At 35.0% G+C, this 57,671-nt stretch carries 59 protein-coding genes and 1 tRNA gene (1 of these 60 running past the window's edge); 21 read left to right on the forward strand and 39 right to left on the reverse strand.

Going from position 1 to position 57,671, the window contains the following annotated elements:
- Window positions 1-411: hypothetical protein (locus tag WD055_05860; GenBank protein ID MEX0849729.1), on the forward strand; the 411-nt coding region annotated here is incomplete at its 5' end.
- Between the two features lie 66 nt (window positions 412-477).
- Here WD055_05860 and WD055_05865 read toward each other — a convergent pair.
- The 16 genes from WD055_05865 to WD055_05940 all read right to left on the reverse strand — a co-directional run bounded on the left by WD055_05865 (window position 478) and on the right by WD055_05940 (window position 14,358).
- A complete protein-coding gene (locus WD055_05865) occupies window positions 478-1,431 on the reverse strand; it encodes a DMT family transporter (GenBank protein MEX0849730.1) in 954 nt (317 codons plus the stop codon).
- Between the two features lie 9 nt (window positions 1,432-1,440).
- Window positions 1,441-2,331, reverse strand: a complete 891-nt coding sequence (locus WD055_05870; protein ID MEX0849731.1) for a DMT family transporter — start codon at window positions 2,329-2,331, stop codon at window positions 1,441-1,443.
- Between the two features lie 6 nt (window positions 2,332-2,337).
- A complete protein-coding gene (locus WD055_05875; GenBank protein ID MEX0849732.1) occupies window positions 2,338-3,156 on the reverse strand; it encodes a TIGR00282 family metallophosphoesterase in 819 nt (272 codons plus the stop codon).
- A gap of 4 nt (window positions 3,157-3,160) precedes the next feature.
- Entirely contained in the window at window positions 3,161-4,726 is a 1,566-nt protein-coding gene (gene rny, locus WD055_05880) for a ribonuclease Y (GenBank protein MEX0849733.1), read from the reverse strand.
- 220 nt (window positions 4,727-4,946) lie between these two features.
- Complete coding sequence (locus WD055_05885; GenBank protein MEX0849734.1) at window positions 4,947-5,231, reverse strand: cell division protein ZapA; 285 nt, start codon at window positions 5,229-5,231, stop codon at window positions 4,947-4,949.
- Window positions 5,232-5,233: 2 nt separating this feature from the next.
- Window positions 5,234-5,509 (reverse strand): hypothetical protein, encoded by a 276-nt coding sequence (locus WD055_05890; GenBank protein ID MEX0849735.1) that lies wholly within the window; start codon window positions 5,507-5,509, stop codon window positions 5,234-5,236.
- 85 nt (window positions 5,510-5,594) lie between these two features.
- Complete coding sequence (gene rplT, locus WD055_05895; protein ID MEX0849736.1) at window positions 5,595-5,942, reverse strand: 50S ribosomal protein L20; 348 nt, start codon at window positions 5,940-5,942, stop codon at window positions 5,595-5,597.
- Between the two features lie 68 nt (window positions 5,943-6,010).
- Entirely contained in the window at window positions 6,011-6,211 is a 201-nt protein-coding gene (rpmI, locus tag WD055_05900; GenBank protein ID MEX0849737.1) for a 50S ribosomal protein L35, read from the reverse strand.
- 24 nt (window positions 6,212-6,235) lie between these two features.
- Window positions 6,236-6,772, reverse strand: a complete 537-nt coding sequence (gene infC, locus WD055_05905) for a translation initiation factor IF-3 (protein ID MEX0849738.1) — start codon at window positions 6,770-6,772, stop codon at window positions 6,236-6,238.
- 46 nt (window positions 6,773-6,818) lie between these two features.
- Complete coding sequence (recA, locus tag WD055_05910; GenBank protein MEX0849739.1) at window positions 6,819-7,859, reverse strand: recombinase RecA; 1,041 nt, start codon at window positions 7,857-7,859, stop codon at window positions 6,819-6,821.
- Window positions 7,856-9,820 carry a peptidylprolyl isomerase gene (locus WD055_05915; GenBank protein ID MEX0849740.1) on the reverse strand — a complete coding sequence of 655 codons (1,965 nt, stop codon included), beginning with the start codon at window positions 9,818-9,820 and terminating at the stop codon, window positions 7,856-7,858. Before WD055_05915 ends, recA begins: the two co-directional genes overlap by 4 nt.
- 34 nt (window positions 9,821-9,854) lie before the next feature.
- Window positions 9,855-10,412, reverse strand: a complete 558-nt coding sequence (locus tag WD055_05920) for an SPOR domain-containing protein (protein ID MEX0849741.1) — start codon at window positions 10,410-10,412, stop codon at window positions 9,855-9,857.
- Entirely contained in the window at window positions 10,399-11,376 is a 978-nt protein-coding gene (miaA, locus tag WD055_05925; GenBank protein ID MEX0849742.1) for a tRNA (adenosine(37)-N6)-dimethylallyltransferase MiaA, read from the reverse strand. The genes WD055_05920 and miaA overlap by 14 nt, the downstream gene beginning before the upstream one ends.
- A 70-nt stretch (window positions 11,377-11,446) precedes the next feature.
- Entirely contained in the window at window positions 11,447-11,986 is a 540-nt protein-coding gene (locus WD055_05930; protein ID MEX0849743.1) for a CarD family transcriptional regulator, read from the reverse strand.
- A 108-nt stretch (window positions 11,987-12,094) separates the two neighbouring features.
- Entirely contained in the window at window positions 12,095-13,252 is a 1,158-nt protein-coding gene (locus WD055_05935) for a hypothetical protein (GenBank protein MEX0849744.1), read from the reverse strand.
- A 14-nt stretch (window positions 13,253-13,266) separates the two neighbouring features.
- Window positions 13,267-14,358, reverse strand: a complete 1,092-nt coding sequence (locus tag WD055_05940; GenBank protein MEX0849745.1) for a hypothetical protein — start codon at window positions 14,356-14,358, stop codon at window positions 13,267-13,269.
- 171 nt (window positions 14,359-14,529) lie between these two features.
- Between WD055_05940 and WD055_05945 the strand changes: the two genes are divergently transcribed.
- The 3 genes from WD055_05945 to WD055_05955 all read left to right on the forward strand — a co-directional run bounded on the left by WD055_05945 (window position 14,530) and on the right by WD055_05955 (window position 18,227).
- The gene (locus WD055_05945; GenBank protein MEX0849746.1) at window positions 14,530-16,023 is read left to right on the forward strand and encodes an NAD(P)/FAD-dependent oxidoreductase; all 1,494 of its coding nucleotides are present in this window, start codon (window positions 14,530-14,532) and stop codon (window positions 16,021-16,023) included.
- Window positions 16,024-16,084: 61 nt separating this feature from the next.
- Window positions 16,085-17,407 carry a hypothetical protein gene (locus tag WD055_05950; GenBank protein MEX0849747.1) on the forward strand — a complete coding sequence of 441 codons (1,323 nt, stop codon included), beginning with the start codon at window positions 16,085-16,087 and terminating at the stop codon, window positions 17,405-17,407.
- A 67-nt stretch (window positions 17,408-17,474) separates the two neighbouring features.
- A complete protein-coding gene (locus WD055_05955) occupies window positions 17,475-18,227 on the forward strand; it encodes a DapH/DapD/GlmU-related protein (GenBank protein MEX0849748.1) in 753 nt (250 codons plus the stop codon).
- A gap of 618 nt (window positions 18,228-18,845) precedes the next feature.
- Here WD055_05955 and WD055_05960 read toward each other — a convergent pair.
- From WD055_05960 to WD055_05970, 3 genes are all read right to left on the reverse strand, one after another.
- Window positions 18,846-19,199, reverse strand: a complete 354-nt coding sequence (locus WD055_05960; GenBank protein MEX0849749.1) for a hypothetical protein — start codon at window positions 19,197-19,199, stop codon at window positions 18,846-18,848.
- Between the two features lie 28 nt (window positions 19,200-19,227).
- A complete protein-coding gene (locus WD055_05965; protein ID MEX0849750.1) occupies window positions 19,228-19,623 on the reverse strand; it encodes a hypothetical protein in 396 nt (131 codons plus the stop codon).
- A gap of 63 nt (window positions 19,624-19,686) precedes the next feature.
- Window positions 19,687-20,913: an ankyrin repeat domain-containing protein gene (locus tag WD055_05970; protein MEX0849751.1), complete on the reverse strand. Its 1,227-nt coding sequence runs from the start codon at window positions 20,911-20,913 to the stop codon at window positions 19,687-19,689.
- A gap of 158 nt (window positions 20,914-21,071) precedes the next feature.
- Here WD055_05970 and WD055_05975 point away from each other — a divergent pair, with 158 nt between their 5' ends.
- A complete protein-coding gene (locus tag WD055_05975; protein MEX0849752.1) occupies window positions 21,072-21,431 on the forward strand; it encodes a hypothetical protein in 360 nt (119 codons plus the stop codon).
- Window positions 21,432-21,515: 84 nt separating this feature from the next.
- Window positions 21,516-22,907 carry an oligosaccharide flippase family protein gene (locus WD055_05980; GenBank protein MEX0849753.1) on the forward strand — a complete coding sequence of 464 codons (1,392 nt, stop codon included), beginning with the start codon at window positions 21,516-21,518 and terminating at the stop codon, window positions 22,905-22,907.
- 863 nt (window positions 22,908-23,770) lie between these two features.
- On the opposite strand, the gene WD055_05985 is transcribed toward WD055_05980, so the two are convergent.
- Window positions 23,771-24,142, reverse strand: coding sequence for a hypothetical protein (locus WD055_05985; protein MEX0849754.1), 372 nt, complete (start codon window positions 24,140-24,142; stop codon window positions 23,771-23,773).
- A 336-nt stretch (window positions 24,143-24,478) separates the two neighbouring features.
- Between WD055_05985 and dnaK the strand changes: the two genes are divergently transcribed.
- On the forward strand, window positions 24,479-26,386 hold the full coding sequence (dnaK, locus tag WD055_05990; GenBank protein ID MEX0849755.1) for a molecular chaperone DnaK: 1,908 nt from the start codon (window positions 24,479-24,481) through the stop codon (window positions 26,384-26,386).
- Between the two features lie 106 nt (window positions 26,387-26,492).
- Here dnaK and WD055_05995 read toward each other — a convergent pair whose 3' ends face one another.
- The 3 genes from WD055_05995 to WD055_06005 form a co-directional block, all read right to left on the reverse strand.
- Entirely contained in the window at window positions 26,493-26,918 is a 426-nt protein-coding gene (locus WD055_05995; protein ID MEX0849756.1) for an HI0074 family nucleotidyltransferase substrate-binding subunit, read from the reverse strand.
- Complete coding sequence (locus WD055_06000) at window positions 26,906-27,190, reverse strand: nucleotidyltransferase domain-containing protein (protein ID MEX0849757.1); 285 nt, start codon at window positions 27,188-27,190, stop codon at window positions 26,906-26,908. Before WD055_06000 ends, WD055_05995 begins: the two co-directional genes overlap by 13 nt.
- 74 nt (window positions 27,191-27,264) lie before the next feature.
- Window positions 27,265-28,245 (reverse strand): hypothetical protein, encoded by a 981-nt coding sequence (locus tag WD055_06005; protein MEX0849758.1) that lies wholly within the window; start codon window positions 28,243-28,245, stop codon window positions 27,265-27,267.
- A gap of 168 nt (window positions 28,246-28,413) precedes the next feature.
- Here WD055_06005 and WD055_06010 point away from each other — a divergent pair, with 168 nt between their 5' ends.
- Entirely contained in the window at window positions 28,414-29,787 is a 1,374-nt protein-coding gene (locus tag WD055_06010; GenBank protein ID MEX0849759.1) for a UDP-glucose/GDP-mannose dehydrogenase family protein, read from the forward strand.
- Here the strand turns inward: WD055_06010 and WD055_06015 are convergent.
- The 3 genes from WD055_06015 to WD055_06025 form a co-directional block, all read right to left on the reverse strand.
- Window positions 29,784-31,793 carry a hypothetical protein gene (locus tag WD055_06015; GenBank protein ID MEX0849760.1) on the reverse strand — a complete coding sequence of 670 codons (2,010 nt, stop codon included), beginning with the start codon at window positions 31,791-31,793 and terminating at the stop codon, window positions 29,784-29,786. The two genes, WD055_06010 and WD055_06015, sit on opposite strands and share 4 nt — an antisense overlap.
- A gap of 133 nt (window positions 31,794-31,926) precedes the next feature.
- On the reverse strand, window positions 31,927-32,151 hold the full coding sequence (locus WD055_06020) for a DUF378 domain-containing protein (protein MEX0849761.1): 225 nt from the start codon (window positions 32,149-32,151) through the stop codon (window positions 31,927-31,929).
- Between the two features lie 57 nt (window positions 32,152-32,208).
- Window positions 32,209-32,463 carry a hypothetical protein gene (locus WD055_06025; GenBank protein MEX0849762.1) on the reverse strand — a complete coding sequence of 85 codons (255 nt, stop codon included), beginning with the start codon at window positions 32,461-32,463 and terminating at the stop codon, window positions 32,209-32,211.
- Window positions 32,464-32,645: 182 nt separating this feature from the next.
- Between WD055_06025 and ychF the strand changes: the two genes are divergently transcribed.
- Complete coding sequence (gene ychF / locus WD055_06030; protein ID MEX0849763.1) at window positions 32,646-33,761, forward strand: redox-regulated ATPase YchF; 1,116 nt, start codon at window positions 32,646-32,648, stop codon at window positions 33,759-33,761.
- An 85-nt stretch (window positions 33,762-33,846) separates the two neighbouring features.
- Here ychF and WD055_06035 read toward each other — a convergent pair whose 3' ends face one another.
- On the reverse strand, window positions 33,847-34,200 hold the full coding sequence (locus WD055_06035) for a hypothetical protein (protein ID MEX0849764.1): 354 nt from the start codon (window positions 34,198-34,200) through the stop codon (window positions 33,847-33,849).
- The gene (locus WD055_06040; protein ID MEX0849765.1) at window positions 34,197-34,556 is read right to left on the reverse strand and encodes a hypothetical protein; all 360 of its coding nucleotides are present in this window, start codon (window positions 34,554-34,556) and stop codon (window positions 34,197-34,199) included. Before WD055_06040 ends, WD055_06035 begins: the two co-directional genes overlap by 4 nt.
- 278 nt (window positions 34,557-34,834) lie before the next feature.
- Between WD055_06040 and WD055_06045 the strand changes: the two genes are divergently transcribed.
- The gene (locus tag WD055_06045; protein MEX0849766.1) at window positions 34,835-35,674 is read left to right on the forward strand and encodes a hypothetical protein; all 840 of its coding nucleotides are present in this window, start codon (window positions 34,835-34,837) and stop codon (window positions 35,672-35,674) included.
- A 67-nt stretch (window positions 35,675-35,741) separates the two neighbouring features.
- Here WD055_06045 and WD055_06050 read toward each other — a convergent pair whose 3' ends face one another.
- Window positions 35,742-36,188 carry a hypothetical protein gene (locus tag WD055_06050; GenBank protein ID MEX0849767.1) on the reverse strand — a complete coding sequence of 149 codons (447 nt, stop codon included), beginning with the start codon at window positions 36,186-36,188 and terminating at the stop codon, window positions 35,742-35,744.
- A 228-nt stretch (window positions 36,189-36,416) separates the two neighbouring features.
- Here WD055_06050 and WD055_06055 point away from each other — a divergent pair, with 228 nt between their 5' ends.
- The 4 genes from WD055_06055 (at window position 36,417) to WD055_06070 (ending at window position 39,521) form a co-directional block, all read left to right on the forward strand.
- Window positions 36,417-37,295: an endonuclease/exonuclease/phosphatase family protein gene (locus tag WD055_06055; GenBank protein ID MEX0849768.1), complete on the forward strand. Its 879-nt coding sequence runs from the start codon at window positions 36,417-36,419 to the stop codon at window positions 37,293-37,295.
- Between the two features lie 2 nt (window positions 37,296-37,297).
- Window positions 37,298-38,842 carry a family 1 glycosylhydrolase gene (locus WD055_06060; protein MEX0849769.1) on the forward strand — a complete coding sequence of 515 codons (1,545 nt, stop codon included), beginning with the start codon at window positions 37,298-37,300 and terminating at the stop codon, window positions 38,840-38,842.
- 179 nt (window positions 38,843-39,021) lie between these two features.
- Window positions 39,022-39,324: a hypothetical protein gene (locus WD055_06065; protein ID MEX0849770.1), complete on the forward strand. Its 303-nt coding sequence runs from the start codon at window positions 39,022-39,024 to the stop codon at window positions 39,322-39,324.
- A gap of 11 nt (window positions 39,325-39,335) precedes the next feature.
- A complete protein-coding gene (locus WD055_06070; GenBank protein MEX0849771.1) occupies window positions 39,336-39,521 on the forward strand; it encodes a hypothetical protein in 186 nt (61 codons plus the stop codon).
- Here WD055_06070 and WD055_06075 read toward each other — a convergent pair.
- Entirely contained in the window at window positions 39,518-41,302 is a 1,785-nt protein-coding gene (locus WD055_06075) for a hypothetical protein (protein ID MEX0849772.1), read from the reverse strand. The genes WD055_06070 and WD055_06075 overlap by 4 nt on opposite strands.
- 244 nt (window positions 41,303-41,546) lie before the next feature.
- Between WD055_06075 and WD055_06080 the strand changes: the two genes are divergently transcribed.
- From WD055_06080 to WD055_06090, 3 genes are all read left to right on the forward strand, one after another.
- Entirely contained in the window at window positions 41,547-42,008 is a 462-nt protein-coding gene (locus WD055_06080; GenBank protein MEX0849773.1) for a MerR family transcriptional regulator, read from the forward strand.
- Window positions 42,009-42,026: 18 nt separating this feature from the next.
- The gene (locus tag WD055_06085; GenBank protein ID MEX0849774.1) at window positions 42,027-42,893 is read left to right on the forward strand and encodes a zinc metalloprotease HtpX; all 867 of its coding nucleotides are present in this window, start codon (window positions 42,027-42,029) and stop codon (window positions 42,891-42,893) included.
- Window positions 42,894-42,958: 65 nt separating this feature from the next.
- Entirely contained in the window at window positions 42,959-43,420 is a 462-nt protein-coding gene (locus WD055_06090) for a hypothetical protein (protein ID MEX0849775.1), read from the forward strand.
- A gap of 53 nt (window positions 43,421-43,473) precedes the next feature.
- Here the strand turns inward: WD055_06090 and WD055_06095 are convergent, their stop codons facing one another.
- The 9 genes from WD055_06095 to WD055_06135 all read right to left on the reverse strand — a co-directional run bounded on the left by WD055_06095 (window position 43,474) and on the right by WD055_06135 (window position 53,205).
- Window positions 43,474-44,082, reverse strand: coding sequence for a Maf family protein (locus WD055_06095; GenBank protein ID MEX0849776.1), 609 nt, complete (start codon window positions 44,080-44,082; stop codon window positions 43,474-43,476).
- A gap of 743 nt (window positions 44,083-44,825) precedes the next feature.
- Window positions 44,826-45,521, reverse strand: coding sequence for a hypothetical protein (locus tag WD055_06100; protein MEX0849777.1), 696 nt, complete (start codon window positions 45,519-45,521; stop codon window positions 44,826-44,828).
- A gap of 209 nt (window positions 45,522-45,730) precedes the next feature.
- The gene (locus tag WD055_06105) at window positions 45,731-46,984 is read right to left on the reverse strand and encodes a DEAD/DEAH box helicase (protein MEX0849778.1); all 1,254 of its coding nucleotides are present in this window, start codon (window positions 46,982-46,984) and stop codon (window positions 45,731-45,733) included.
- Window positions 46,985-47,069: 85 nt separating this feature from the next.
- Window positions 47,070-47,144: transfer RNA gene (locus WD055_06110), tRNA-Gln, on the reverse strand.
- A 19-nt stretch (window positions 47,145-47,163) separates the two neighbouring features.
- Window positions 47,164-47,442: a septation regulator SpoVG gene (gene spoVG, locus WD055_06115; GenBank protein MEX0849779.1), complete on the reverse strand. Its 279-nt coding sequence runs from the start codon at window positions 47,440-47,442 to the stop codon at window positions 47,164-47,166.
- Window positions 47,443-47,583: 141 nt separating this feature from the next.
- Window positions 47,584-48,471: a 16S rRNA (cytosine(1402)-N(4))-methyltransferase RsmH gene (rsmH, locus tag WD055_06120; GenBank protein MEX0849780.1), complete on the reverse strand. Its 888-nt coding sequence runs from the start codon at window positions 48,469-48,471 to the stop codon at window positions 47,584-47,586.
- A gap of 34 nt (window positions 48,472-48,505) precedes the next feature.
- Entirely contained in the window at window positions 48,506-49,903 is a 1,398-nt protein-coding gene (gene murF / locus WD055_06125; protein ID MEX0849781.1) for a UDP-N-acetylmuramoyl-tripeptide--D-alanyl-D-alanine ligase, read from the reverse strand.
- Window positions 49,904-50,063: 160 nt separating this feature from the next.
- A complete protein-coding gene (locus WD055_06130; GenBank protein ID MEX0849782.1) occupies window positions 50,064-52,415 on the reverse strand; it encodes a DNA translocase FtsK in 2,352 nt (783 codons plus the stop codon).
- Entirely contained in the window at window positions 52,408-53,205 is a 798-nt protein-coding gene (locus WD055_06135; protein MEX0849783.1) for an undecaprenyl-diphosphate phosphatase, read from the reverse strand. The genes WD055_06130 and WD055_06135 overlap by 8 nt, the downstream gene beginning before the upstream one ends.
- A 189-nt stretch (window positions 53,206-53,394) precedes the next feature.
- On the opposite strand from WD055_06135, the gene WD055_06140 reads away from it, so the two are divergent.
- The 4 genes from WD055_06140 to WD055_06155 all read left to right on the forward strand — a co-directional run.
- Window positions 53,395-55,296 (forward strand): hypothetical protein, encoded by a 1,902-nt coding sequence (locus tag WD055_06140; protein MEX0849784.1) that lies wholly within the window; start codon window positions 53,395-53,397, stop codon window positions 55,294-55,296.
- Window positions 55,297-55,533: 237 nt separating this feature from the next.
- The gene (locus tag WD055_06145; GenBank protein MEX0849785.1) at window positions 55,534-56,010 is read left to right on the forward strand and encodes an NUDIX hydrolase; all 477 of its coding nucleotides are present in this window, start codon (window positions 55,534-55,536) and stop codon (window positions 56,008-56,010) included.
- A gap of 61 nt (window positions 56,011-56,071) precedes the next feature.
- The gene (locus tag WD055_06150; protein MEX0849786.1) at window positions 56,072-57,274 is read left to right on the forward strand and encodes an AAA family ATPase; all 1,203 of its coding nucleotides are present in this window, start codon (window positions 56,072-56,074) and stop codon (window positions 57,272-57,274) included.
- A protein-coding gene (locus tag WD055_06155) for a hypothetical protein (protein ID MEX0849787.1) crosses the window boundary here: on the forward strand, window positions 57,271-57,671 show its 5' portion. The gene runs 43 nt beyond the window's last position; the window shows 401 of its 444 coding nt (coding positions 1-401); its start codon is at window positions 57,271-57,273; the stop codon falls past the right edge of the window. The genes WD055_06150 and WD055_06155 overlap by 4 nt, the downstream gene beginning before the upstream one ends.

A 57,671-nucleotide genomic window follows, 5' to 3' on the forward strand; every position in this document is an offset into this window, starting at 1 on the left:
GCTCCTAAGCGTAAAGTAGCTAAAAAAACTACTGCTAAACGTAAGACTGCAAAAAAAGCAGCTCCTAAACGCAAAGTAGCTAAAAAGACTACTGCTAAACGTAAGACTGTAAAAAAAGCAGCTCCTAAACGCAAAGTAGCTAAAAAAACTGCTGCTAAACGTAAGACTGCAAAAAGAGCAGCTCCTAAGCGTAAAGTAGCTAAAAAAACTACTGCTAAACGTAAGACTGCAAAAAGAGCAGCTCCTAAACGCAAAGTAGCTAAAAAAACTACTGCTAAGCGTAAGACTGCAAAAAAAGCAGCTCCTAAACGTAAAGTAGCTAAAAAAACTACTGCTAAACGTAAGACTGCAAAAAAAGCAGCTCCTAAACGCCGTACTGCAAAACGCAAGACAGCGAAAAAGAGAGCGTAATAGCTTTTTAAAATAAAAAAAGGCACATGTTTATATGTGCCTTTTTTTATTGTCTATTTTTTTGTTTTATGCGCGCAATTTCAACTCTTCTTGAGAAAATAAGAACAGTCCCAAGAAAACAATTACAAGAGAAGATACAAATGGCCATCCAATTTTTTCCGATAGAAATAACCAACCAAAAAATGCTGCGAATAAAGGTGTAATGAATCCTGCAAAAGAAACAAATGTTACCGAGTATATTGATAACAAATAACCATACAAGTTGAAACATACGATATTAGCAATAACAATTAATGCCAAAGCGTACAAAGAAAATATTGCGATACTAGCTCCATATGGTCCCAATAGCTCGCATAACCAAGGCAAAGATTTACTCAAACAGGCCTCAGGGGGGATAATTGTAGGTATACCTTCAACTATACACGAAGTAAATAATGCGACTATTCCGGCAGCGGTCATGGTATATGCATTTATCATAATAGTGGAATAACCGCGATTTTGTGTCTGCTTTAACACAATCCATCCATAGCTTGCACTTATTACTGCCCCTAATAACATTAATTCAGGTATTGAAAACCACGAAATTGATCCGGCAAGTTCTTCTTGTGATGTCGTTTCCATTAAAATTGGCATCAGCCCTAAAAATCCTATTATAAGCCCAGCTATTTTTTTATTGGTTAAGTATTCACCTAAAACAAAAAAGCTTATTACAGCCGTAATAAACGGCGAAAAATTAAACAAAAGACATGCCTTAGATGACGTTATCCATTGCAAGCTCATAAATTCTAAAATAAATGCTGCATAATATTGAAAAAAACTGACTTGAGCAAGTAATCCTACATCTTTTCGATCAAAGTGTAATTCTGAACGATTAAACATATATTGATATATCCAAAGTAATAGACCACCTATAAGCATACGTATACCAATGAAAAAAATTGGTGTTGTATATGTAAGTGCTGCTTTTCCAATAGTAAATGTACTGGCAAAAAGCATATATAATATAACAAGTAACATCATGTGAAATCCTTATGAGTTATACATACGTGAAGGTGTTTTTTCACCTTTATAAAAAATATAAAGCCCTAAACTAAGCAAACATATTGAATAGAAGAAATATAAAGAAATTTGTTGCGCAAATAATAACCAATTAAAAAAAGCTATAAAAATTGGATCTAGTAAACCGGTAAATGAAAGTAATGTAGGAGAATGAGTTTTAAGTAATACAACATAAAGTTGATACGAACTCATATTGGCTAAAATACCTATAATAATCCAAAAACATGATTCATATATCGTACATGATGGTAGTAATACATTTGATTCAACAAAGAATGAAGTTAATAATGACAAAGCTCCTCCAATAGATAAGCTTATACCATTTATTAAAAGAGCATCATAACAATGAACTATTTTTTTTGTTATGATCCAACCATATGCATAGGCTATCATAGAAATAACGATTAAACATTCGGGTATATAATACATAGAGCTGGAAACAACTTCCTCGGTATTAGCAATGAACAATATGGGAATAAATCCCAATAGACCAAACGCCAGTCCCCACAATTTCATAACGCCAAATCGTTCATGTAGCATGAAATATGAAAATACAGCCGTAATAAATGGCGTGCAGGTATAAATTAAGGCCCATTTGTGTGAAGAAACATATTGTGCAGCAACTGTATCGAAAACATATGGAATATACACCTTAAACAAAGCAATTTGAAGGAATATCCAAATATGTTTTTTTTCAACCTTTATTTTTTTATGCCTCATTACATAGTAAGCCAAAAAAAGGACGCCGCATATTGATATGCGGCTTCCAACTAAAAAAATTGGTTTTATAAGCAATAAACTTTGTTTACCTATCAAATAAGTACTGGCAAAAATAGTGCGTAAAATACAAACAATTAACATGTATTTCTAGTTACTCTCAAAATGAATTTCTTCATCAATAACGCGAATTCGTTCAATTTTGATTGCTTTACCGGTTGAAATATCCACTTCAATCCAAGCTCCGGTCATCATAAGCGGCGCTGATTCTTCAACAGAAAATTTCACCGGCATTTGTTTTATAAAGTGCTGAATGATCGGTTCTTTTTTCATGCCTAACATAGAATTTAATGCTCCGGTCATACCTAAATCAGTAATAAATGCAGTACCTTTGGGTAAAATACGTTCATCAGCTGTTTGTACATGTGTATGCGTACCCACCACACCGGATACTTTTCCATCAAGAAAATACCCCATACCCGCTTTTTCTGAAGTAGTTTCTGCATGCATATCAACAAAAATCATCTTAGTCTTATCCCTTAAATAGGTCAAAATTGATTCTGCTGCACGAAAAGGACAGGTTACATGGTCACGCATAAAAACGCGACCAATTAAGTTTATTATCGCAATAGTATGTCCCTTACAGCTAAATGTTGTTACACCAACACCAGGCGTTTCTGATGGATAATTAGCAGGACGTAATAAATCAGTATTATTCTCTAAATAACTATAGATTTCTTTATTAGCCCAAATATGATTTCCTGACGTTACTATATCAGCACCATTATGCTTAAAAAATCCTACTATACGAGAAGTAATACCACGGCCACGGCCGTCGCTATTTTCTCCATTAACAATAACTGCATCAATATTATTTTCTTTGCGGACACGATCGATATGTTTTTGAAACATCGTACGACCAGGAGATCCGACAACATCTCCAATAAAAAGTATTCTTAAATGATTCATATATTTACCTTGCATACTCAATTGCACGTTTTTCGCGAATAACATTAACTTTTATTTGACCGGGAAAGTTCATTTCCTCTTCTATCTTTTCAGCTAAACTGCGTGCCAAAATTCCTGCTTGTTCATCATCTAACGTATCTTCTTGAACAATGACACGAACTTCACGACCGGCTTGTAATGCATAAGCTTTTTTCACACCATCAAATCTTTGTGCTATTTCTTCTAATTTCTCAAGGCGTTTTATATAAGCTGTTAATGTTTCTCTACGAGCACCAGGACGTGAAGCTGATATAGTGTCTGCTATAACAACAATCGGAGCATAAATTGAAGTAAATGGAACTTCTTGATGATGAGCTGCAATTGCATTAACAACACGTGGGTCTTCGCCACATCTTTTTGCGATTTCAGCACCAATCATAGCGTGAGGTCCTTCAACTTCAGCAGTTACGGCTTTACCGATATCATGCAACAAACCGGAACGCAATGCAATCTGAGGATCTAACCCAAGTTCTTCTGCAATCATGCGAGAAAAAACACCCACCTCTTTGCAATGTTGTAATACATTTTGTGAAAAGCTGGTACGAAAATTCAATTTACCAAGTAAGGTAATAATTTCTTGGTTTAACCCTTGAAGGTTAAACTCTAAAGCAACCTCTTTACCATATTCTTCAATAATCTCTTCAAGCTCTTTTTCAACCTGCTCAACTGTTTCTTCAATACGTGTAGGATTAATTCTACCGTCAGAAATAAGTCGATTTAATGTTCGTTTTGCAACTTCACGGCGAATCGGGTTAAACCCGGAAATACTAATAATTTCAGGAGTTTCTCCAATAACAAATTCCATACCGGTTGCCATCTCCAGCGCCTTGATATTACGGCCTTCTTTACCAATAATACGGCCTTTCATCTCATCACTTGGTAACTGAACAATACTTGATGAGTTAGGAGTTACCTGATCGGAAGTATAACGTTGCATAGCGGTTACTAAAATATCTACTGATTTTTCTTTTGCTCGTACTCGCGCATCTTCTTCAACTTTTTGAATCCATTTTTCATTTGATAAATGAACTTCAGCCTGTAATGTATCGACCAAAGTTTGCTTTGCTTCATCACGTGTCATATTGGCAACACGTTCCAATTTGGTAATGAGTTCATTATATAAATTTTTTAATTTAGTTTCATTTGCACGTAGAACATCTTCTGAACGGGATAAGCTACGCTCTTTTTGCTGTAACTCACGGCGCAATTCATCAATATTGCTTTCTTTTTTATCTAATGCTTCATATTTATTGTTAAGCTTTGCTTGCAGGCGATCAAGTTCAATACGTTCACGCTTCATCTCAAAGTCAAAGTCATTACGCTTTTTATAAATTTCATCTTTAATTTTCAAAAGCGCTTCTTTTTTTTCATTTTCTATTTCACGTTGCACATTCTTACGTTTATTACGAGCACTTTGAAATAATCTATCAGCTTCCACAAAACGTTTTCGCGCATATAACAATAAAAAACTACCCAGTATAGCAAGACCAACTGCCAAACCGAATAGTATTAAAAATGATACATTCACCATAATTCTTCCTAATAAATTGAGTATCAAAACATATGTATTTATATATTGTTGCATGATTAACAAAAGCAACAACATTTTTAAAATAGAGAAAGAATAGGGTTTAATTGACTAAATTTTATCTAGGTATAGTAATAATAAAAAACTATAACTAAATAAAGCAGTAAGAAAAAAGGAGAATCTATCAATAAAAAACTATACAAATTTTATAAAATCATAAATTTTACAGCTCTGCACACAATCGATTCTCTAAGGCCACAATAATCTCTTGCTCTTTGCATTTAAGCTCATCAAGTTCATCTTGTAAGTGAACCGTACGACTTGCAATGCGTAAACCGGCCAAAATAGCAGCCTTTTTATGATCAATATGTTTGTTATGCTTTACAATTTCTTGTATTAAACTGTTCAATAAATCGGCTGCTGCATCAATATGCCCTTGATTTTCATCACTTTTTACCACATATTGATCATTTAATACCTGAATTTTATAGCTTTTTGTCTCATTCATCACTACTGATTTTCACTTTCAATTATAGCATCAATATTCTTAATTAAGTCATCAACAACAGACTTAGTCAGTTCTTTCTCTTCATTTAATTTTTCTTGTAAACGAGTACTCTCGTTTAACATAGAACTTTCAAGCATTTCAACCTGATTTTTAAATTTTTCTACTTCTTCTTTTTGACCAGAAAGATCTTGCTTTAACTGCTCGTTTTCTTTTTTTAATCCATTAGCTAGTTCAACTAATGAAACAATTTTTTGTTCTAATGCTTCTAATAATTTCATAATAGGATCTCCCCCTCATAAACAGTCTCAAGATATTTTCTGGCCCCAGCTTAATAAGCTCCGGTGTTTATTGTCAAGATAAGAACTATTCTTTTACCATTTGAACCAATTGACCAAATGCTTTCGGTTCAAAAATCGCAAGTTGACTTAACATTTTACGATTAAGATCTACTTGTGATTTTTTACATCCAAAAATAAACTTGCTATAAGACATGCCATGTGATTTTGTTGCAGCGCTTACGCGAGCAATAAATAAGGCTCTCATATCACGTTTTTTTAGTTTACGACCTTTAAAAGCATAAGCCATTGCACGCATTAAGGTTTCTTTTGCACGCTTAAAAATATTTTTTCTTTGGCCCCAAAAACCTTTTGTTTGTTTTAAAAGTTTTTTGTGACGCTTTTTAACAACGGTACCTCGTTTTATTCTTGTCATGGTATTTTTATAACCCCAAGTTATAATACTAAAAAATTAATTAACTCGATGTGCTTCATTATACTTGGCTATCTTGGAAGCAAAGATAAAATATTTTTTAAATCTGCTGCACAAATTAAACCGCCTTGGCGCAAATCACGTCTTCTTTTTGGACCTTTTTTGGTCAATAAATGACGACGATATGCTTTTGCTCTTTTTACTTTTCCTTTACCAACACGCTTAAAACGTTTTTTAGCGGCTGATAAACTTTTCATTTTTACTTTAGCCATAATGATGTCCTATTATAAGCAATATTACTTAACATAATAAATACAGAACCAAGATTGCCCCATATTTGATTCACGCTCTTTAACTAAATTTTTTAATCCACTTTCTTCAAAAGTTTTATCAACTTTATCAAAAATTTCTCTTCCACGTTCTTGTCGAGAAACATTCTCACGCCCTCTGAAAAACAATGAAATTTTTACTCGTTTTCCACTGCTCAAAAACTGGATTGCCTGATTAATTTTTGTTTGATAATCATGTTCACCAATTTTTGGTCTAATTTTAATTTCTTTGATCTGAATAGTCTTTTGATGTTTTTTTGCTTCTGATTGTTTTTTCTTACGTTCATAAAGGACTTTCCCAAAGTTCATAATTTTTGCAATAGGAACACCCTCAGGGCCTTTTTCAGTAAGCAAAACCAAATCTAAATTATCTGCTTCTGCAATTGCCAACGCATTTGATAATGAAATTTCACCTACATTTTCGCCATCTTTTGTTATTACCTGCAGTCGGGGCGCACGAATATTTTCATTAATCTGTGGCAAAGAGCTCTTTTTATCTTTCAATTTCTTTATTACCTTTCTTACTTACTACGAAAAAACATAAAGCTTATTACTGTTGCTTAAGAGCTTCTTGTACTTCACTATAAACAACATCAAAATTTTCTTTTTCTTTTAAATACTGTAATGCTTGATCTCTTCCTTGAGCAATCTTGCTCTCTTTATAAGAAAACCATGCACCGGATTTTACAATGATATTAAAAAACAAAGCTGCATCAAGTAAATCCAATTCTTTACTAATTCCTTCACCGAAAATCAAGTCAACTTCCACTTTTTTAAATGGTGGAGCAACTTTATTTTTTACCATTTTAACAGCAAGTCTATTGCCAATATGAATGTCATTTTTTTTCAAACTTGCAATACGACGCACATCAATACGTAATGATGCATAAAACTTCAATGCTTTACCACCAGTTGTGGTTTCTTTTGGCGCAAACGGCAAACCACCGATGTTTTGACGCAACTGATTAATAAAAATAAGTACGGTATTTGATTTGTGTACTACCGGCGTTAATTTACGCAAAGCTTGAGACATGAGACGTGCTTGTAATCCCATATGAGAATCACCCATATCACCTTCAAGTTCAGCTTTTGGCACTAGTGCCGCAACAGAATCGACAACAATAACGTCAACTGCTCCTGAGCGAATAAGCATTTCTGAAATATCAAGAGCCTGCTCGCCATAATCCGGTTGAGAAACAATTAAATTATCTACATCAACACCAATATTTGATGCATAACTAGGATCCATTGCATGCTCTGCATCAATAAAGGCACAAATGCCTCCAGAATTTTGAGCGCTTGCAATAACCTGCAGTGCTAATGTTGTCTTACCTGAAGCTTCCGGACCATAAATTTCAACGATACGGCCTTTAGGTAATCCACCAACACCAATAGCTTTATCAATTAAAATCGAACCGGTTGAAATACCTTCAATTTTAACACGTGGCGTGTCACCCATAAGCATTACAGCTCCATTGCCATATTGCTTATCAATTTGTGAAAAAGTGACTTCTAAAGCCTTTTTTTTATCATCACTATTAGTATGGTTTACTGCGGCCTGTTTTTTTGATGTAGTTGTTTTTTGTTTCATACTGCCTGCGCTTCGTTTAAAGTAAATACTGAGTTATTAGTTTCAATTGTAGCATTTCTAGATAAAGAAGCAACAAAACCTTGAACAAATAGCCCCTTTCTCTCGTTTTGCACACGACTTTCAATCTCTGCTTTATGCTCATTAAATGCTTCTTTGTCACCCTCAGAAACATCCAATACATACAAAACATAGCCTCCATCATTATCAATATGGGTTCCTACGGCAGATTTTTTTTCTAATTGTAACATTTTATCTGCAGGAATTCCTTTCTTATTCAAAGCTTCTAGCGCATCTTTGCTATCTTGCTTAATAAAGTCAGTTTCCTGTAAAGATCCGGCATATTTTTCAGCTACCGCTTGTGCAGAAGAGGTTCTTATTTCAGTTGAAGCTTGTTTAATACGTTGTGCCAACGCTTTTTGGGCACGATCTTCAACCAAATGATTTCTCACTACCGACTTTATGGTTTCCAACTGAGGCAAATAACGCTGCTTTATTTCTTTTAATTGCACTATATAACCTACTTCATTTTCAACAAAAAAGCCTGCCTCGCCATCTTTAAGCTTAAAGAGCATTTGCATACGCTTTGTATCATCTTTAGATGTTAATGGAATAGTGCGTTCTTTGCTCTTTTTTTCTTTAAGGAAAGGGGTCAATGCAGCTTCATCAATACCGGTTGAATCTATAATTTTTTTCATGTCATTGCTGAATTTTTTTGCAAATGTTTGGTGCAATAACGTTTGCTTGATTTCATCCTTTACTTGAGATAATGGCTTAAACTGCATCGGTTTTTTATCAACACGTTGCACCAACTCAATACCATTCTCTGTTTGAAACACTTCTGAAATATCACCATTATTCTTCAACACAAATGATTTACGCTCAAAAGTCGGATCATGATCACCTTTTGAGAAAAATGGCAACAAACCACCATTTTTTGCAGACTCTTCATCCTCAGAAAGCTCTTTTGCTTTATCTGCAAAAGTATCCGGATGTTGCATCAATTCTGCGCGCAACGCTTGAGCTCGTTGATAAAGCAACTCTTTTGGTTCTGTTTCAGAAAATTTTAATAAAATACGTCTTACTTGCACTTTTGATGGCGCATCAACATATTTTCTTACTTTATGCTTATCGTAAAAGTTTTGTATTTCATTGTCTGAAATTGTGATGCCATATAATGATGGGTTAAATTCCCAAACAACTCCAGCACGTTGCTCTGGGACCCAATAGTTTTTTGTATGTGCATCAAAAAATGCTTTCAAATCTGCATCAGTAATCTCTTTTTTCTTTTCTTCAGCCTCAATCGCATCCAACGCAAAAGCAATAATAGCATACTTTCTCTCAGAAATTTCGCTACTAACAGCATCATTGACCATATAACGTGGTGTATAATTAGCAATACCTGCAAGTTCAAGTGCAGTATAACGTGCAAGGGCTTGTTCAATAACCGTCTCAAATTGAGCAACACTCATTCCCATACGTGCAAGATAAAAACTCAGCGCCTGTTCATCAATCCCTTGCGGAGTGAAAAAACCTAGCGGCAATGTATTATATAAGCCTGATTGTTGGACAAATAAAGGGTCATTAAATTTTTGATCCACATAATCGTCACTAATATAAAGAGGTATCGATTGAGCAACTTCGTCAACCACTGCTTCACGAATCAATTCTTCATAAGCTAAAACTTTTGGATCTCGATTTAATCCTAACATTTGCATGAACATATCTGCATAGGCACCATACTGTTCACGCATAATACGAATATTATATTCTTGTTTTGCCGTTGCCCGATAAAACGAAGGTCCATCAATTTCAATATCATTTACTCGAGCAATCCATTGTGGCCCTTGTAATCGCTCACCTAAATTAGGCGCTATAAATACGATTGCAAAAATAACTATAAAAAACCAAATAATATATTTAAAAAATTTAGATTTAATATGTTTGCGTATAACAGTGATCATGCGTCTTTTCCTTTTTATATGAAAAATTGTTTAGTCAACAAGAGACTATACGTATATCTTTTAACCGTTCTTCTTTTTTTATTTTTTCTACAAATGCCAACAACTCCTGTTTATCACTAAACGGTTCTGTTGTCACTTGATACCAAATAATTTTTTTTCCTTGAGCTGTCCTACTATGCCTTTCATCAACACGCACCGGCATATTTTTATTTTGTAAGCGATCAGCAAATTGATGTGCTGCACGTGAAGTACCAAAACCGATTAATTGAGCTTTATAACATTTGGCAACTGGAACTATATTTTGAGCAATAGGTCCACTTGTATTGACTACATTCGCATGCGCAGGAAAAGCTTCATCTACGATAACTGATTTTGTAGCAACTTCTTGTTCCATAATATCATTAAATTGCTCTAAAGCTTTGCGTTGTCCTAAGAAATATCCCGCTATAAAAACACAAAAAGAAAGCATAACAATTGATGCTGTAAGCCAGCTCACTTGCCTATTAGTTAAATACAGCACATCATTATAAGAACGATTTTTTGCATCATTGGATTCAACTTCGTATCTTTTATTTTTTTCAATTTGATTCATAATCACCACAGTCTAAAGTTAAGACATCATCTAATAGTTGTTTAATATATAAGTCATCATCGGGGTAAGTCAAGTCAAGTTCGATTATTTTTCCATATGTATTACTATTTTCTTTTTGTGCAGTTGTTACTATTTTTTTGAGCATGCGCCAAAAAGTTTCTTGCCTTTTTGCATAATTTCGCGTCCGCTGTGCAATAATTTCTGTTGCGTGCTGTAAATCATATACATGCTTTAAATAACCAATCATTTCAGTATATCCAATAATTCCTTTTTCTTGCACAAACAGTTCCCAAGGAGTCCCCAATAACTGCTTTGCTTCATCAAGCCATCCGGACTGAACCATCTGCACAGCACGTTTATTTATACGCCTATAAAGCTCTTTTTTTTCACGCGTTACATGCACCAAAACAAATGGTGCGATCGGATCATAAATCGGTTTATACTCAGATGGTTTTTTTCCTGTAACAAACCAGATTTCCAATGCTCGCTTAATGCGATAATAATCATTTGGATGGATAGATAGAGCTCTTTTGGGATCAATTTCTTTTAAACGTTCCCACATATCTTGCTCAGGAATATCAATATTAAATTGTGCTTTATTTTCAGAAACCGTTCCTGATACCAAACGAAATAAAAGAGCTTTCAAATAAAAACCGGAACCACCTACTAAAATAGGAATACGCTTTCTTTTATGAATTTCATCAATTTTTTCTTGTACTAATTTTCGATATGCGTGGACGGTAAGATGTTCAGGATGATCTTTAATATCAAATAAATGTTGTTTAATTGGGCTTTTTTTCCAATCAGGTTTTGCCGTGCCAATAGTAAGAGGAGTGTAGATTTGCGCACTGTCCATATTGATTATTTCAGCAGGAATTTGAGCTGCTAATTTTTCTGCAAAATCACTTTTTCCGCTAGCAGTTGGACCATAAATAAAGATTACTTTTTTGTTTTTATTGATCATGTTTTTATTTTATCAGATAAACAAGCAGGGAAATTTCCCTGCTTGTTTATGTATCTATATTTAAATTACTTTAGATTACAGTAGCAACTGTTTGCTTACTGTGCATTATGACATTATTCTTGTGCATAGTAAAGAAGGATCTTAATAATTCAATTGCTTTATCTTCATTAATTTGCTTTACAATAGCAATTTCTTGAGCCAATAAAGACTCTGTTTGATGTAAAAGATTTTTTTCACCAAAAGAAAGTTCTTTTTGTGTTGCAATAAACTTTAAGTCACGATATACATGACCAATTTCATCCAAACTGCCAGAACGCAATCTAAACTGATAATCCTTATTTCTTTTATTCCAATTGCTCGCAGTGAGCTCATGGATATCTTTTGTTGTAGGTTGGGAAAGCATATTAAAAACATCATCTATTTTTTTTACAGATGATAGTCTCCGAATCCCCGTTAAACTTTTTACTGGAACAAGTATCGTCATGTCTTTACTCAGAAAAGTGAGTTCAAAAAAACACACTTTATGACCTGCTACACTTTTTTCAATAGCTTGACTTACAATCGCTACCCCATGTCCAGGGTACACAACTTTTTCATTAACAGAAAACATTACTGTCCTTCCCTTTAAGGAAAGGACTAAAACTCAAAAAACTTTTCTCTCATTACATGAATAAGTATACCAGAAAAAACAGAATTATTAAGTAAACATTATAGTTGACTATGCCGCCTTATTAGCAATATTTTTATAATAAAAAGTAACAAACTTGAAAAGAATAGATGAAAAAACCAATGGCGGAACCCACCAATACTTCTTCACCCATTGACTCAAAGTTAAACCACTTTTTTGATAATGATCTACTACAGTACCCATCTGCTCAACAATCACATCTATCGCATTTAAAATATCTTCAAGCGGTAACTGCTCAATTTGACTATGAATTGTAAGCACATCATTATGAGAAAGCGATTTAAAGGCTCTTTGTTTCTCTTGTTGGTTCTTCAACAACAAAAAAACATACATTGATACATCACGGACAAACAGTTCATTATCAATATATTTATACTGATTGAGATCATCCCAAAGTTGATGCAATGTTTTGCCTTCCCCTCTTTTGTGCCACCAAAAGACCGGCGGATCAATTGCACGGACCTGATCTGCCGACAGATCTTGTTCAGATGAAGTAAGAAGGTATTGTATAGCGCTATCTAATCGATGCAAACAGTAAAGTCTAAATGCAACTTCATCTGTGTGAATGCGCAACTTTAAATCATCCATCTCTTCAATACGTAAAGCTACTTCCTTAATAGGTTTATCACACAACAAACATTCTAACTGATCTGTCATCATAGAAATTACTTCGATCCGTTCTTGAAGATTAAATTTTTTACACACCTGTTCATCTTTATATTTTAATGGCGCTTTTTTAACACCTTTACATTCATGAACATAATCAATGGTATTGCGCGTAATAATAAAAATTTCTTTACTAAAATCTTCAACCAACAGGTCATCCTGCAATGATTTATATGATGTAAATGAATCCCATACCATAAACAACGGTTTAAGGCTCCGCGTTTGCACAATACGCTTAATTGATCGAAGAATCTGTTTATGCTCAAAAAAACCATGCGATGACGTTGGCAATATAAGATCAAAATTTATCTTACGCCCTGCAATCATCGCTTGCATCGCATTGACTTCATTGTACATTTTTGCCAACAACTTAATCGTTTTATCCAATCGAGCAACAAAGTAATAACGTCTATATACTAAAAATGTCTGCTCATTGATTGGAATTGTATCTTCATTTTTTGCGAATGATGACTCTGCGTATAGGCACAAGCACAATACAAGCCAAATTTTTATTTTTTTCATGACACACTCTAACATTACTTAGTCAAATAATAATAAGCACCAAACCCTAATGCTGTAGATAATATTCCGGGAATGATTGCCCACAGATATTTTTTATCATTTTTACTCTCTAATGCCTGAATAGCAATTAATTTATCAGTAACCATGTCGATCGCTTGCAATGTTTCATCTAAAGGCAAAGAATCAATATGTTCATAAATCTCTAATACCTGACTCATCTCAGTCATTATAACCTGTTCGGCATGATCTGAAAGATTTTTAAATAAAAGACTTTTATATACCAAAAAAATATTCATAAGCATCTCTTGCAAAAAAGAATCATCACTTGCAAAACGATATTGCTTAAATTCATTACACACACGTAATAATGGATCCAAACTTTTTTTCTGGCACATTTGAATAATGCAATCACGCATATGATCATTACTGAAATGCTCTATTTCATCAAGCAAATCAACTGATTCTTCAGCTGAACGAATGTTATCACTCTTTGCCAACGGATACTGTTTTTTTTCATGTAAATACGCCAAAAACTGCATACTTTTATGTAGACGCTTAATAATGAAAAAACGCCTTGCAACTAAGTTAGTCCCGACTTCATCAATATCTTTATGCACCATGATGTGCGAGCGGCTTGCCCCATACCTTAAAGTATCGGTCACCTGATCAATACAACATAACTTTTGCTCCAAACAGATGCCACCTCGATACTTTTTGTGCAACGGCTCTATCAAGTCACAAATATAATAAATCAATTCAATAAATTCATTTTTAAAAATTAAACTATCAACATAGCGATATGAGCAGAACATATGCCAAAGGTCAAACAATGGCATCATTGTTTTTTTTTGACTCATGCATTCAACAGCTGATTGAATGGCTTCTAAACGAAATAATGTTGCGTCAAGTCGCTCAAATGGAACACACTTTTGCACCTGATCATTATGCAACAGTTGCAATGATGGTTCAAGCCTTTTTATCAAATAATAACGATGATAAATGTGATCAGTTCTTTCTTGTATTACCATTTGCTCAGGAAATAAACCGGTTGCTTGAATTGCAGTAGATAAAAAACATAATACAATAATTACAAATTGAATAAACATAATACAATTCCTTGTCAGCAAAAATATCAACTTTAAGTATCAACGATATACATACTTATTTGCAATAATTAAAAATTGAATCTTGCATATTACATTGACATTCATCTTCAACAACTGACAAACTCACTATGTAATGTCACATATGCTATCAATTTCTATAAGGGTTTATTCATGAGCATTCGATCATATTTTTTACTTATATATATTCTACCTCTGCATATATATACATATGATTACGATCTCATCATTGTAGGCACAGGAGCATCTGGAACTATTGCAGCACAAACAGCCGCGCGATACAATGTACGCATTGCTACAATTGAAAGCGAAAAAACACCAAAAAAACGCGTTCTGTATAGTGATATCCCATTAAAAGCTTTAATTAGAGTCGCCCAAGCCTCTCAATCAGTTGAAAAAATGCATGAACTTGGAATAGATATTGATATATCAACCAAGCACATCTCTAACATATTTTCCTACATAGAAAAAGTTGTTGAAAATGCAAGTCAAATATATTCCACCAAATATCTTCCTGATCGACAGGTTGAACAACTTATTGGACAAGCTCATTTTATTGATGAACATACCGTCGAAATAAATGGTCAACATATAACCTCAAATAAATTTATTATAGCAACAGGTGGAGAACCATATGTCCCTGAATTTACCGGTATTGAAAAAATTCCATATTTAACGGAAAATAATTTTTTTCAACTAAAAGAACTACCCAAATCAATCATTATTGTTGGAGAAGGACCTCTGGGCATAGAAATGGCAACAACACTTCATAGACTTGGCGTTGAGGTTACTGTTGTCACAAAGCATGGACTTGTTTTACCAAAATATGACTTTGAACTCATTGAAATGCAACACCAACTTATGAAAATGGAAGGAATAAAAATATATTACAATGCACGTATTAAAGAAGTTGATTACATTAATAATAAAATAACCGCTCGATGCAAAAACAATCTCAGCGAAGAGTTTACCCTTAATGCCGACAGAATTTTGATAGCTTTAAATCGTAATGGCCGAATAAAAACATTAAATCTTGAACATATTGGTGTGGTCACCCATAGAGATGGCATCGAGGTTAATAATACTATGCAAACCTCTATTGGCAATATCTATGCATGTGGCGACGTAGTCGGCCAAATGTATACATTAAATCGCGTAGGCTATTACCAAGCACAAATTGCCGCTCACAATGCCTGTAAGCCTTTCTGGAAAAAAAATATCGTTACTGATTATTCAAATGTTTCATCACATATTTATGCTTCTCGTCCATTAGGAGCTATCGGATTAACTGAACAAGAGTCTCGAAAGAAATTTGGCAACAATCTCCATATCTATCGCTACAGCTATGCATCATTTGCACGACCACAAATAGATAACACCACTGATGGCGTTGCAAAATTCATCTGCGACTCATCTGGGAATCTCCTGGGAGTTCATGTTTTAGGGGAATCTGCAGATGAAATCATTGACAGTGTACACATAGGAAAAAATTTTGCGGATCAATTTGAAGACTATCTCTTTGAACTACGTACATCTCCAAATTATCTTGATCTTGTATGGGAAGCTTCTAAACAGACCGAATTAGATTCTAATAGAAATATTTTTAGTGCAATTTTACGCTACATAAAAAGAGTAATTCCGATTTAAAGTCAATATTTGTCAAATACCATCGACCTGCTACAATGAGTATATAAATAAGGGTGGATCGATGGATAAAAGAATTTATCGTGTTTTAGCCTATGCTGGCATAGAATCAATTGTGTATCAAAGCATGCTTTTTGTGCATCAAATTATGTTATTCCGAACATTAAGCACACATCTATATGGCCAAATAGGCATTCTATTTTCAACTGTTTTTTTAGCTGTTTTATACTTAAATGCCGGCCTTGATATCAGTTTGGCAACACTATTTCAGCAAGCAAAACAAAGCAAACAACATTTCTATCATCTTATAATTAAACAGATATATTGTAATGCGCTATTTGCAATAGGGGCATTATGCATCGGTTATCTCATTGCCTCAAGTTATATTACCGCATTCAATTCAATATATACTTTTTTACTATGTGCAGTTTTAGTAATTATAGAGTCTACAAAAAAAACTATAAAGCAAGTGCTGCATTTATCATTTTTTCAACGCTCTGTTGCTTTGACTGAAATTGCAACACTTTTTTTATATGTCATTATTGTATGGTCATTCCTACTTTCTGGGTATACCGCTTCAATAACTTTGGTTTTTATACCATTTATTTGTATTTCATCAGTTGCAACACTTCTATATGTACACAACCTTCACACGCATTATCAAACATTAATTAACAGCAATGAACCATATCATATAAATTGGGCACACATAGTTACTATGCGTTTTAAAAATTATATATACCAAATAAGCCATAGTTTATACTCAGGAAATTTTTTAGTGCCAATTATTGCTGCTCAATATGGATTTGAACTTGCCGCATTGCTCAAAGTAATCAGCATGAGCGCTTATAGTATAAACAGTATAATTCAGCATGCATTTGGCATCACAAGTAACGTATTTTTTGCCCATATGAAAAATATGCACCTTATACATAAAAAAGAGTTTTTCTCAAAGATAAGTCCTTATATATATCATACACTTTTTGTTATCGGCTTAATGATGTTTTTGCACCATCGCTATATTCAGTTTCTTGATCCTAATCTATGCAGCGATCATATCTATATTATCTATCTCTTTTTACTCATTATATTTTCTGAAAACATTGCACTTACTCACGAACATTTCTTTATCATCGAAGAACGAACCAATCTTCTTATCGCATGCAACATTGGACTACTCATTCCTCTATTGATAACACAATATGCATTGGTTTCATGCTCATTGTTTACACTTTTATGCTCTTTATTATGTATACGCGCTCTGAGCTTTTTATGCATATCTTTGTACAGTTGGTATGCATGGAAAATACGCATGTCTCTTGGAGTAAAGCCGCTGTATCTTTCTGCATCTGCCGCATTAGCTCTCATCTGCTTTTTATTATCTTAATAACAATATTTGATTTATTAAAAAAAATAGGTTAAATATAAAGCACGCATACAAAAAGGAAAAAATAATGAACAAGCAAAATAGTGCTTTGATAATATGTATTCTATTCATTAATCAAACTGTTTTTGGTAATAATGAACAGACAATAACTCGATGGAAAAAAGAGGGAATTGCCTTTGATCAACCGGAATTTGTTGTTGTGGATAATAAAGCGACGATTGGACAACAAACCACCATAGGTTGCGGTGTCCATATCCTTGGCCAAACGAACATCGGCACATCATGTACTATTGGTCATTTTAGTATCATTAAAAATTGCACACTCGGAAACAATGTCACTATCTATTCACATTGTGTTCTTGAAAATGCGGTCATTGAAGATAATGCAAAAATTGGTCCTTTTGCACATATCCAAGAAAGCACCACTATTATGCAACATGCTGAAATTGGAAATTTTGTTGAAGTTAAAAGAAGCACTATTGGCGTCGGAACAAAAGCGAAACATTTAAGTTATTTAGGTGACACAACAACCGGTAAAAAAGTTAACATTGGTGCCGGCACCATAACGTGTAATTATAATGGCGTAAGTAAACATAAAACAAATGTTGGTGACAACACACTTATCGGTAGTAACAATTGCTTGGTTGCTCCAATTGAAATCGGCAACAATGCTATAACCGGTGCCGGATCAACATTAACGCAAAATGTTCCTGATGATGCTCTTGCCATTGCACGATCAAATAATCAGATTAATAAAGAGGGCTATGCGTCTAAACTTTTGCAAAAATACAAAAACGAGAAAAAAAATAACCTTAATTGAAAAAAAACGCGAACAATTTCAAGCTTATTTCCAAACTTTTTGCCGTCGCCTATATATTTAATCACGAATTACCTTTAATTAAATGTAGACTATTTTTTAATGTGTAACGCTTAAATACTTCAATTTGATCAAAATAAATTTAATTTAAATATATTTTCTTAATTATAGAGATTAAACTATAAGAAAGTTTGGTCAAAAAAGTGAAATGATTGGTTTCTAATTAAATATATACAAAATAAGCGTAATACAACCATTTTTTTTAAATTTTACTTTATAATATTTTTTAGATAATGCACATCATTGACCAAGATTTTTAAAAACTGTTCACAGTATTGTAAAGAATAAAATGTGGGTAATGCATATTAAAAGTGCAATTTATAGTTTCTACAAAAGGCATAATGTAAAAAATCATGATCTCTCTACCAAAAAACACGAACAAAAATGACTCAAATTTGAACATTTCCATTCGCTTTAATATGTTTGGCAACAAAAATACATAAAGCCATTATACTCAAAATGAGTTTACAACAAAAATAAATATTTCAGTGAGAGTAGTTTTAAACACATTTGAATAACATTTGTTTAATTATAGAAATTAACCAGCATTAAAACCAAAAATTATTTTTTTGCAGCTTTAGCCGTACTTGTATTGTACCTCTCACGTTCCTGTGCAATTTTACTTTCCAGATACCTCTTCATTTCAAAGAATTGATTAAGTTTTTTTGTTTTCTCCGGTGTTTCAGGGCCAGCTTGATAAAAATACATCTTGAGGCCTGCTTTTTCCATAGATCTGCTAAGATTGCCAATAGTTTCAACCATTTCATTTGCATTTGTTGCCGTATCAAATGCATTATCAACATTCCTCTTATACCTTTCAACAACCGGATCGGCAACTTTTTCTGGATCCATAGAAAACATGTTACCAAAAGTAAATAACGCTGCTAACATGACGATACATACATTTGTTTTCATAGCTTATCCCTATTGCTTAATATTTTATTTATCTTCTTCTTTTTACAATTTCTTTATGTGTCGATGCTCCTGGAATTGACCTATAACGATTATCAATTTTTTCTTGTTGCTCAATCATTTTTTGTTTTAAGAATTCATTTTTAAATTGATTACATTGTTCCGGATTTTGAGTATGAATTTTTCTGAGATCTTCTAACCAATCTTGTGTTAATTCATGAGCCAATTCATCGGCAGACTTACGCTTAAATAATTCAATAATATACACTTGATCACGAGGACTTTGAATTTTACCCAACTTGTATTGCAGTAATGTAATTATAATTTGAACAACACTTTCAGTTTCCATTTTTCCCTGATCCATAGAAATCAAATTACCAAAAAAACTCAAACTGATTAACATTATATATTTATTTACATATTTCATCTTTATCCTCCTACTTTTAACGATTATCCTTTAAGAGCATTTTTTGTAAATTCACGAATACTCTTATTTTCGTTGCGAAAACCATCTTTTCAGATTATTGGCAAAACTTGGATTTTTTTCCATAGCCATTTGGATTGCCGATTTACCACGTTTATTTTTTTTATTTGGATCAGCTCCAGCATTAATCAATTCTTGTGCAACTTTGTTACGCTCAGGAGAATGAATATTATACTTGACCAAATAATGTAATGGAGTTTCACCATATGCATTTTCTATATTAGGGTTCACATTATTATTATCTAATAATAATTTTACAAACGGAAACATATTATATTGTTTATTGACCGCAAAGTGCAATGGTGTATTTTTAAATCGAGTTGTATCAGCAGCATCCACTTGTGCTCTGTACTGTATTTGACGTTCGGCAAAAGGTAGATCATTACGAATAATTGCAAGCATTAACCCGGTGCGACCAAGCTCATCGCGCACATTTACCTGATCTCCTTGACCTAAAGGCCTAAAAGCTTCAATTGCACGAACACTTTCCGGTTGCAATGTGTTTTTTGCATACTCAAGGGGCGTCCATCCTTCTTTGTTTTTCAATGTTAAATCAAACATAGAGCCAAAATTTTGCATAAGATATTGAATCCAGCCAGCATCTTTTTCACGAATAACTAAATGCAGATAAGTGTTACCAATATTATTTTGTATATTTACATCAGCCAAATCAGCAATAAAAGTTTTAAAAATAGGAGTTAATGTTTCCAATTGATTTGCCTGCAATGACCACATAAGCGGTGTTTCACCCAAATTGTTTTTAGCATTAATATATGCACCGGCATCTACTAAATAATCAATCATATCAACACTATTGCGCGGATTAACTATTATTGCAGCAAAATGTAATGGGGTATTATCAAAAGTATGATCTTCTTGTCGTGGTGAAGTTTTAGAGCGCGCATTAACATCGGCACCATAATATATCAATGTCTCAACCAGGCCAGATCTATCACTACTTTGATCATAACGACCAAAGTCACCAAATCTTCCGATATTAATTGCATACATAAGGCCTGTTTGACCCAAACTATTGCGTTGATCTACATCTGCACCATTGGTATCAGCAAGTAATTTTTTGATAGTTTCTAAATTTGCCTCAGGAGTAAACCAAATAGGCTCATCTTGTGTATAATCACCGGCAGTAAGCAATTGCACACACAATAAACTTAAGCAGATAGCTAAAATAGCAAATTTAGCCTTAAAAAACAGATACATATGGCTTTTATTCATTTCTAATATTCCTTTATCTTTTATCTATAGAATACCATCAATATATTACAAATAGCAATACTATTTTTTTATTAGTACTTGCTTAAATAATAGGTTTGCTATAAACTACAATCAAAATTTCATTAAATTATTAATGATTTGATAGAAAAGGACATTTCATGAAAAAACTATCATTACTCACTTTATTATGCGCAACTCAACTTTATTGCGTGATAGCTGAAAATACTCAATCGGCTGGAATAGATCCTAATGCTCTTATGAAAACGACAATAAAAGGCTCAACATGCTATGCTCCACCAATCGTTTTGGCAGCAATGAGAAACAACAATGAGCAAGTAAAAGAACTTTTGCAAAGGGGTGCAAATCCAAACGCATCAATACAAAAAATAGATTGGAATACATACTTGACTACCAACTGTGAGGATTTACCCATGATAGATACAAAAAGAGCATTAGATTATGCCATTAAAAATAAGAACACACCGCTATCTTTGCTACTTCTTGAACATGGTGCCTAAGCATAAACATGACAATATAATTTGTTTCTGGCACAATATAAACACCATATAAAAACATTATTGTTCTCATGAAATTGTGCCGGTATGAATAGCAAAGAACTATTTTCAAAATTCTCTCAAGGCGTTAATTGGAACGCCTTTTTGTATTTTATATACAAAATCTCTGCAACACTGCTAACATTTTTGCTTTATAATAAGCTTGATAGCAAAACATTTTCTACCTTTGCTAACCTCAATGCTATTATCTTTTTAATGCTTTTATGGATCGACTTTGGATTTCAAAAATCAATTGCTCGATTTTGTCCCGAATATGCCCAAAATAGTCACGACCTGAAAACCTTTATATCATCATTACTTCGGTTTAAAGTGATTGTTTTGGTAGTATCTTTACCCATATATTTGATCTTAGTCAATCAACTTTCGACCAAATTACATCTATCTGCTTATCGTTCATACTTCTATGCAGGGGCGGGTCTTGTACTGTTAGAAGGTCTCATATCTGTCATTAGATTGATATATCATGCATACTTTCGGCAAAAACAGTTCAATTCACTCAATGCCATAGCCTTAATGATCGAAGTTGTATGCGATATGAGTTGCATATGCATTATTCAAAATCAATACATCTTGCTGGCAGCATTAATAGCATCAAAAACAATATCACGAATAATACTGTTATTACTTGCAGGTATCAAATTACCAAAACTCTATGCCCAAATAGGGCACGACAACAATAAAGATATACATATAAAAGCTCTCAACAAAAAATTTGTTGTTCATTCAGCAATCATGTGGTTCAATACTAATATAAAAAGTTTAACCGAACGTAATGTGTTGGTACCATTATTTACACACATATTTGGCCCTGAGACGGCAAACATATTCAAAGTGGCCAACGATGGGGCACTTTTATTTTATCGCATAGTGATCAAATCTATAGGCACAACCGATACTGCATTATTTGCACACATATATAACATGAAAGAGGGAAAACAAACTTGGCAGATTGCTTTTAAAAAGCTGACAACGAAGATCGCCGCGCTCGTTCTTCCCCTTTTGGGAATTGTATTTGTTTTATATAGATATAAATTATGGTTTAAATATGATCAATATGTTTTTCAAATCTTTTTATTAATATGTATATGCTTACTCATGGAAGTAATGTTTTCTCCCTATGAAAGAATCTTAGAAGTAAATAGACGTTATGTATTACTCGCGTGCGCGTATACGCCTTACATTATTATGGTTATCATTTTGCTCACTACAAACATAATGACGTATATTGGTTTATTTAACTCGATCACGTTAATACATGGCGTTCGATTGGTTAGTTCTTTTTTAATGTTTTTAATTACGCGCATGCGATATAAACTCACTTTTCCAATTAAATATGTTTGCGCCCTTTCGTTATTTATATATATAGGTATATACATGTTAGATAAAATAATGAGATATCTAATTGAAATAACAATTTAGATAGATAGAGTAAAAAAGTGAAAACATTTAAAATGTGCTTCGTAGCAATTGCTTTCATGTAATCACCCTTCTTTGTTTTTATTTTATTTAATATCTTTTTTGGTATGTGCAATAGGTATATACATGAAAGAGACTCTATTGGACCACCTTGAGAAATTACATTACAAGACTCACATATATACATCAATACAGCAAAACATAAGTGCATTCCATTTATCCCTCCTGAATAGTGAGTAGACAAAGTAAACATGAAAATATCTGAGCGACAAACACTAACCCTTCAATATAATCCTACAAGGTGTCATTCCATCCTAAATTTGCGATAGAAAAGAGACATGCGATCGCGACAAAATACACGTAGTTAAGACCACCAGCCCCCAGTAGCGACAGCGAGTGCAACGAGCTGAGCGTACCCACGGGAAAAGGCTGGGGGGCGCAAACGGAGTGAGAAATCGGCCGAATGGCCAGATTCGAACTCACGTGCGACCACACCATGCCGACACAAGCAAACAAGTAATATATGTATAAAAACCAAGCATCTTTACCTCACCTGCAAAAAAAAAGTTATTATCAAAAAAGAAATTAATAGCATTAGATTGATTCGAACTCACGTGCGACCACACCATGCCGACACAAGAAAACAAGCAATATATGTATAAAAACCAAGCATCTTTACCTCACCTGCAAAAATAAAGAAGTGATTATCAAAAAAGAAATTAATCACATTAGATCGATTCGAAATCATATGGGATCACATCATACCGATACAAGCAAACAAGCAATATATGAATAAAGTGTAAACATCTTTACCTCAAAAGATAATTATGCGACATTGGTCTCGTTATCGTAAATATTTAAAAAAATCAGTGTTTATTTTCTTCGCGAGCCTTACAACGCAAACGCTCCATTGTGACAATTGCCATCACCGTATCATGCGATAATTTTTCACGTAGTTCATCGCACTCTTTTTTATCTTGACCGGGAATATCTTCTAATATCTCATTAACATAGCCATTCACTTCTATAAAAGATGCAACCTGCCCGACATGCCGTTTTTCCCACGTTTCCATACGTGGCGCCCTTCTCAAACTATTTAGCCTATCCATAGAGGCATAAAATGTTTCAGATTGTTGTACCTTTTCTCTTAAAAGATCCTTTACAACTTCTCCAACATCCGATGCATATATACAATTACCACACAATAGGCATCCCAAGAGAAAAACAAAAAATAGCATCATTAACCCTTTTCACTCAAATAAAGATTAAAATCAATTCCTATCCTATGCCATTCATACCAAAAAAATATAGTTCATGGAAATATATCTCATATTATTTACAGAACACACGAAATTATACGACATAGCTTACCCTACATAAAAACTCATTGAAAAGAGCAACTTAAAGTAATAACATCTAAAATTCATATTACAGCTAATCACTTAAGAAATCTTAGTCTTTCACACTAAGGAAATCTTAATTGTCGATTGACATATAGCATCAGATAGGTGTATATTATAAGTAATTTTCAATAAAATAAAATAAACATTTTATACCTGATAAAAAGGACACGCATGGCGAAAAAAATCATCGGCATTGATTTGGGTACAACCAACTCAGTAGCTGCATTTATGGAAGCGGGATCCCCTAAAGTAATCCCAAACAAAGAAGGTTCAAATATTACCCCTTCTATCGTTGCTTTCACCAAAGATGGCAAACGTTTAGTCGGCACATTGGCAAAACGTCAGGCAGTAACTAACCCTGAAAACACTATTTATTCAGCAAAACGTTTCATTGGACACACCTACGATGAAATGAAAAAAGAACTTGATCGCGTACCGTTCAAAACAGTAAAACGTCCAAATGGTGACATTGCAATTATTGCACAAGGTAAAGAATATACACCACAAGAAATCTCAGCTGCCATTCTAGCATCAATCAAAGAATATGCTGAAGACTATTTGGGTGAAAAAGTAACTGAAGCTGTTATCACCGTACCTGCATATTTCAACGATGCTCAACGTCAAGCAACTAAAGACGCCGGTAAAATTGCTGGGCTTGAAGTAAAACGTATCATCAACGAGCCTACTTCTGCAGCATTAGCCTACGGACTTGATAAAAAAGAAAGTGGCACAATTGCAGTATTTGACTTCGGTGGCGGAACATTTGACGTATCTATTTTGGATATCAGCGATGGCGTTATTGAAGTGAAAGCAACCAATGGTGATACCCATCTAGGTGGTGATGATGTCGATCATGTAATTATTGACTATTTAATTGATAACTTCAAAAAAGAAACTGGCATTGATCTTTCACAAGATAAAATTGCATTACAACGCCTGAAAGAAGCTGCTGAAAAAGCTAAAATCGAACTTTCTACTTTGCACGAAACCGACATAAATCTTCCTTATATCACTGCAGATGCAACCGGCCCAAAACATCTTACACAAAAGCTCAGCCGCGCAAAACTTGAGTCAATGTGCTCAGATATTTTTAGTCGTCTACTTGAACCTTGCAAAAAAGCAATGGCTGATGCAGGCATTTCAAAAGATCAAATTGATGAAGTACTATTAGTCGGTGGTTCAACACGTATTCCAAAAGTACAAGAAATCGTTAAAGAGTTCTTTGGTAAAGAGCCAAGCAAAAATGTTAATCCTGATGAAGTTGTTGCACTTGGTGCTGCAATTCAAGGCGGTGTTTTAGCTGGTGATGTAACTGACGTATTGTTGCTTGATGTTACGCCACTTTCACTTGGTATTGAAACCATGGGCGGCATTACAACAAAACTTATTGAGCGCAACACAACTATTCCTGCAAAAAAATCACAAGTATTTTCAACCGCTGAAGATAATCAAGAAGCGGTAGATATCAAAGTAGTACAAGGTGAACGTCAATTTGCAAAAGACAATAAAGTCTTAGGGCAATTCCGCTTGGATGGCATTCCTGCCGCTCCACGTGGTGTACCTCAAATTGAAGTTACCTTTGATATCGATGCAAACGGTATCGTACATGTTTCAGCTAAAGATAAAGGCACCGGTAAAGAACAAAAGATTACCATTACCAGCAGCGGTGGACTGTCTGAAGAAGAAATCGAAAAAATGGTTAACGATGCAAAAGCACATGCTGAAGAGGATAAAAAAGCAAAAGAAACCGTTGAAAAACGTAACAGCTTGGATGCATTGATTTTACAACTTGAAAAAACCATCAAAGACAATAAAGACAAACTTGAAGAGCAAGAAGTAACTGATCTTGAAGCTGCAATCGAAACTGCTAAAAAAGCTCTTGAAGAACACAAAGAAAACGCTGAAGAACTACAAAAAGCACATGACACTTTGATTCAAGCATCACATAAAGTTGCAGAAAAACTCTATAAACAACAAGCACCTGAAGGCGCACAACCTGGAGCCGAGCAAGCCGGGCCTGAATCATCACAAGATGAGCAAAAAGATGAAGGCCCAATTGACGCTGACATCGAAGAGTAATTTGTTGCTCAACAAATAAAGCACTTAAAAAGCCCGGATTTATTTCCGGGCTTTTTAAATTCGATATATTAACTCTCCGCTTCTAGATTATTTAATACAAAAACAATCACTTTTGTTCAACAACTCGAAACAATGCTGGCTTGATTTTGTAATAATATTCGATGACTCGCTCAGCAACTTCAGCAGAATGATCCTCGTCATATGTATGTGCAGTTAAATTTCGATCATTACACATCTTAATCAAAAGATTCATTTCATCTTCTGTAAATAATCCCTGTGCAAAAGACTCACGAATAACTTTTCTTGGAGATGCCACTTCAATTCCATGCACCTCGAACAAAAACTCTTTTAAATACTTCCACAATAAATCAAAGCTAATTTCGAATCGTTTAACCACTGAATCTCTAAACGCTATGTATTCTTCATGCGATATGCCTTCAAGCTGTTTTTTTAAATAAAAAAGATTAACTGAATCATTTAACTGCTTAAGTGCCTGTGCTAGGGTACGTTGTTTTAATGTTAGTCGCTCCATAACACTCCATCTTTATCAATTTGTTTTTGGAGTATTTCAGAAACTGACTGATAATCAACTACATCAACTTTAAATATAATATTCATTTCACTAAAAATATTTTTAGCTTCCACAATATCATAAGGCGAAACCTGTTTGCCTGCATCAATTGCAATATCAATATCAGAATTTTCTCTTGCATCACCACGCGCACGCGACCCAAAAAGTATTATTTTTGCATCAGGAAACAATGCTTTAAGTATGCGAATCATTTTATCTTTATATTTTATCATTAAGTTCCTTTTGATATATATCATACTAGTATAATACAAAAAGATGAAAAATCAGAACTTAACAGTATGATTCTCTAGTAACCCGCACAAGAAACGGTAGAAAGCAAACCTGTAAGTAAAGTTACAGCTGTAGCAACTCTTGATGCGCGCATACATCGATGGGCGTCTGAACTGAATAATTGACGCATCGCGCATTGCGCACGCGCTCTAATCATTGAATGATAAACTTTTTTTTGTGGTACTTTGGGCAAAACTTTATCAAAATTAACTGCCGGAACTTGTAGGTACTGCTGATAATATTGAACACATTCCTTACTTCTTAGACCAACACTCTCATGTAAACGAAATCCTAATGCAGGCAACATACTACTTACTCGTTCAATATGATGTGCACCTGCACAAATACACAGATCATTCTGTCTTTCTTGTGCCAACTCATGCAAAATACGTAAATCAATCAAATGCGTTGAACCATGTAACTTATTATATTGCGGTACTGCTCTGCCAAATTTATTTAAAATGGTTGACTTCAAATGATATGACAACATTGATCCGGAATAATCCCTTAACCCTTGATACAAAGGTTTATACACATAATCAATTGCCATAAGTGTATCTTCATAATATGTGTTTAATGTATCCCCATCATCATAATGCTCTATTTCTTGCACAACTTCATCATATTGAGCCATGAGATCTTGCGTTTTAGTCCAAGGATAATGATGCCGAAATTCTATACAAGTCGTATTAATACCTGCATTAACAGCAACATAATCTAAATTACGCAAAAATCGAGACTGAGATAGAGGCAATAATACACGCTCTGAAGGATCATAATCTTCAATAATTAAATGAACATTATTATGCTTCAAAAGGGACACCACATTATCAACTTGATGTCTATCTGCATGATGAACTTGATGTAAATCACTGCAAGCATATATTTTTTGACCTGTTTTTTGATGCAACCACTCATCAAAACGAAAGACAACCGCCTGCATTTGCACAAAAAGCAATAAATAACCAAATACAGCAATTTGATTTAAATATTTCATACATACCATTACAACAGGCCTCTCCATAACTCCCTACCTAATTATTACGTCACATTATCGGCTATGTATTAACTTTAAACCTAACAAATTCAATAAAACAACTATTTTTATGCTAAGTAATTTTGATACTATAAATTATACATACACATAAAATTAAAAGGATTATATATGAAGTACTCATGTTTTGCCTTACTTTTACTTTTTTTTATCACATTACACACAGCACCCAATATAGCTGTAATCGGCACCGGTTATGTCGGATTGGTAACCGGACCCGGACTGGCTGAATTTGGCAATCAAGTCACTTGCGCTGATATTGATCAAAATAAAATTGAACGACTACAACAAGGTGAAATACCCATTTATGAACCCGGACTAGAAGAATTGGTCCAACATAATGTACAACAAAATAGATTAAAGTTTACACATGATGTTGGCGCCGCAATTGAAGAAGCAGATATTATCTTTATTGCTGTTGGCACTCCAATGGGTTCTGATGGAAATGCAGACCTGAAATATGTACAATCGGTACTCAAAACTATTTCAGAGCATATGAATGGATTTAAAATTATTGTCATCAAAAGCACCGTGCCTGTCGGCACTGGTAGATGGGCATCATATGTATTACAAAATTTAGGAGTCCAACCTGATCAATTTACCATGGTTTCAAACCCTGAGTTTTTACGCGAAGGCTCAAGCGTCCCTGATTTTTTAAAACCAGACCGCATTGTTATTGGCGCTGAATCTGAACAGGCGCATACTACAATGAATGAAATTTATAGTTATGCATTCGCACATGACGCACAGCAAATTAACACCAATATTGAAACATCTGAACTCATCAAATATGCATCTAATGCATTCCTTGCTGTTAAATTAAGTTTTATTAATGAAATTGCAAATATTTGTGATGCAACCGGAGCACAGGTTGATACTGTAGCACACGCAATGGGAATGGATCATCGAATTAGTGACAAATTCCTCAACCCCGGTCCGGGATTTGGTGGCTCATGTTTCCCTAAAGATAGTCAAGCACTTATCTGTTTGGCACAAAAAAATGGCATTCATGTTCCCGTGGTTCAAGCATCACTAACCACTAATCAAATTCAAAAAGTAAAACCGATAGAAAAATTAAAAGAACTCCTTAGAGCAAAAAAGCTCAATGCAAAAACAGTTGCCGTTCTTGGACTTGCTTTTAAAGCAAATACTGATGACATTCGTTACTCACCTTCAATTGATGTTATAAGAATATTGCTTGAAGAATATGCACAAGTAAAAGCATATGATCCAAAAGCAATGGACAATATGAAGCATGAAATGCCAAACATCAATTATTGCGATTCAATAGCCGAAGCGGTTAAAGATGTGGATGGAGTTATCATTATGACCGAATGGCCAGAATTCAAAGATTTATTAGACTATATCAAATACAAAAAAAACAAACCGGTCATTGTCGATACACGCAATATTTTAGATACGAAAGAATTAAAAAATGCAGGCTTTACTTATGCAACAATGGGTAATGGCACGAATCAAAATTAAGCTACAATTACAGTGCGAGCGGTATCGACAATATCGCTCGCAAATCCATCATCCTGCAAAATATCAAGTGCAATATGTTGATTTGAAACACCACATTTAAGTTTAAAGGGATAATGAAAACCACGCGTTTGTTTTTGTACAGAAACATGAAAATTAACAAATGAACCAAACTGTTCAAGTTGAGTCAACAGATCATAATGGGTTGCAATAAAACAGACTACATTATCAAAGTCACCAATATGTTTTGCCACACTATATGCCGCAGCTTGTCCCTCTTTAGGATTGGTGCCACTAAAAATTTCATCCATAACAATAAAACTAAATTCATGTTGAGGCATATCTTTTATCTGTTCTAACAAATCATGTGCACGTGCAACTTCTGCTTTGAACAATGATTTACCTGCAACAATATCATCAGTAATATTCATGTAAGTTGCCATATATGAAAATGGCGTAAGCATACATTTCGATGCCGGTACCAACCCAACACTTTGCGCTAACAATGCACCAATAAACAGACCTTTTAAAATAGTTGATTTACCGCCGGCATTTGGACCGGTAACTATTGCATGCGTTGGAATTCCCTCGCCAAACATAATATCATTTGCAACTACACGCTCAACATCAACAAACGGATTCCATGCTTGCTCCATTATCAATACCGGCGCATCACTTTCAACAAATTTTGCAAAACAATACTGCGCAGATGTATATGCATGTTCTTTGTAGAGTGTTGCCAATGAAACATATGCATCAAGTTCACCGACTGCTGCAATCATACCTTCTAAATCATCTTTTACTGCATAGGTTAATTTATAGCCTGATAAGATATTTCCATAATAAGAAAAAACTGAAGGCACATCTTTGAATGTATTTTTTTGCATTACATTTTTAAATAGTGCAAACTTGGGCATAGTTTTTATTGTAACATTATCTTGATCTATATAAGATAACAGATCACACAACTGGCATAATGCCGGATATTGGATACAAAGTTCATGCATTTTTTGTGTGCAATCTAAAAAAGAACGCACATCTATTAATCGCTTTTGCAAAAGCTTCAGCATAAGAAAGTTTCCTTTTATCCAATCACCAAATGATTTCATTCCCAACGCACAAAAGAATGCTGTACACCATTGGCCACTTTCAGTGACATATTCATTTTTAAATAAAGAGATAAGAAAATTAAAGTATCTATCACCGTCATTTTTGAAACGATCATGTATTTTTTTTATAAAAACAGGAATTTGTTCATCAGAAATTCCATTAAATCCAAAACAATGTTTATAGCCGTAATATAAAAAAGGCGCAGCAACGGTACCACCTAACAGTATCATATTGCCTAATCTCCCCTGATGACCTGTGACACACCGAAGCATCATCATATGCGCATTATGATTTAATGTATCGTTTAATTCTTGCAATATAGGATATTCAAAATAATAACGACCTGTCGTATGCACAATCGGATCATTAATCCAAAATGATAACAATAAATTTTGGACGCTCTTAATCTCTTGTAACACATTTTGTAGATTACTTAATAACTCAGGATTATCTAATAATAGCTGAACAATTTCTTGTCGCTTTTTGACAAGGGCAATATTTTTTGTTGGTAATAACATACGATATAATGTCACTTTACCAAATTCAGTTTGTGTACGATCAATAAGTGAACCGACATAAGGATCTTCCGAAAGATTCCCATGAAATAAACATATATCATCCCATGTTTGTGTGTCTTGCAAAATAGTTGCATGATTTAAATCAAAATTTTCATGCACTTTATTGATAATTTCAAATGCATTTTTTCTCATTTTAAATGGCTGGGGATTTTGTTGAAGGTCATCCACTTTGCGCAAATATTCACAAAATCCATGCGAATTCCAATCTTCATCTTGCCAAGGAGTGGTGCACAAATTTTGTTTTTCCATCTTATCAAAATAATGTATCTCAGCAGAATAAAGATTAAAAATAAATAATAAAAATAGAATTGGTAAAAACATATATATGTCCCTATACTGATGAACATCCAAATTTGCATTAATATTGTATAGTATAAGGCATCACAAAATTATTGCACAAAAAAAAGCCGTAGAATAAATCCACGACTTTCATTTTTCAAAACAAATGTTTCAATTAATCGCAGCTTTTGCCACAACCTAAGAAAAACATAACAAGGCTATAAAGACCTGCTGCACCAATTAAGTAATAAAGTGGAGCAGCTAAAGCGCCTAAATTGTTACGTACAAAATCTAAACTAAAAAGATCTAATCCTAAAGGCACTAAACCCCAGTTAATACCACCGATAGCAGTTAATAACCAAGTAGCTTTAGTCAAAAGACCTTTAACATGTGAATCCATAATACATCCTTTTTTTAAAAAAAATAAAACATGTTCTCTTATTAAATAATAACGATATTAATACTTCTTATGAGATGTATCTTGTCCGACAGCATCTAATAATAAAAGCACCAAACTGATTAAACCAAAAACACCGATTGCATATAAAAGCGGATAAGCAAATGCAGGTGCATTTTGAATTAATAAACCTAACCCAAGCAAATCCCAACCGAGTGCAAGTACACCCAAATAAACCGCTGCAAATGCAACAACAAATGATGATACTAAACTTACCCATTTGCCCAATGGAGATTTTTTATCAAACCCTTCCATACAACTCCTTTTTTATAAAAACATACTACCTCTTTATTATCACTAGCATACTAGAAACAGTATTGCAACTTTTTAAATAAAGAGGTTTATCTTTTTTTATATATTGAACAAACTGCGTTTTTCAAGCAAACTAATAAAAAGTACGTTTTATATAATTAAACAAACAAAAGAAAGAAAACAAGATGAGCATCAAAGCCGGATTAGTTGGCCTACCAAACGTAGGAAAATCCACACTATTTAACGCATTAACCAAATCAAGCATTCCTGCAGAAAATTACCCCTTTTGCACCATCGATCCACATGTTGCTATCACTGAAGTTCCTGATGAACGTTTAGATAAACTACAAACAATATATGGTTCTGCGAAAAAAATTCCTGCCACCGTTACCTTTGTTGATATTGCAGGGCTCGTGAGAGGTGCAGCATCCGGTGAAGGATTAGGTAATCAATTTTTGAGCCACATTCGTGAAGTTGATCTTATTCTTCATGTATTGCGCTGTTTTGAAAGTGGTGACATTATCAGATCAGGAGGTGATGTTGTCGATCCGGTTTCTGACCATGAAATTATTGTTTCAGAATTAATGCTCAAAGATATTGAATCGGTTGAAAAACGTCTTGAAAAAATGACCAAATTAATCCGTGGCGCTCAAGGCAAACCGGCTGAACTCAAAGCGTTACAAGCCGAACAAGAACTGTTACAAAAATTACTCAAAGCACTTAATGATGGCAACGAGCAAGAAGTTAAAAAATTAGTACGCGAATCTGAAGCACAAACGGTACCTCTTATCAGTTCAAAAAATTTCTTAATCATTGCAAATATTGACGAACAAGAGATCGAAGATGATGCCTATAAAAACAACCCACATTATCAAGCATTGGTGAACAAATTTGGCACTGATCGCGTGATACCTATTTGCGCACGCACTGAATATGAACTTTCACAATTACATGAAGAAGATGCACAAGAAATGATGGAAATGGTCGGCTTGAAAGAACCTAGTTTGAATAAAATCATTCGCGAAAGTTATGCCAATTTAGGACTCATAACCTTCTTCACTTGCGGACCAAAAGAGGCCCATGCATGGCCAATTTCCCACGGTATGACAGTACGTCAAGCAGCAGGTGAAATTCATTCTGATTTGGAACGTGGTTTTATATGCGCTGAAGTTTTTAATTGTAACGATATCTTTGATACCGGCTCGGAACAGAAGTTGAAAGATCAAGGCAAAATTCGCCGTGAAGGCCAAGATTATCTTGTGCATGATGGCGATTTAGTTGAGATTAAGTTCAACGTTTAATATTCTCAAACAATATTAAAAACAAAGAGACAGAACAATAATAATAAAATTGTCCTGTCTCTTTTTATAATTCAAAAAAGTGTTATTAACTAAGATAACTTGCAGCTAAAGATGCAGCGGCAAGACTACCCAAAGCAAACCCTTCAGAAATTTTTATTTCGTTCGTATATTTTCCATAGCTGCTTACACTCTTAAAAAGATTAACTTTTCTTGCTACATGAGCGTTTAAGGCACCTAATCCAGAAAAGACTAAACCTACAGCTGCCGTTGTTCCATATACTGTATCAGGAGATACATCACCACAATACATTGCAGCACCTACACCTACAACACTTAACGCACCGGCAACAGCTCCTTCAACAGTTTTATTTGGCTGGCTATACGAAGTTTGACAAACTAAAAAACAGCTCAATAAACCACCTAATAGTAAACGTTTCATGAATATTCCTCTTTACAAACGTTATAAAAAAACAGCGTCATACCACATGCAGCGGCAAGACTACCCAAAGTAAACCCTTCAAAAAATTTTATTTTGTTCGTATACCTTCTTACACCACTCTTAAAACCTCTTGCTACATAAACCTGTAAGGCGCCTAATCCAAAAAAAGCAAAATAACCTACAGCTGCCATTGTTCCACATACTATATCAGGAGATACATCACCACAATACATTGCAGTGCCTACACCTACAACACTTAACGCACCGGCAACAACTCCAGTTTTATTTGGCAGGCTATACGAAGTTTGACAAACTAAAAAACAGCTCAATAAACCACCTAATAGTAAACGTTTCATAAATATTCTTCCTTAAAAACGTTATAAAAAAACAGCGTCACACCATATGATCACTGAAAAAAGCTATAAAACAGTTGCAATAGCAAGTAATACAGCTACATAAACTATACTATCTCTCAAAAAAAAGGCAAATTAGAACGAAGTAAGCATGAATAATAAAGGAATGATTTCAATGTGAAAAAACAAGCATCGCTCACCCTTGAAAAACCCTCTTATTATGGTAAAATATTATTATCGATACTATTTTAAAAGTGACATAATCTAAAAAGGTGTATCATATGAAACTCAACCTATTTCACCTATGTGCATTGGTCGCTTTTTTTTCAATAAAACCGGCACAAAACAAACACACTATGCTTTTTGCACATGGTTTGGCTGACACCAAAGAACAAGCAAAATTATGGGGACCATCTACTGACACAAAAAAACCACACTTATTTGATGGATCAATTGTTTGTAGAAATTTTCTTGATGCCACAACTCACTTTTGGCGGGTAAATTTTCCATGGACAAGCTTAGGACAAGATAATGAAATTGAGATTATCAGACAAGCTTACCAAGAAATGTGCCTCATAAATCCTGATCAACGATTTATTTTTGGAGGTCTTTCAAGAGGCGCTGCAGCTATGTTAAATTTTTTAGCAATTGATAAACCACAACAAGTTGATGCAGTCGTTCTGGAATCACCTTTTTCATCAATGCGAGATGTTGCACAAAACATTGTCGGATCTTGTTTTTTGAATAACATTCCATATGTAAAAGAAATTAGTCCATACTTGGTCGGTCTCATTTTTTGGCAATATTCTGACGCCGGCATTCACCCCATTGATGTCGTGCAAAACATCGATCCAAACATTCCTATTATGGTTATCAGCAAAAAAGATGACTATCTTGTTCCAACTTGTATAACACAACACATTGTCGATGCATTAAAAGCAAATGGACACACAAAAATTCATCATCTTGTATTAAACAATGGTAAACATGGTAAATATATTTTGGGCAATGAAGGCGAACGCATGCAGAATGTGGTGCATGCTTTTTATAAACAGTATGATTTACCGCATAACGAATTGTATGCAGCACTAGGTAGAAAAGATTTTGAAAAAACTTTTTGAATACAATTTAATAAAAAAGGTTTGATTAAGAATATAACTTCATAATCAAACCTTTTTTTATTTTATACTAGTTACGGTTTGGATCTAATATTGCTGCAGCTAATACAGTTGCAATACCTGAGCCTATTCCAGCACCCAATAAGTTATTACTCAATGAATACAAATGCTCCCGACCATATAAGTTATCGTCACAGTATTTAATCCCTAAAACACTACCCACAGTCGCCAATCCTCCAGCACAAACTGTAATCACCATTGGGCTCTTAAAAAACATATCCAACCTCGTCTGACCATCTACAAACATCATTGGATCATCAGCCAATAAATAAGAAGCCATTCCCGCAACCGCAGGAATTGCCGCACCAACTAAAACACCTTTTAACACATTATGCCATTCTTCTGACTTATTGGGTCTTTCCTTGGTATATACATTCAGCGGATTGTTATTTGGTATACATGAAATTTGACCAACTAAAAAGAAGCTCAACATACCACTTAAAATTAAACATTTCATAGTGTCTTCTCCTATTATGACTAATATATATAAAAAAAATAACTAACATAAACAGATTACCCTCCCCCTGCTTAAAAGTCAAATTTGATTTAAATAAGAATGGTCTATTTTAATAAATTTCAAATATAAATATTCACACCGATTGCCTCTTGTAAGTAGATCATATTATGGTAAAATATACTTATCGGTACTATTTTAAAATGATGAGATAAAGAAGGATCCATCAAAATGAAAAAAATATTATTAACAGCTATATTACCCATACTTATACAACCCCAACTTAATGCGGCTGAAAATGCACAAGATACGCTGCGCTATATGACATATAACATTCGCCGTGAAGGCAAAGAAGCGAAACCGGAACGTTTATGGGAAAATCGTTTACCCATGATAACTGCTTTATTGCAAAAGCTAAAACCTGATATAATGGGCTTGCAAGAACCAACACACAAACAAATTCAAGATCTGCAAGATGCATTACCTCATTTTGCTGCATTTGGCGAAAGTCGCGGAGCAAGTTGGTGGGGGCTCGGCACAGATGAAGCAAATCCTATACTATATAATAAAGAAATATTTTCATTACTTGAATATGATACCTTTGCAACCAATAAACTTGATGGCTTATGGAACTGGCTTTCACCAAAGAAAACCGGTTGGTTACCGCGCATTTGCACATGGGGTAAATTCAAAGTAAATAAAACAGGACAGAAATTTTATCTTTACAACACCCATTTTGATCACATGTATCCTGAAGCTCAAAAAAGATGCGCACACACTATTGTGAATCATATAGACACACAGAATAGTGATAAGTTGCCTGTGATTGTTACCGGTGATTTTAACACTGCATTTAAAGATGACATTGCAGCTATATTTGATAACTTTGCTCATGTCAGAACAATCGCGAAAAAAACAGAAGGTCCGGAAGAAACGGCAACCGGTTGGGATGATACGAAACCGAACACATGGATTGATCATATTCTCGTGACAAAAGATACAGCAGAAGTATTAACGTATCAAGTTCTTGAACATGAAACCGATAACTATCCGAGTGATCATCGACCGGTCTTTGCAGATCTCAACTTTAAAATAAAAAAAGGACAATGAAAATGCGTACATCTATCTCATTATATTTACTTACATTAATCAGTTTTGTTGGCCAATCACAAGCACAATGGTTTTTTATTCCGACATTTACTGACATTAAACAGGCTGTTTCAGAACATAAAACAGCAACCTATACCCTTGCAGGAACAGCTGCTTGCTCAGCAATTGCAACAGCACTTTTAAAAACTGATTATAATGCCGTTGCCTATGGCGATGAGCCTTTTTATTGGAATTGGAATAACATCAATACTGATAAGATCACATTTGAAAACGAATTTCTTTTTGGTGCAGGAACTTCAGCTTATCAAGTTGAAGGCGATTGTACCAATACTGATTGGCATACATGGGAAACAGAAAAAAATCTGATACCATCGGATAAAGCGTGTGATCAATGGAACAAGTTCAAAGAGGATATTGCATTACTCAAACAAATGCATATCGGTATATATCGTTTTTCACTCGCGTGGGATAAAATTCAACCGACTGCGAACAGATTTGATCAAGATGCCATCGAACATTATAAAGATATGTGCAAAGAACTCAAAAAACATAATATTAAAGCACATATCGGTTTTCATCATTATGCAGACCCAAAATGGTTTGCCGATTTAGGTGGTTTTGAAACTGAAGAAAATATCCATTACTTTGTTGATTTTTGTGCACAAGTAATCATAGAATTTAAAAAAGATGATATTGACGTTGAACTGTGGTCCACCTTTAATTCACCAAGTGGTTATGCATTTCATAAATATCATATTGGTGATTTTCCACCCGGCATAAAAAACAATAAACAATTAACACTCACTGTACTTAAAAATATGATGGAAGCACATGTCTGTATGTATAAAACATGTAAAGCAATAAACCCCAATGCGCAAATCGGCATATTGAAAAACATTATGCAATTAGACCCATGGCGCCCATGGCATCCGCTTGATAATTTCGCTTGCAAAATTGCAACTGATATGACCGATAATTGTATTTTCAACTTTTTCACAACCGGTAGATTTGTTGCAAAAATTCCATTTGAGCATGCGCCATTTATGGCCAATGTGGAACACACAAATATGGATGCAACAGGTTCACTTGATTTCATTGGACTGAATTACTACTCACACAGTTACATCAAAAACATGCAACGTTTATTACATCCTTATGAAATCAAAACAAAAAATCCTAATTACACTCTCTATCCTGAAGGTTTATATCGCGCCATAACCACCATAACAGAACAGATGGTACAACCGATTGAACAAAAAACAAATAAACATCTACCTATATATGTAACTGAAAATGGTGTCGCCAGCGATAATCCGCATCATCGTGAACTGTTTTTCAAACGATATCTCTATGCATTAAGTAAAGCAAAAAAAGAAGGTCATGATGTACGCGGCTATATATTTTGGTCATTCATGGATAATTATGAATGGGGATCATACAGTAAAAAATATGGTTTAGTTGGTGTTGATTTTGATTCAGATGATTTAACACGTTCTATAAAAGATGATGTCGGTACGCAATACTTTTTGAATATTATACATGCATAATAATAAAATAGCCCAATAACACACCACTTGTAGAAACTATAAGTACTTTTCAGAAGAAGTCTCATAATAAAAGAGCTGATAAAACTCAGCTCTTTTTTATTACAATCTATTACTTTTTCATATCCTTATACTTTATACTGGCAAGCACACATACGTATCAATAATAAGGAGAATTAATTATGAAAGCAATCTATCTATCATTATTTCTGTTGCCATGCATGCATGCTATCAAAGCTGTTAATGGTGAACATCAAAATAATGGCGATCTAGATCATCGAGCAGAAGTCATGAAAAAAATGGACGCGACAATTTTGCTCCATTCATTCAAACATCAACTTGACCTACTCAAAAAACAAGAGGTCATAACTCCTGAACAACATCGCAGCAAATCCGAAGAATTGAGACAAAAAAAATTGCATGAACTCGCACCACTTTTTAATGAAATAAAAGAATTATCCCAGGATCTTGTTGATAATCAATAATGGAGAAGAAAATGATATCATCCTTAGCAGCTATGATGCTCCTTTCAGGAAACACGCCCCCTAAACCTAAAATCGTTCCAGAAGAACGAATGGTCGAGCTCAAACAATGGCAAGAACAAGATAAAGAATATAAAAAAAAACGTGCAGAGTATCTCACTAATAAAAACAGCGAAACCCCTGCACGATCAAATACTTAATAAGATAATCCGGCTTTGGCCCAAACACCCCATTGTGAAATTGCACTATTATTATTTACACAATTGCAACGCCATTCAACTTCAGTTCCTAAGTTTAAAAATGGCGCAAAGCATATGTTTGGATGCTCCCAAGTATAACCAACATTACCAAAAACTTTATGCGATAACGCTTTTGGCATTAAAGCAGAGCATTCATCAATATCACAATCGGTGAGTAATATTGGACCATCAGATGTTGAAATCTGTTGCTGTGCAATCATCAAATTAAATGCATCATTTTGATTTAATTGCTCTAACGGATTACCATTTACATCTGTTGCAAGTGCAGGATTATCAGCATTTGCATTTGCAAATTCTGCACCTGCTACAAAGTTTCCATCACCCTGTCCGCCATACAAAGTTGCTTCATGTTGCGAAACATTCAATGCAAGTGGATCATTAATCATCAAATCACCCATAGATTGAGATGCAAATCCATATAATTGCGCATCACCTTTAAAGGCAAGACAATCATCAAAACTACAACGTGAATGTAATTTTTCTGCACTGCGATACCATAAATTGTATCCTAGATCCCACTGCAATCCGTTGATTTGCAAGCTCATTTTTGCAACCATATCAACTTGCACTTTAAAACTTGTTTTCGACTGCAAGGTCGTTAAGTTAATCGCAGGAAACAAACGACCTTGATACTGAGATGGAATTGGCATTCCGTCCACCTCGACTTGCGCATCTTCAACCGGAATAATCTTACTCAATAATATATAACGACTACCCGGATTATCACAAAAATCATATGAGCGGCATTGCTCATCAGCAAACATATGCGTAATGTTTGCATCCAACCAAAATCCTGCAAAATCCAATTCATCATTACTCGACCATAAAATAATATGTGATGTATAACCAACACCCGCTTCCCAGTGATGGCCATTTCCAACTATCGGTGCAAAAAAGAAATCTGGGTCCGGACGATTACCCGCAGGAAATGAAATGCGTGCATTTAAACCAATATGATGATCATCACTGTTGAAAAAGTTATACCCTAAAGCCATATGCACGTCACTCAGACGTGACAAATTTCTCCGCCCCTGTATGCGCCCAAATTCTAACGCATTTTTCATATCACCATAAGTAAATTTTTTTTGTTGCTTACATGTACTGCAAAATCTGCCGGTAATTGCTTCTTGAAATGAACTGGACAAATCATCCCGCGGTACCTCTTGCGCACTCATATAACCGGCAGGATAAGTATTCGTCCCTTTCATATCAACACATTCGCACAAATTCAGATCCCATTTGGTGTGCACAACCGGTGCATGAAATCTCAGATACAAACCTTCACACAAGCCATCAAGCCCTAAGTAAGCATTCATATCAAAAATAAAACTGGTTATTTGTGGACTAAACTGAATCTTACTTTTAAAATCTTGCGGCAATCCAAAATAATCTGCAAGTAAAGCACATTGTGATCTACCATCCGGCAAACGACTCCCCTGCACACCAAAACATTCATTGCCACCTAAAAGAAAATCGACCAACTGTTGATTATTAAATGATCGTTTATACTCGGGCGCTACATAAAAACTCCAATAGGTTCGACCCACATCATAATCATTAATATGTTCTTGCCAACCGGCCAAAGTGCGAGCAGCGTTAACTGTTTCAGAACGAGGAATGATATCTGTATGACCAAAAAAACATACCGTAGTGTGTATACTCAAAAGAAGTAAAACAGTACAAAATAGACTCTTTTTTCGTGAAAATAGGTAAACATTCATAGTAGATCCTTTTTTATGCTTCTTAATACTATTGTAAGATGTCTCCCAGTTTAACCATTTCTCGGTTTGATGCAACAGAAAAGTAAACAAAAACAGACTCGATATATTGCCAAATAGAATTAATTTCATGCTTTAGCCCATTCATACGAAAAACCGATGATTTATGTTGTTTTTGTGGTAAAATAAAGTAGAGTACATTATAAAAAATAAATTCGTGCAATCTTAACCTAGAGAAAAAAGGCAGATGAGAGTAAAAAAAAATAAAGGGTTTTTTTCAATTTCGGCTGTAGCAAAGATGTTTTCGGTCCATCAACAAACGATTCGTTTGTATGAAAAAGAGGGCCTTATTAACCCAAAACGTTCATCCGGCAATACCCGTTTGTTCTCTGAAGATGACATTGATCGTCTTGAAGAGGTCATTTATTTGACCCACCAACTCGGCATCAATCTGGCTGGCGTCCAAATGATCTTAAAGCTCAAAAAGAAAATAGACAAAATGCAAAAAGAGATGAACCGAGCATTCGATAGAGCAAAAGAACAGCTAGATGAAGAAACTGAACAAACCAAGTTAGTAGTACGCAATACTGCAAAACAACTCGTTAAACTAAAACAACGCAGCATTTTAGATACGGCTCCCGAAGAACATAGTGAAGACACGCAGATTGAACCGGAAGATTGGGATATTAAATATGAAGAAGACGATTAATAAAAAAAGGGATTACATATGTTTAACAACATAGCAAAAACATTTCTACTTATGTTTGGATTAAGCTCACTATTTTTAAGTATCGGCTACTATTTAAGTGGCCCTGAAGGTTTAATTTTTGCCTTTATTGTAGCATTAATAATGAACTTCATTTCATTTTTCTTTTCCGATAAGATTGTGCTCAACTTATATCGTGCAAAACCATTAGACCAACACACATATACAGGCATTCATGAAGATGTTGCATATTTGAGCAAAAAAATGAACATGCCAAAACCAAAACTATGGCTTGTAACATCGCCGGTTGCCAATGCTTTTGCAACCGGAAGAGGACCGGGAAATGCTTCAATTGCTGTCACAACCGGCATACTGGAAATTCTCAACGAAGAAGAACTGCGCGGTGTCCTTGCACATGAACTTTCGCACGTTAAAAATCGCGATATTTTAATCGGCACTATTGCAGCAACACTGGCTACCGCAATAAGTTACTTAGCTTATATGGCACGTTATGCAGCTTTTTGGGGTTCATCCAACTCAAACAATGAACGCTCTAATAATCCAATAGGCATGTTATTTATTGGCATGTTTGCGCCACTGGCCGCTACATTAGTACAATTAGGCATCACACGTTCACGTGAATATCAAGCAGATGAATCGGGAGCATATGCAACACGTGAGCCATTAGCATTAGCCTCAGCTCTTGAAAAATTAGAACAAAATGCAAAACGAAATCCAACCAAAACTGATATGCGTTATGCCCCAACAAGTTCATTAGGAATTGTGAAACCATTTTCAGGAAAAAGTCTTTTATCACTTTTTTCAACGCACCCTCCAATGCGCGACAGAATAAAATGTTTACATGAATTACAACAAAAAATATATTAAAATGATAACAAAAGGTGTAACACTGACAACAATATTACAAAAAATCAATATGGGAGGAACGGCAGATGTTTAATGATGACCAGTTCAATCAAGGCAATCAGTTTGTTATTTCTTATGAACTTCTTGCATTGATATTATGGATCCTCGAACATGAAGATGAAACATTAGCAGCATTAATAAAAAAAGCGTTTGCGTCCGGACTTCAGGATACAATCCCTCAAAATCCTCCTGCAAATGATACGAATCTTTTAGAAGAAGCACAACAAGCAATCATAGATTTTTTTAGTGTAATGGAATCGCACATGATCGAATCTATGCACGAAAAATCTGTTCAAAAAGCAATGGAGAAAAATCTATTCCCTGCAATTGATCAAATTGACTTGGCCATGTGTGATGACGAAACACTACGCATAAGTGTTGAGAATACAACAAACATGCCACATAATGCACATGAAACACCAAAAGAAGCATTATGTCGTGAACTATTACGTAATTGGAACCCACAAAAGAATCAAGTGGTAAATTAATTTTTAGCAAAATAAAAAAGAGCTCACGTTTTTCAACATGAGCTCTTTTTTTATTACAAAGCTTTGAAAAAGCCTAACTGGGTTAAGCATTCACGCAATTCATACATCGGCATACCAACAACAGCAGTATAAGAACCATCAATTGTTTTTAAAAATTGACTTCCAAAACCTTCAATTGCAATTGCGCCGGAACCGATTACCGGTACATTATCTAAGTAAAAATCTATAGCATTATCAGGCACATGAAAAATATATGAAGCTTGTACGAATTTGAGTAGATGCACATCAACATGCCATGCATTATTTTTCCATACTCTGCGTTCCAAACAAAAAGCAGTTCCTGTACGCACGCCCTTACGTGATGATTTAAGTTTTGTAATTGCATCCTCACGATCGGTCGGCTTGCCTTCCAACTTACCTGCACTGTTTTCAGTTAATGTATCTGCAGTCAAAATAAAACAAACTTCACCATCTTTGCCTTTTGGCAAAATAATATGTTCCATCTTATATAATGCAATACTTTCGACCACTTGCTGCAAAGATAAACCCCAGTCACACATTGTTTCATCTGCAGATTGCTTAACTAAAGTAAATGGGATATCTGCATCACGCAACAACATTTGGCGAGATTGCGATGATGAACCAAGATATAATGTTTGCATATACTTTCCTTATTACTATTTCTTCAACTGTATTATGTGAAACATGAAACCGTTTATGGGCAACATCCATCGAATTAGCATAACATAATATGTTATTTGATATAAATGATAAAGTAGATTGTGAAATAATTTTTTATTTTTTTCACTAAAAGATTTTGTGATTTCAAAAAAGCATCTTTACAATAGTTGCGTATTCTCTCTTTGTCGTCCTCGCAAATGCCTATGCATTACCACATTTTATCCTTTAAAAACGTGTTTCTTTTAGGCTTTTATTGTACTATTTTCTCCCTCTTGTCATTCCTGCGAAGGCAGGAATCCATAAAAAATGGTATCCTTCGATACAATTTCACTTCGTAAAATCACTCAGGATGAAAAGAGGAATGAAAACTCGTACAATTAAATAGTATAGGCATTGTAGGCTTATAAGGGGAAATTACAGGAAATTTAAAATAATATTTTTTGATGAATTTATTTCATTTATTGTGGATTCCTGCCTTCGCAGGAATGACAAAGGGTGTGAGAAACTTTGTTATTTTGTGCGATAATTATTTTAAGTATTACAAAAGATGTGGGTAATGCATAGGCATTTGCGAGGACGACAAAAAGAGAATTCAATTCATAGTAAAATGCACCATATAGGTTTTAAGTAACCATAAGGATGTCTAATATGTTGTATTTATTGCGTAAGGTGAGTGATAAAGTAGATTGTGAACAATTTTTAAATGACAGAACATTCCTGAATGTTATAAAGTGCTGCTTAGTTTTTTGCTGCCTGCCGCTGCAGAAACAGTATTTTTTATATTCACATCTGAACCATCTGACCTAGAAACTCTTGCAACTCTCATACATTCCTTACTAAGTCTAATTTGAACATATTCATCTTCAGGTTTTTTTGATGTATACCATTGAGAAACAACAGTCCCTATTTTTTTTGACAGTAAACCTAAAACAGTTAAAAAAGAAATATCATTCTCATCTTTTTTTGAAGTTCCAATTTTCAATGAATGATCTCCTTTAGCAAAATCGCTTCCAGGAGAATAACCTTTCAATTGAGTATGACAATAAAATAAACTTGGGCCCATTAAAAAAGATTTTAATTGATCAAACTTTTCTTGTTCATTTTCTTCTTGCATAATTTCTTTTAATGTCGCAAGTTGTAGGTACGAAAAATAAACACGAGTTTGTTCTGATTCTAATATATCATTATATGGAGCAAATGTTTCACGTGTATGCGTTACGCTAAATGGAATAGGATACATATTTTCAACTTCTTCCTGTGCATGTTTTGCATAATATGCAGATACACCCTCTTCTTGCAATGCAAAAGCTTCAGCACCATCATTAAATCTTTCCACGCAAAGAGATATAAGCTTTCTAGACTCTGCTGCATAGGTATTGAAAATAGATATGAGCAGACACAAACTAAAAACTTTTTTCATGGTGATACATCCTTTAATAAGTTGAACAAAATGTGATTACCATTTTATACCAAGCGAATATATATGCAAGATCGATAAAACAAATATATTAAAACTAAAAGGTATCATTTTGTCATCCTCTTGGAGGATGACAAATAACCATTTCTTCTATTAGTTCATATTATACGAGTAAAAAAAATATAAAATAAATTGTTTAGATCAAATTCATGTTAATCAATAAAAGTAATTGCTTGACCAACTTTATCTGCGCGGCCCGTTCTGCCAATACGATGAATATAATCCTCATGCGTAGCCGGCAAATCATAATTAATAACATGAGAAACATTATCAATATCAATACCGCGAGCAACAACATCAGTTGCCAATAAAACCTGCACACCACCCTCTTTGAATAAAGCCAAAGCCTTATTACGCTGAGCTTGTGTTTTGTTACCGTGCATTGCTACAGCCTCAAATCCACGCTCTTTTAATTTTCGATGCAACTTATCAGTTGACCATTTGGTACGCAAAAATATAATAACTCGGTCAAATCCAGGCCGTATAAGAAGATCATGCAACAGCTCAACCTTATCTTTGTTACCAACTTTAATGACATCCTGATTAACATTTTCTGCAGATTGACGTGTTTTAGCGCTGACCGATATCGGTTGCTGCAAAAATTGTCCCATCAAAGTGCTAATTGCTTGAGAGATTGTTGCTGAAAAAAATAATGTCTGACGCTTTTCTGAAAGTCTGTCGAGCAAGAATCTGATATCATGAATAAATCCCATATCAAGCATAGTATCAACTTCATCAAGCACAACCGCATTGAATGATCCAAGTTTTAAAACTTTTTGTTGCACTAAATCTTTGAGCCTACCCGGTGTACCAATAACAAATTCCGGACGCTTTTTTAATTTTGAAATTTGACGCACAATATTGGCACCACCAATACACAACGCCGATGAAAAACCGGTTTTTAATTTAAAAGAATTAAGCTCATCCTGAATTTGCGCTGCCAACTCTCTTGTTGGGGCCATAATTAAAACGCGATCTATTTTTTTAGTCAACAAATTATTAATGAGAGGAATCAAAAAAGCTGCCGTTTTCCCTGTACCTGTGTTTGCAGTTGCAACAACATCTTCACCTTGCAATACCAAAGGAATTGCTTGATCTTGAATTGGCGTTGGAAATGCATACCCTTTTTGACTAATATTTTCCTTAAGTTGATCTTCAATCAAAAAATCATTAAAAGCATGCTTAGGCACATAAACAGCAGAAGATACTGTTTCCTCAACCTTCTTCATAAAATCTGAAGGATTAAATTTCTTTGTTGCAGCACGACCTTTACGCTTAGGGGCGCCTCTTTGTGATGATGCATCTCGAGAAGCAGGTTTTTTTCTACTGAAAGCACCTTTTCCGGAGCGAGATGCGCTCGAACTTTTTTTGTTTCGATCTGTTTTGAACTTACCTGATTTTGACATGTGTCTCCAAATTAAATGTTTTTATATTCAAAGTAAAAAGAGTGCATTAAACGTTTAAATTTAATGCACTCTTTTTTTAAATTTATGGCTGGGGCGGGAGGATTCGAACCTCCGCGTCACTGGACCAAAACCAGTTGCCTTACCGCTTGGCTACGCCCCAATAATTTGCGTATATGTTTTTATTCAGGTTCAGACTCAGCCTGACCCTCTGAATTTTTATATTCTTCTATAATACGATTTTCAATCATCGTACGTGTATCTGAATCTAAAGGATGCACAATGTCCCTAAAACTTCCATCTTTACGACGGCGCGAAGGCATTGATACAAAAAATCCTTTATCCCCTTCAATCACTTTTAAATCTCTTATAATAAAACAATTGTCAAAGACGACCGTAGCATAGGCTTTCAATCGGCCACTTTCTTTTACTGGATAAACTTTTACTTCTGTTATTTCCATGTTAGCAACCCCTAGATGATACCAGTACCATCCTTTTTTTTATACTTTAAAACCAATTGCAACTTTATTGTATAGTATCCAAAGCTTTTGTCAAATAAAACAGATATTTCTCTCTTTTTTCCTTTCCTATCATAAAAAACATTATTTTATTTTCGCCGCACGTAACCTAGAAGAACGCGAGGATGGATTTTCAGCTATTTCTTCTTCTGTTGGACGTACCACCTTAGGTGTTAAAATCTCTACGATTCCCAGATCTTCCTGATCTTTAAAAAAGTGTTTTACTATACGATCCTCAAGGGAGTGGAAACTAATACACACAATTCGCCCATCTTCATTAAGGACTCTTAATGCTGCAGGTAGAAATGATCGTATATTATGTAATTCACGATTTACATAAATACGCAATGCTTGAAAAACGCGCGTTGCTTTATGAATATTTTTTTGTGAAAATGGAACTGCTGCATCAATAATCGCAACCAATTCCTTAGTAGTTTTAATTCTATTTTTAGCCCGTTTTTCCACAATTGCACGCGCAATTCTTTTAGAAAAACGTTCTTCACCAAACTTAAAAAATATTTCCGCTAAAACGTCTTCTGATGTCTGATTGATAATATCTTCTGCAGTTTCTCTTTGATGCGGAGGCGACATACGCATATCAAGGCCGGCCTCTTTGAATAATGAAAGCCCCGGCCGTTCGGCAATTTGTACTTGTGAAGTGCCAAAATCGGCCAAAATGCCATCAACTTTACCGACACCTTCTCGCTTTAATATGCGATAAAGTAAGGCAAAGTTACCCCAAACCAACTGTACGCGATCCGGATATTGATCAAGAAGTTCTTGGCCAAATCGACCAAGCGTTACTTCATCCCAATCCATTGCAATAACTTTGCATGTTGGTTCTTTTTCTAGAATAGCTCGAGTGTGTCCACCCGAGCCAAAAGTCACATCTAAATAGGTTTTACCCGGTTGTGGATCCAGATATTTAAGTACTTCTTGTACCAATACCGGTTTGTGCTTATTTGTTAACATCGATACATATCTTTGTTAAACACCATAGTCAATCTCATACATTCCGTTCTGCAATAGTATCTATAATATGCGATAATCCCATACCCAAAGAACCTTTTACAAGTACGGTACTTTCTTTATCCAACCTGGCCTCCAGTTTTTCAACTGCATCTTTCCAAGTCGGAACCACATCAGCCGTCAAGCCAAATGGTAAGGTCTTCTTTGTCCATTGTATCATATCACCGACTAAAATAACATGATTTAATGAAGGAACTTTACGCAAAAATCTACCCAATTGACGGTGCCAAAAGGGACTATTTACACCCAACTCTAACATATCTCCCAATACAGCTATTTTTTGATCTTTAGTATCAAGCTGTTGGAATGCTAAAAGAGAGGCCTTCATGCTTTCAGGATTTGCATTATAACAATCGTTAATAACAATCCCTTTTGTTTTTTTAAGTGGTAACGTTTCAAAACGACCGGCAATCAAAACCGGCATCGTAATACCACGAGCAATAACTTCACCCGGAATTTCAAGGAGTTTTGCAACTGCTGCTGCTGCTAAACTATTAAAAATTGCACCTTCGTGAGTTTGCTTGAGAATAATTGAAAATTTTTCTTTATAAATTTTAAGAATAAAACTGATATGACTATTACTCACATGAATTTTACGCGCTTGTACTTGGTTAACTGTTTTGGTTCCAAACTTTACTACCGGATGCACATAAGCAACCTGAGCCAATAACTGTTGATCACCATTAACAATACCGATACTCTTTTCGGTAAAATATTTAAAAATATCTTTTTTTTCCAATGCAATATCTTGCAAAGAGCCAAGCCCTTCCATATGTGCATGACCAACATTGGTAATCAATCCTATAGTTGGATTCACCATCTTGGCCAGCTGTGCCATTTCACCACGCTTACTTATGCCCAATTCAAAAATTGCTACTTTATGATGCGGCCTCATCTTAAAGATGTTCATCGCAACACCAATTTCTGTATTTTGATTTGCATAAGAAGCAATATGATCAACACCATGCAACATAAGAATATTACTGATCATCTCTTTGGTTGATGTTTTACCCACCGAACCGGTCAACGCCACCACCGGATATTTAAATTGCGTACGCCATGCATATGCTATTTTTTTTAAAGCCTGTAACGTATCCGGTACTAATGCAACAAACATCTTTTGTATTACTGCATCATCAATTTCTTTTAATATATCTTTTTTATCCTGGTTGATAATCAAACCGGATGCACCTTTTTGTATCGCCTCAAGCACAAAGCTGTGCCCATCGACTACTAAACCTTCCAAAGCAACAAAAATATCGCCATCTTGTATCTTACGTGTATCAACAGCTATACTTGGTTCTTCAGGAAATGATTTTGATGCAAATGTTGCTTTAGGAATTATATCTTTGAGGAAATGCTCATCAAATCGCATCGATATCTCCGCTTTTCCTAGTATTTTTCAACTAGTTTTTTGCTCTATTAATAATTGGCCATGATGTGAAAAAAATGGCGATTTTTTTCACATTTGTCAAGCAACAATTATATTTACTCAAAAATCAACTTGGATATACAATTTAAATTGTTTTCCAGGTTCAGCGAATGACACTACGCGTTTTACCACTACCGGCCGGCGCAATAAAACCTTCAGCTTCAAGCATATCGATAATTCTTGCCGAACGATTATAGCCAATCTTAAATTTACGCTGTAATAATGAGATCGAAACTTCATCGATATCTTGTAGGTAAAGAAGCACATCAGTATAAATATCATCTCGATCTTCTTCAAGCTCAAGCTGTTCAATATGCTCATTAAGATCTAGATATTCAACTTGCCGTTGCGAACGAATGTGATCAACTACTTGATCAATCTCTGTATCGGAAACATATGCACCATGTAATCGCTGCAGACCCGCACCATGAGCATCTAAGAACAACATGTCACCACGACCCAATAATTTATCAGCACCTGCGCAATCTAAAATAGTACGCGAGTCTATTTTAGATGTAACACGAAATGAAACACGACTTGGAAAATTAACTTTTATCAAACCGGTAATAACGTCAACCGATGGACGCTGTGTTGCGACCATTAAATGAATTCCTGCTGCACGCGCCATTTGTGTGATACGTGCAATAAGATCCTCAATTTCACGACCGGCTGTCATCATAAGATCGGCAAGTTCATCAATCACCACTACAATATACGGTAATGTTTTGCGACCTGATTGTTCCATAAGAATATTGTAGTCATGTATGTTTCTGCCCCCTTCCTTTGCCATCTTTTCATAACGATCTTCCATCTCTTTGACAACCCAAGTGAGCACCGGCGCCGCCTTTTTTGGATGTGTAACAATAGGAAATAACAGATGTGCAATGTCTCCATAGGAAGCAAACTCTAAACGTTTTGGATCAATTAACACCAAACGTAACTGATCTGGTGACAACTTACACAACATACTGATTAACATTGCATTGAGCGCAACCGATTTACCCGAACCGGTTGAACCGGCAATAAGCAAATGTGGCATACGCACTAAATCAACAATAATATTATTACCAATAGTGTCTTGACCTAACACCAATGGCAAACTGCCATCGAATGTTTTAAATGTTTCCGATTGTACAACTTCAGCAAAATATACATTTTTACGGTGCTTATTAGAAACTTCAAAACCCACAAGCGATTTTCCCGGAATTGGTGCAATAATACGAATACTTAATGCTTGCAATGCCAGTGCCAGATCATCTTCTAATGAAGTAATTTTACTTATTTTGCAATCAATTTCCGGTTGATATTCAAATAACGTAACTACCGGACCACGCTTTATTGAAGCAACTGAACCACTCACGCCAAAGCGTTGTAATTTATCTTGAAGTGTTTGTGCACGCTCTTGCAAATACTGCATAATTTTTGGATCATCACGTTCTTCATGATTACCAATAAAAATATTCAAACTTGGCAATGCATAATGCTCACTATCTGTAAATGTATCATCTGACCATTCATCAACAGCCTGTTCTTCTTGATCTTGACACGCATTCTGCTCAAATGTGTCACATGTTTCAGATGTATTAAATCTGTTACCGGAAAAAGATTCTTCATGCACATATGGCTCCGGCTCAACAATTGTTTCATCATTAAGAATTTCTGAACTATGCATCTGTATATCTTTTTGATTCAAATAATCTTGCCAAAATGTGTCATCTTTCAAATTTGCTTGTTTTATTCCTCGCTCAAACTCAAGAATTGAAAGATCTTTATTATGAATAGTTTCAGCTTTATACAGTTTGTGTGCCATAGCATATAACCAAACAGCCGGTCTCGAAATAGCCCAAACCACATAAGAAACAGTTCTGTATACCGGCTGCAAAAAACGTTGACTCATTAAAAAACGAACCGACCTTACCAAATAATGCACCGGACCAATAAATGAAAAACGAAATAACAATACAACTGAAATAAATAACATCATACACATGAATAAATGCGCACTCAAAGCATCGAGCTTATGCAATACTATTCGCACAAGATGAGTCCCTACGTAGCCACCGGGATACACACCGACTAAATCAAATCGATACATATGGCATAATGCAGCACCAAATGAAGCCGTTGAGATACCTGCAACTAAACGTTCCCATTGCTGCGCAAACGGCTTACGCATCATCAAGAGATACGCAATAAAAAATAAAAATGGTGCAAAAAATAGACTCATACTGCCAAAAAGATAATAAAAAATACCGGCAATATATGCACCAAATACGCCACCTTTATTATGCACCGTGGTGACACCGGTACTAAAATATAATGGTGACAGATCAGTTACATTAAAAGTCCACAATGATATCGTCAAAAAAATTGCCGTTATCAATAAAAAAAAACAACTGATCATTCGTGCATATTCGTATATACACCGTTTAAACAACTCAATTACCTTACGCATTCATTACTCCCAACATGATACTTAATGCTAATGGAATCAACATATAAAAACCCCACCACCACATAATTCGTTTTTTCACCATATATGACACTATACACAAACCGGCATATGCCATTATACTTGCCCCTAGCATAACCAACACAAACGGTAGATTCAATAGTTCAATTGATGGTCTATACAAAACATATGCACTATATAGAGCTGCACACATAATAAGTGGCCATTGAATCAAAAAAGAGACTTCAAATGCACGACGTGCAGGCAAACGCATCCAACGAGCTACAACATACGTAATTGCAAAACGTGAAATGCCGGGCACAAACGCCAATGCTTGTACTGCTCCTAAAATAATAACTTTTAAACTATCCAATTTCTCACATGTATCATTCTCGCACCAACGCAAACTCCACAAACAACAAGCTGTTATAAAAAAACTAACCGGTAATGGCATGCCCATTTTAAGAGCACCTCCTTGAGCAATGCTCAATCCATAACCGATTAACGTAACGATAGTTGCCAATGCGGCATACCAACTTATTTTCAAAACAAGTTTCCAACAACGTTTAATATGTAAAAATGGAAATGACCATCGAGGCGCAAAAAAAATTGCAACAATAATTGCTGTAGGCAGATGTAATACATAACCAATATATTCATGTACATATACAAATGTAGGAAATGCAGCGTCAGGCGGACAAGCAAAAGACAAGAGTGCAACATGGCCTGAACTACTAATCGGAAAACTTTCTAAAATAACTTGTGCCGCCGCCCAGAGATAGAAACAAAACATCTTGCTTTCCTTCGTATGTACTTTTTAATCGCATCAGTTTAACGCGCAAATAATGAACAAGCAACAGCCCTGTTTATCTTTTGAAATGAACTCCTATTGAAAAAATAATTAAATTTACTAGAGTAAGGACAGAAAGAAAAGTATACTGTTGCGGTTAATATATAACCACATAAAAAGGAGTCCGGAAAAATGAAGAAAAATCATTCACGTCTTTTAATTGCACTGCTGCTACCTATGCAGCTACAAGCAGTTTGCCCTGTGGCACCGCTTTTTGTGCCTCGTTCACAAAGTGCAAACGTTCCCGCATTTGAATTGGCCGGACTGACCAATCACATCAACATTTTTGATATGGAAAAATTTTACGGCACATTTGCAGTAACTCCAATGTATAGCCGCTCATTCAAAGAAAATGAAATTTCAAAATGCCTATTTGGTGACAGCTTGGTAAATTGCGATTGCCCAAATATCAATGTCAGCGGCAGTGGTGTTGCCAATCGCGGACAAAAAGATTGGCTTGCTGATTATTTTGGATTGCCAACCGACTATGAAAGCACTCTTTCATTCAAACCGCGCATTTCAAACTATTTAGTTGATTTTTATATGTATCTTGGACTTGATGAATGGCTTTGCGGTCTGTTCTTCTTTATTCATGCACCGGTTGTAAACACACGCTGGGATCTAAATTACTGTGAATCTATTGAAAATATGGGCACCGCAGCTTATCCGATTGGTTATTTCACACCGGAAGAAGTTCCTCGCAGCACATTGCGTGATTCCGTATCCGAATATATGAGCGATTGTAATGGTATAGATTTAGGTGACGATGTATTTGTACAACCACTTAATGTTGCACGCATAGCTTGTGACAGCAAAAGTGACACCGCACTTGCCGATATTCGCTTTGCATTAGGATGGAACTTTTTCCAAGATGAAGATTATCATGTAGGACTTGGTTTTGCCGGTGCAGCACCAACCGGTACTCGTCCAAAAGGTGAATTCCTTTTTGAACCAATTGTAGGTAACGGACATCACTGGGAACTTGGTGGCCTTGCATGGGGACATGTTGTATTCTGGCGCAGCGAATGCGAAGAAAAATTCTTTGCAGGTTGGATGCAAGCAAATATAACTCACATGTTCAAAACAAAACAACATCGCTTCTTTGATCTGAAATGCAAACCGATGAGTCGCTATATGCTTGCCGAACGTATGACAACCGATGTTACACAACTTCTTGCAAATGAAGATGAAGGTTCATTGATGATGAATACCGTTCCATCAAATCAATTCAATAAACTATTTGCACCTGTTGCAAACCTTACTGCACAAGATGTTGATGTAAGTGTTAATGTACAAGCTGATATTGTTGGTATGCTTACCTACACAAGTTGCGGATTCACTTGGGATCTTGGTTATAACTTCTGGGCTCGCACCTGTGAAAAATTTGATCCTAATTGCGATTGCCCTCCGGCAGTAAAAGACGAAAACTGGGCATTAAAAGGTAACGCACATGTATTCGGATTCACCGACCGTGATAACGGCGTTCCGGCTGACACACCTGTTGCATTATCTGCAACACAAAGTGACGCAACTATCCATGCCGGCACCAATGTAACAACCGATATTGGTGGCATGATGATTGCAGCAAATCGCAATCCGGTTATTGACAATCGTCAATGGGCAACTTCAGGCGATGACACCGCATTAGCATCAGCACTTTTACTCAATCAACCTGGTGGCAACCAAACCAACACGTCAAAAGAACCGGTACTCATTGATGTATGTGATATTGATTTTAATAACGCACGCACAAAAGGTCTCAGCCAAAAAGTGTTCACTCACTTTAGTTATTCATGGTTGGATAATGAAGACTGGACACCATACTTAGGCGCCGGTGCTCAAGTTGAATTTGCACAGGATGACAATAACAAATGTGCTACCGATTCATGCAATACAAATCCATGCGCAAACAACAACTGCAGCGGACAAGCATGCACAACAAACACCAACTGCTTCACCTGTGATGACGATTGCCAACGTTGCGCGATTTCACAATGGGCTGTATGGATTAAAGCCGGTGTATCATTTAATTAATTTATTGTAAAATAACATTACAATCGAGGCGAGAGCTTAAAAGCTTTCGCCTTTTTTATTTAAAAAACCTTTTGACAAAAACAAAATCGATTTATATGTTAATTAAAAGCTTAAGATAAACCATTTAAAAATAGGAACGCTCAACAAAAGAATATTTCGCAAAAAAAGTTGGATCGTAATCAAGCAAAAACCTTAAGACAGTTGTTTTAGTGCATTTAACAAGCGAAAGACAAAATTATGAAACAATACAATTTCAAAAAACAGTTACTCTTATTGTTATTTCTTCCCGTATACATCAAAGCTGATACAATTCGTTTAGGTGTTTACGCTGTTATCACAAACCAAAATAATGAAATATTATTGACTAAAACTCAATCAGGATCAAAAGTTATTTATAATTTCCCAGGAGGAGGTATCGATTCTGGTGAAAGTTTTGCACAAGCTTTAAAAAGAGAGTGTCTAGAAGAACTGGGCATTAATATAACAATAAGTAAGCGCATATTCAGTTCACAAAATTTGTATCCTCACAAAGATTTTCCTTACTCGCGCATGTTCAACCTATATTACCTTGTTCAAACTGATGAACTAGCAAATGCTTTAGCCGATGATTGCATCGATATCGCATGGGTTAGCTTAGACAACTTACCTTTGGATGAAATGCTTGATGTCGACAAAGAATTTGTCAAATTCTACCAAAGTGAAATTCAAGTGTAGCTATAATAATAAAAAAGCATAAAATATAATCAACATTATCTTCTTTTTTAATGGGATCTAAATGATGACACAAAAACATTCTGTAATATTAGTTCAAATTTTTTTTATTTATATAAAGCTCAATTCAGCCCATCCAGAACATAGGCTAGAAACAATGCTTAGTACAATAAATCCTCAAAATTTCGCAGTCTTAAATACACAAAGGCAGCCTCAAATCCCAACTTTGCCCGATCACCAATCACTTCTGGAACAATATAAAGCAGAATTACCTTCTATTTTAGTTGCAACCAAACGTATTAATCAAGCAATAAATCATAACCCGCGCCTGATTAGTATAATTAAACAACTACAAGATCCTGACAAATATAAGCACTTAACATTCCCTTCTCGACTATTGTTCACTGGCCCTTACGGATGTGGAAAAACAACAGGAGCTTTAGCTCTAGCTCGCCACTGCAATATGAATTGCTTATTCATTAAAAGTACATCCATAGGAACAGAAAGACTAAACTCCGGTAAAGAGTTTATTGATAATTTATTCAATAATTTAATCTCGCATCCCGAAAATAAATATATAGTAATCATCGATGAACTATTAGCAGTCGCACGATTTTCTCATGCTGGTAGTGACCGACAACAAGACCTAACCGCATTAACTTTTTGGAACTGCCTAGATAAAATAAAAAACAAACGACATATTTGTGTAGTAGGCACCTTTGATAAGGATCATGATAAAATAGACCCAACAATAAAAAGGCGATTTGAAAGTAATGTCATTCATTTTAATCCTGCAGAGGTTCCTGAAATAGTAGAGATCATGAAAGATTCCTTAAATCATCTCCCCGAAGATCTTCCTGCAGCAGCAATGCCTAGAATCTTTCATAGATGTAGTGATGACTTTTTAAGACAAATGGCTAGCAGAGCATCTCATCTTTCAATTCGAAACATAAAAAGATTAATTGGAAAGACAATTGCACTGGCAATTGATGAAACTGGAGATCCTAATGCCATCGTTGAAGAAAAACATATTCAAGAGGTTTGGAACCAAAACAATCTTGATCGATTTTCAAGAATATACAATCACCCACTCTTTAAATCAGTTACGACCTATCAAGTAATTTCACTCTGCAGTTTTTTAACGGGCATAGGACTTAGAACCTACGGAACATTTAAAGACAATGAAAAATTTGAAAGTAGTGGAAACGCCTTAATCGCAGCTTCTTGCATTTATTATCTGATGAATGAGCCACACACAAAAAATTGATACACAGATTTTTAAAACATTTAAAACAGAAGAATAACATGAAAAAATTATATACATTATTACTAATCACATCTTGTTTCACTCACTTGTACGTACAATCAGAAAGTCATACACAAAAACTAAACTTTGAACTGAAAGAAAGACAACGCACACAAAAATCAATTAATAAAGTACGAAATATTTCTGCTCAATGTGCTGCTACTTCTGTTGCTACATTGATCACTCTTATTTATATCGTATCGAATAGTGATGAAATCACTGAAACAATGTTTAACATAGCAAATACAATCAACAAGCTTGCTAATGTGAATATTTGTTGGTCTGTTCCAACAGCTATCACTACAGCACTCTACTGCATATACAATAGTGCCATGATCGAAGAGATAGAAAATGAGCT

It is taken from the genome of Candidatus Dependentiae bacterium (assembly GCA_040878395.1).
Lineage (GTDB): Bacteria > Babelota > Babeliae > Babelales > Vermiphilaceae > JAKBEL01.

Bases quoted from the DNA above. Each gene is read 5' to 3' on its own strand.
- WD055_05960 (MEX0849749.1), bottom strand. From the start codon at position 19,199: ATGAAAACAAATGTATGTATCGTCATGTTAGCAGCGTTATTTACTTTT.
- WD055_06135 (MEX0849783.1), bottom strand. From the start codon at position 53,205: ATGTTTTGTTTCTATCTCTGGGCGGCGGCACAAGTTATTTTAGAAAGT.
- WD055_06015 (MEX0849760.1), bottom strand. From the start codon at position 31,793: ATGTTTTTACCAATTCTATTTTTATTATTTATTTTTAATCTTTATTCT.
- WD055_06020 (MEX0849761.1), bottom strand. From the start codon at position 32,151: ATGGATTCACATGTTAAAGGTCTTTTGACTAAAGCTACTTGGTTATTA.
- WD055_05890 (MEX0849735.1), bottom strand. From the start codon at position 5,509: ATGAAATTATTAGAAGCATTAGAACAAAAAATTGTTTCATTAGTTGAA.
- WD055_06055 (MEX0849768.1), top strand. From the start codon at position 36,417: ATGAAAAAAATATTATTAACAGCTATATTACCCATACTTATACAACCC.
- WD055_06010 (MEX0849759.1), top strand. From the start codon at position 28,414: ATGAAGTACTCATGTTTTGCCTTACTTTTACTTTTTTTTATCACATTA.
- dnaK (MEX0849755.1), top strand. From the start codon at position 24,479: ATGGCGAAAAAAATCATCGGCATTGATTTGGGTACAACCAACTCAGTA.
- WD055_06080 (MEX0849773.1), top strand. From the start codon at position 41,547: ATGAGAGTAAAAAAAAATAAAGGGTTTTTTTCAATTTCGGCTGTAGCA.
- miaA (MEX0849742.1), bottom strand. From the start codon at position 11,376: ATGATCAATAAAAACAAAAAAGTAATCTTTATTTATGGTCCAACTGCT.
- WD055_05980 (MEX0849753.1), top strand. From the start codon at position 21,516: ATGAATAGCAAAGAACTATTTTCAAAATTCTCTCAAGGCGTTAATTGG.
- WD055_06100 (MEX0849777.1), bottom strand. From the start codon at position 45,521: ATGAAAAAAGTTTTTAGTTTGTGTCTGCTCATATCTATTTTCAATACC.
- WD055_05930 (MEX0849743.1), bottom strand. From the start codon at position 11,986: ATGTTTTCTGTTAATGAAAAAGTTGTGTACCCTGGACATGGGGTAGCG.
- WD055_05870 (MEX0849731.1), bottom strand. From the start codon at position 2,331: ATGTTAATTGTTTGTATTTTACGCACTATTTTTGCCAGTACTTATTTG.
- WD055_05885 (MEX0849734.1), bottom strand. From the start codon at position 5,231: ATGAATGAGACAAAAAGCTATAAAATTCAGGTATTAAATGATCAATAT.
- WD055_05975 (MEX0849752.1), top strand. From the start codon at position 21,072: ATGAAAAAACTATCATTACTCACTTTATTATGCGCAACTCAACTTTAT.
- murF (MEX0849781.1), bottom strand. From the start codon at position 49,903: ATGCGATTTGATGAGCATTTCCTCAAAGATATAATTCCTAAAGCAACA.
- WD055_06075 (MEX0849772.1), bottom strand. From the start codon at position 41,302: ATGAATGTTTACCTATTTTCACGAAAAAAGAGTCTATTTTGTACTGTT.
- WD055_06045 (MEX0849766.1), top strand. From the start codon at position 34,835: ATGAAACTCAACCTATTTCACCTATGTGCATTGGTCGCTTTTTTTTCA.
- WD055_06035 (MEX0849764.1), bottom strand. From the start codon at position 34,200: ATGAAACGTTTACTATTAGGTGGTTTATTGAGCTGTTTTTTAGTTTGT.
- WD055_05950 (MEX0849747.1), top strand. From the start codon at position 16,085: ATGGATAAAAGAATTTATCGTGTTTTAGCCTATGCTGGCATAGAATCA.
- WD055_05915 (MEX0849740.1), bottom strand. From the start codon at position 9,820: ATGATCACTGTTATACGCAAACATATTAAATCTAAATTTTTTAAATAT.
- WD055_06025 (MEX0849762.1), bottom strand. From the start codon at position 32,463: ATGGAAGGGTTTGATAAAAAATCTCCATTGGGCAAATGGGTAAGTTTA.
- WD055_06060 (MEX0849769.1), top strand. From the start codon at position 37,298: ATGCGTACATCTATCTCATTATATTTACTTACATTAATCAGTTTTGTT.
- WD055_06040 (MEX0849765.1), bottom strand. From the start codon at position 34,556: ATGAAACGTTTACTATTAGGTGGTTTATTGAGCTGTTTTTTAGTTTGT.
- WD055_05935 (MEX0849744.1), bottom strand. From the start codon at position 13,252: ATGAAAAAAATAAAAATTTGGCTTGTATTGTGCTTGTGCCTATACGCA.
- WD055_05995 (MEX0849756.1), bottom strand. From the start codon at position 26,918: ATGGAGCGACTAACATTAAAACAACGTACCCTAGCACAGGCACTTAAG.
- WD055_06150 (MEX0849786.1), top strand. From the start codon at position 56,072: ATGATGACACAAAAACATTCTGTAATATTAGTTCAAATTTTTTTTATT.
- WD055_05920 (MEX0849741.1), bottom strand. From the start codon at position 10,412: ATGAATCAAATTGAAAAAAATAAAAGATACGAAGTTGAATCCAATGAT.
- WD055_05985 (MEX0849754.1), bottom strand. From the start codon at position 24,142: ATGCTATTTTTTGTTTTTCTCTTGGGATGCCTATTGTGTGGTAATTGT.
- recA (MEX0849739.1), bottom strand. From the start codon at position 7,859: ATGAAACAAAAAACAACTACATCAAAAAAACAGGCCGCAGTAAACCAT.
- WD055_05955 (MEX0849748.1), top strand. From the start codon at position 17,475: ATGAACAAGCAAAATAGTGCTTTGATAATATGTATTCTATTCATTAAT.
- WD055_06140 (MEX0849784.1), top strand. From the start codon at position 53,395: ATGAAGAAAAATCATTCACGTCTTTTAATTGCACTGCTGCTACCTATG.
- WD055_05965 (MEX0849750.1), bottom strand. From the start codon at position 19,623: ATGAAATATGTAAATAAATATATAATGTTAATCAGTTTGAGTTTTTTT.
- WD055_06000 (MEX0849757.1), bottom strand. From the start codon at position 27,190: ATGATAAAATATAAAGATAAAATGATTCGCATACTTAAAGCATTGTTT.
- WD055_06095 (MEX0849776.1), bottom strand. From the start codon at position 44,082: ATGCAAACATTATATCTTGGTTCATCATCGCAATCTCGCCAAATGTTG.
- WD055_06065 (MEX0849770.1), top strand. From the start codon at position 39,022: ATGAAAGCAATCTATCTATCATTATTTCTGTTGCCATGCATGCATGCT.
- rplT (MEX0849736.1), bottom strand. From the start codon at position 5,942: ATGACAAGAATAAAACGAGGTACCGTTGTTAAAAAGCGTCACAAAAAA.
- WD055_06085 (MEX0849774.1), top strand. From the start codon at position 42,027: ATGTTTAACAACATAGCAAAAACATTTCTACTTATGTTTGGATTAAGC.
- WD055_05940 (MEX0849745.1), bottom strand. From the start codon at position 14,358: ATGTTTATTCAATTTGTAATTATTGTATTATGTTTTTTATCTACTGCA.
- WD055_05865 (MEX0849730.1), bottom strand. From the start codon at position 1,431: ATGATGTTACTTGTTATATTATATATGCTTTTTGCCAGTACATTTACT.
- spoVG (MEX0849779.1), bottom strand. From the start codon at position 47,442: ATGGAAATAACAGAAGTAAAAGTTTATCCAGTAAAAGAAAGTGGCCGA.
- rpmI (MEX0849737.1), bottom strand. From the start codon at position 6,211: ATGGCTAAAGTAAAAATGAAAAGTTTATCAGCCGCTAAAAAACGTTTT.
- WD055_05945 (MEX0849746.1), top strand. From the start codon at position 14,530: ATGAGCATTCGATCATATTTTTTACTTATATATATTCTACCTCTGCAT.
- WD055_06105 (MEX0849778.1), bottom strand. From the start codon at position 46,984: ATGTCAAAATCAGGTAAGTTCAAAACAGATCGAAACAAAAAAAGTTCG.
- WD055_06130 (MEX0849782.1), bottom strand. From the start codon at position 52,415: ATGCGTAAGGTAATTGAGTTGTTTAAACGGTGTATATACGAATATGCA.
- WD055_06005 (MEX0849758.1), bottom strand. From the start codon at position 28,245: ATGAAATATTTAAATCAAATTGCTGTATTTGGTTATTTATTGCTTTTT.
- WD055_06070 (MEX0849771.1), top strand. From the start codon at position 39,336: ATGATATCATCCTTAGCAGCTATGATGCTCCTTTCAGGAAACACGCCC.
- WD055_06050 (MEX0849767.1), bottom strand. From the start codon at position 36,188: ATGAAATGTTTAATTTTAAGTGGTATGTTGAGCTTCTTTTTAGTTGGT.
- rsmH (MEX0849780.1), bottom strand. From the start codon at position 48,471: ATGTTAACAAATAAGCACAAACCGGTATTGGTACAAGAAGTACTTAAA.
- WD055_05970 (MEX0849751.1), bottom strand. From the start codon at position 20,913: ATGAATAAAAGCCATATGTATCTGTTTTTTAAGGCTAAATTTGCTATT.
- WD055_06145 (MEX0849785.1), top strand. From the start codon at position 55,534: ATGAAACAATACAATTTCAAAAAACAGTTACTCTTATTGTTATTTCTT.
- WD055_06090 (MEX0849775.1), top strand. From the start codon at position 42,959: ATGTTTAATGATGACCAGTTCAATCAAGGCAATCAGTTTGTTATTTCT.
- WD055_05875 (MEX0849732.1), bottom strand. From the start codon at position 3,156: ATGAATCATTTAAGAATACTTTTTATTGGAGATGTTGTCGGATCTCCT.
- ychF (MEX0849763.1), top strand. From the start codon at position 32,646: ATGAGCATCAAAGCCGGATTAGTTGGCCTACCAAACGTAGGAAAATCC.
- rny (MEX0849733.1), bottom strand. From the start codon at position 4,726: ATGGTGAATGTATCATTTTTAATACTATTCGGTTTGGCAGTTGGTCTT.